General features: G+C 36.5%; 29 protein-coding genes (1 of these 29 running past the window's edge). 8 read left to right on the top strand and 21 right to left on the bottom strand.

Features of this window, described 5'->3' with window-relative positions:
• From PL77_RS05195 to PL77_RS05250, 12 genes are all read right to left on the bottom strand, one after another.
• Nucleotides 1-365, bottom strand: partial view of a histidinol-phosphate transaminase gene (locus PL77_RS05195; protein ID WP_044202400.1) — the beginning only. The gene continues 640 nt to the left of window position 1, outside the view; 365 of the gene's 1,005 nt are visible here — the first part of the coding sequence; the start codon lies at nt 363-365; its stop codon lies beyond the left edge, outside the window.
• Nucleotides 359-1,813, bottom strand: a complete 1,455-nt coding sequence (locus tag PL77_RS05200) for a cobyric acid synthase (protein WP_044202402.1) — start codon at nt 1,811-1,813, stop codon at nt 359-361. The genes PL77_RS05195 and PL77_RS05200 overlap by 7 nt, the downstream gene beginning before the upstream one ends.
• A gap of 371 nt (nt 1,814-2,184) precedes the next feature.
• Nucleotides 2,185-8,244 carry a glycoside hydrolase family 48 protein gene (locus tag PL77_RS05205; RefSeq protein ID WP_156152249.1) on the bottom strand — a complete coding sequence of 2,020 codons (6,060 nt, stop codon included), beginning with the start codon at nt 8,242-8,244 and terminating at the stop codon, nt 2,185-2,187.
• Nucleotides 8,245-9,112: 868 nt separating this feature from the next.
• Nucleotides 9,113-10,255, bottom strand: coding sequence for an N-acetyl-alpha-D-glucosaminyl L-malate synthase BshA (gene bshA, locus PL77_RS05210; RefSeq protein ID WP_044202408.1), 1,143 nt, complete (start codon nt 10,253-10,255; stop codon nt 9,113-9,115).
• A gap of 22 nt (nt 10,256-10,277) precedes the next feature.
• On the bottom strand, nt 10,278-10,601 hold the full coding sequence (ytxJ, locus tag PL77_RS05215) for a bacillithiol system redox-active protein YtxJ (protein WP_044202411.1): 324 nt from the start codon (nt 10,599-10,601) through the stop codon (nt 10,278-10,280).
• Between the two features lie 195 nt (nt 10,602-10,796).
• Nucleotides 10,797-11,906, bottom strand: coding sequence for a hypothetical protein (locus tag PL77_RS05220; protein WP_044202414.1), 1,110 nt, complete (start codon nt 11,904-11,906; stop codon nt 10,797-10,799).
• A gap of 264 nt (nt 11,907-12,170) precedes the next feature.
• On the bottom strand, nt 12,171-12,941 hold the full coding sequence (locus PL77_RS05225; protein ID WP_044202417.1) for a LytTR family DNA-binding domain-containing protein: 771 nt from the start codon (nt 12,939-12,941) through the stop codon (nt 12,171-12,173).
• Nucleotides 12,942-12,944: 3 nt separating this feature from the next.
• A complete protein-coding gene (locus PL77_RS30285) occupies nt 12,945-13,949 on the bottom strand; it encodes a sensor histidine kinase (protein WP_172665800.1) in 1,005 nt (334 codons plus the stop codon).
• A 313-nt stretch (nt 13,950-14,262) separates the two neighbouring features.
• Complete coding sequence (locus tag PL77_RS05235) at nt 14,263-15,603, bottom strand: TolC family protein (protein ID WP_044202420.1); 1,341 nt, start codon at nt 15,601-15,603, stop codon at nt 14,263-14,265.
• The gene (locus PL77_RS05240) at nt 15,590-18,745 is read right to left on the bottom strand and encodes an efflux RND transporter permease subunit (protein WP_044202423.1); all 3,156 of its coding nucleotides are present in this window, start codon (nt 18,743-18,745) and stop codon (nt 15,590-15,592) included. The genes PL77_RS05235 and PL77_RS05240 overlap by 14 nt, the downstream gene beginning before the upstream one ends.
• Before the next feature lie 9 nt (nt 18,746-18,754).
• A complete protein-coding gene (locus PL77_RS05245) occupies nt 18,755-19,861 on the bottom strand; it encodes an efflux RND transporter periplasmic adaptor subunit (protein WP_172665801.1) in 1,107 nt (368 codons plus the stop codon).
• Between the two features lie 498 nt (nt 19,862-20,359).
• Nucleotides 20,360-22,864 carry a TonB-dependent receptor domain-containing protein gene (locus tag PL77_RS05250; RefSeq protein ID WP_044202428.1) on the bottom strand — a complete coding sequence of 835 codons (2,505 nt, stop codon included), beginning with the start codon at nt 22,862-22,864 and terminating at the stop codon, nt 20,360-20,362.
• Between the two features lie 308 nt (nt 22,865-23,172).
• Here PL77_RS05250 and PL77_RS05255 point away from each other — a divergent pair, with 308 nt between their 5' ends.
• Nucleotides 23,173-24,048: an SDR family oxidoreductase gene (locus PL77_RS05255; RefSeq protein WP_044202430.1), complete on the top strand. Its 876-nt coding sequence runs from the start codon at nt 23,173-23,175 to the stop codon at nt 24,046-24,048.
• A gap of 99 nt (nt 24,049-24,147) precedes the next feature.
• Here PL77_RS05255 and PL77_RS05260 read toward each other — a convergent pair whose 3' ends face one another.
• The 6 genes from PL77_RS05260 to PL77_RS05285 all read right to left on the bottom strand — a co-directional run bounded on the left by PL77_RS05260 (nt 24,148) and on the right by PL77_RS05285 (nt 32,572).
• On the bottom strand, nt 24,148-24,726 hold the full coding sequence (locus PL77_RS05260) for an SPOR domain-containing protein (protein ID WP_172665802.1): 579 nt from the start codon (nt 24,724-24,726) through the stop codon (nt 24,148-24,150).
• Nucleotides 24,727-24,919: 193 nt separating this feature from the next.
• Nucleotides 24,920-28,297 carry a preprotein translocase subunit SecA gene (gene secA, locus PL77_RS05265; protein ID WP_044202436.1) on the bottom strand — a complete coding sequence of 1,126 codons (3,378 nt, stop codon included), beginning with the start codon at nt 28,295-28,297 and terminating at the stop codon, nt 24,920-24,922.
• Nucleotides 28,298-28,588: 291 nt separating this feature from the next.
• Nucleotides 28,589-29,134 (bottom strand): FKBP-type peptidyl-prolyl cis-trans isomerase, encoded by a 546-nt coding sequence (locus tag PL77_RS31480; RefSeq protein WP_052444189.1) that lies wholly within the window; start codon nt 29,132-29,134, stop codon nt 28,589-28,591.
• Nucleotides 29,135-29,161: 27 nt separating this feature from the next.
• Complete coding sequence (locus PL77_RS05275) at nt 29,162-30,271, bottom strand: FKBP-type peptidyl-prolyl cis-trans isomerase (RefSeq protein WP_044202439.1); 1,110 nt, start codon at nt 30,269-30,271, stop codon at nt 29,162-29,164.
• 338 nt (nt 30,272-30,609) lie between these two features.
• Nucleotides 30,610-31,536, bottom strand: coding sequence for an FKBP-type peptidyl-prolyl cis-trans isomerase (locus PL77_RS05280; protein WP_052444190.1), 927 nt, complete (start codon nt 31,534-31,536; stop codon nt 30,610-30,612).
• Between the two features lie 22 nt (nt 31,537-31,558).
• Nucleotides 31,559-32,572, bottom strand: a complete 1,014-nt coding sequence (locus tag PL77_RS05285; RefSeq protein ID WP_044202441.1) for a bifunctional oligoribonuclease/PAP phosphatase NrnA — start codon at nt 32,570-32,572, stop codon at nt 31,559-31,561.
• Nucleotides 32,573-33,308: 736 nt separating this feature from the next.
• Between PL77_RS05285 and mutS the strand changes: the two genes are divergently transcribed.
• The 3 genes from mutS to PL77_RS05300 are packed head-to-tail and all read left to right on the top strand — an operon-like array spanning nt 33,309 to nt 37,485.
• Nucleotides 33,309-35,954: a DNA mismatch repair protein MutS gene (gene mutS, locus PL77_RS05290; protein WP_253273965.1), complete on the top strand. Its 2,646-nt coding sequence runs from the start codon at nt 33,309-33,311 to the stop codon at nt 35,952-35,954.
• Nucleotides 35,955-35,961: 7 nt separating this feature from the next.
• Nucleotides 35,962-36,495 (top strand): DUF4199 domain-containing protein, encoded by a 534-nt coding sequence (locus tag PL77_RS05295; protein WP_044202443.1) that lies wholly within the window; start codon nt 35,962-35,964, stop codon nt 36,493-36,495.
• Between the two features lie 24 nt (nt 36,496-36,519).
• Nucleotides 36,520-37,485: a glycosyltransferase family 2 protein gene (locus tag PL77_RS05300; protein WP_044202446.1), complete on the top strand. Its 966-nt coding sequence runs from the start codon at nt 36,520-36,522 to the stop codon at nt 37,483-37,485.
• Between the two features lie 160 nt (nt 37,486-37,645).
• Here the strand turns inward: PL77_RS05300 and PL77_RS05305 are convergent, their stop codons facing one another.
• Together PL77_RS05305 and PL77_RS30295 are read right to left on the bottom strand one after the other, a co-directional pair.
• Entirely contained in the window at nt 37,646-38,617 is a 972-nt protein-coding gene (locus PL77_RS05305) for an AraC family transcriptional regulator (protein ID WP_044202449.1), read from the bottom strand.
• Between the two features lie 110 nt (nt 38,618-38,727).
• Nucleotides 38,728-41,439, bottom strand: coding sequence for a family 14 glycosylhydrolase (locus PL77_RS30295; RefSeq protein WP_052444191.1), 2,712 nt, complete (start codon nt 41,437-41,439; stop codon nt 38,728-38,730).
• 801 nt (nt 41,440-42,240) lie between these two features.
• Here PL77_RS30295 and PL77_RS05315 point away from each other — a divergent pair.
• Both PL77_RS05315 and alaS read left to right on the top strand, forming a co-directional pair.
• On the top strand, nt 42,241-42,444 hold the full coding sequence (locus PL77_RS05315; RefSeq protein WP_044202452.1) for a hypothetical protein: 204 nt from the start codon (nt 42,241-42,243) through the stop codon (nt 42,442-42,444).
• Between the two features lie 182 nt (nt 42,445-42,626).
• Nucleotides 42,627-45,236 (top strand): alanine--tRNA ligase, encoded by a 2,610-nt coding sequence (gene alaS / locus PL77_RS05320; RefSeq protein ID WP_044202454.1) that lies wholly within the window; start codon nt 42,627-42,629, stop codon nt 45,234-45,236.
• A 390-nt stretch (nt 45,237-45,626) separates the two neighbouring features.
• Here alaS and PL77_RS05325 read toward each other — a convergent pair whose 3' ends face one another.
• Nucleotides 45,627-46,454 (bottom strand): hypothetical protein, encoded by an 828-nt coding sequence (locus PL77_RS05325; protein ID WP_044202457.1) that lies wholly within the window; start codon nt 46,452-46,454, stop codon nt 45,627-45,629.
• Nucleotides 46,455-46,542: 88 nt separating this feature from the next.
• Here PL77_RS05325 and PL77_RS05330 point away from each other — a divergent pair, with 88 nt between their 5' ends.
• Both PL77_RS05330 and PL77_RS05335 read left to right on the top strand, forming a co-directional pair.
• Nucleotides 46,543-47,442 (top strand): Rpn family recombination-promoting nuclease/putative transposase, encoded by a 900-nt coding sequence (locus PL77_RS05330; protein WP_216595883.1) that lies wholly within the window; start codon nt 46,543-46,545, stop codon nt 47,440-47,442.
• Between the two features lie 317 nt (nt 47,443-47,759).
• Nucleotides 47,760-48,773 carry a hypothetical protein gene (locus PL77_RS05335; protein ID WP_044202459.1) on the top strand — a complete coding sequence of 338 codons (1,014 nt, stop codon included), beginning with the start codon at nt 47,760-47,762 and terminating at the stop codon, nt 48,771-48,773.
• The last annotated feature ends 68 nt before the right edge of the window (nt 48,774-48,841 follow it).

The following is a 48,841-nucleotide window of genomic DNA, read 5'->3' on the forward strand; positions in this document are numbered from 1 at the left end:
TGAATCACATTTCTATCGACCACTTGATAATCTACCTCATGGATTCTACAAGCATCTTCATATTCTGAAAAAGTGGGCCCAACAATAGTGGCTGATTTCCCTCTAAACAGCTGTGCAATCAGATAAAAAGCTTCAATGGCTCCGTTGGTAAAAAGAAAATTGTCTGCTGGTAAATCATAGCGTTTTGAGGCACAAACTGAAAGTTCCTCTGCTGCAGGAGAGGGATAGTTTTGAATGTTATGCAACTGATTTTTTAAGGTATCCAGTATGGCTGGAGGGCATCCTTTATAAAAAACGTTGGAGCTGAAGTTGTGTTTGATTTGACCTTTTACCAAATGAAGGTCATCACCATGTCCGTTTAGCATATATCTTCCATGATTTTATTGATCTCCAAATTCTCTTCTACCCAGTCTGCCAACTTATCAAATTGCTCTCCTTTGAACGTCTTGTAATCTAAAGCCTCTGCATCAGGAAACTTTCTTTTCAATAGCTCATTGACCACTACTTGATTATCAAAAACACCATGCAAATACGTACCCCAACTCAATTTCCCATCAAAAAATCCTTCCTTCACATCTCCCATTGTATTCAATGCAAAAGCTTCTGGCACCAACGTTTCACCCATATGAATCTCATATCCTTCACACACCTCATCGTAATTCTTAAAGGCAAATTGTTGTTGTACGGTTTGTTTACTTTTCGATAAAGTCGTTTCAATATCAAAAATTCCTAATCCCAATTCTTCTTCTTTTTCTCCTTCTACATGATGTGGATCGTAAACCACATTACCCAACATCTGATAGCCTCCGCAAACGCCTATGATTGGAATTTTATCATACAATTCACCAATCAATTTATCGATACCTTCTTCCTTCAGCTTCGCTAGATCATTCATGGTGTTTTTTGTACCCGGAAGTACAATCACATCGGCCTTTTTCAGTTCTGCATGATCTCTAGTATAATACAAGTTGATCAATGGCTCATTTTCCAAGGCTTGGAAGTCGGTGTAATTCGACATATAATAATGCTTCACTACTGCCACATTGAGCATTCCTTCTTCCGCTGTTATATTTCTAGTGCTTAAAGCAACAGAATCTTCTTCTTCAATAATTATATCTTGGGCATAAGGCAATACACCCAAAACAGGATAGCCCGTCAACTCTTCCAACTTCTTCTTTCCTTCTACAAAAAGGCTTGCGTCCCCTCTAAATTTATTGATGATAATGCCTTTCAATAATTCCTTTTCCCAATCTTCCAATAAAGCAATCGTGCCATAGACACTACCAAAAACGCCTCCTCTATCAATATCCGCTACCAAATAAACACACGCATTGGCCGCTTTTGCCATACGCATATTTACAATATCTCGATGCTTTAAATTCAGTTCACTAATACTCCCTGCCCCCTCCATGACGATGGGACCGTACTGATCAGAAAGTTTATGAAAGGCTTTTTGAGCTTCCGCAAAGAGGTGTTTCTTATTTTCTCCTAGGAAATAATCTTTCGCTGTTTGATCACCGATTGGTTTACCATGCAGTACTACTTGTGATTTATTTTTTGCAGAAGGTTTTAATAAAACAGGATTCATCTCTACCATTACGGGCAACTGACATGCTTCTGCCTGTACCGCTTGTGCCCTTCCAATTTCTAGTCCATCGTAAGTTGCAAAACTATTCAGCGACATGTTTTGGGCTTTGAAAGGTGCCGGTTGATAGCCTTTATTTTTCAACCAACGGCAGATACCTGTGGTAATCCAACTTTTCCCTACGTCAGAACCGGTACCTACCAGCATGATAGGACGCATGTTTTTCATTTTAGTTTGATGTTAATTTCGGCTAAGTACTCCGGTGGTCAATTAAACTATACTTTAATTATGATCAGCTACTTAAAGAGTAATTAGTCCTATTTATAAAACTTGGTTACTTCTTAATTCGATATTAAAGAGAGATGAATGAAATTTATAGCGAACTAAGAAATATGACACTAAGGTAAATAATATTTTTTGATCCATAGGTTAGCAATCTTTTTAATGGAGTCTAATTATTGTCATACTTTTTCTCAAAGAAGTGGTTATTGATGCATCGATAGACTTCATTTAATGGAAATAAAAAAGTGATACCGCCTAAAAATAGACGGCATCACCCATAATTGACAATTGAATCTAAATCACTACTACGCTAATGATTATCTTTTAATGACCTTCTTACGAAGCACTTCATTTTTCTCATGACTAATAATCTCGAAAACATATGTTCCTGAAGGAAGATCCGATAGGGACACTTCCATAGTACTGATGCTTTCTAAATTATCGATTGCTTTTACATGATGTCCTAATAAATTGTAAACATTAATAGAAGCATTTCCAACAGCTCTATTCAATGCAATTTTAATAGTGCCTGATGTTGGGTTAGGACTAAGCACAGCATCTAAGCTTTCTGCCTCAAACGCTGAGTCTAATGATTTTTGAGTACTTATTCTTGCTGAAGATGATACATCATTTCCACCGAAGAAGAATCCATACTCTGCATTGGCTAATGCCACTTCGATTTGTGCCCAACCTCTATGGTAACGTTGTGTATAAGGCTCCCCTGCCAAGTAGGCTTCTTCTAATCTTGCAAACTCAGGATCGTCTTTGTATTGAGGACGAATATCTAAGAATGACATTCCTGATTGAATTGTCGCACCACTTGGTAATGTACCTGTAAACGTTTCCGGAACATATACTTCTTGCTCGAAGATTCTTGCAAAGTCAGCTCTCTCTTCTAATGAAGCAACACCTTTGTCATCACGGTAAGTTACCCACATTCTATCCAAGATTTCTTTTGCTAAATATTGAGCAGCTGTATCAAGAGTAGCATACTTTTCGGTTGCTGCCGCATAGTAGATCAATGTTTTTGCTAAAGAAGCAGCCACACCTAAATCTTGATTGTAGCTTGTCACCGTTACGTGAAGATTTGCATTGTCACCTGGGTTTGCAGGATCCCAAGTATCCGGCTCACCTGTCCATTCTAATCCAGCAGGAATATCAAAATCGTTATCACCTACTAAAACCGTCTCGTTGACAGCCCACTGTGCCCACTTCGTAATCAAGTCTCTTGCTCTTGGATCGTTGTTGATGTAGTACAATTCAGCAATACGCTCCATTGACCATACTTGCCATCCGAACCATCCACCTGAACCTGGATCGTGATACACTGGGTTTTCATCATAAGCCATATCGTAGAAAGTAGATTTACCTGCAGGATAAACGCTGTAATCACCATTCCAGCTGTTTGTTGCTCCACCTGCTATACCACCTTCAGCAGATTGTAACCAAGTATAGAATTCTAATTGACGGTCTAAACTTGTCGACCAATCTCTTACACCATTTGCTGAAACCGGCTTCAATTCTTCAACTTGAGATAATGCATAAGCCGCTACTGGGTTTTGATACCCAAAGTGGCAGTGTGATGCTCCAATTCTAAATGCCCATGCTGCAGAAGCGTCTGTTGCTCCACCCCATGACATGTACCATGACATTAGGTAATGCACATTATCATAGCTTGTTTGAGATGTCGCATTTGGATCTTGTGCACCTAGTGGTTTGAAGTACTTATCAAACATCGCTAATCTCAAGTAATCACCCATTTTAGAGGCTTTATCCAAATCTAAGTTGCTTAAACTTACCCCTTGCTCTTTTGCGTATTCGTAAGCCCAATACATTACTTGAACTGCTCTTGCGTCTGCATCCGGAGCACTTGTGTATCTCCATTGCGTAGAGTAAGCTTTATCTTGTGTAAATAATGGTAAGAAACCATCTGCACTACCCCACTTAAATGCCTCCCATGATGGATGAGGAACCGTTTCAAATACTGACTCTTGCTCACCTCTTTGGAATGTATTGATATATGAAGGAGCACTTACGCCATCTCCACGATTACCATAGCCGTAGAAGTTATCATTGTCCAATAACCAGTGCATTTGGTAGATATGAGGATTACCATATGCTGCTTCTAATTCAGCTGAAACATAATCTCCTTTCACTGGATTTGTGAAATCTAATGGAGCAGGATATAATTCAGGAAGTGGGAATTCAGGAGCGTAAGCTGCTGGACTTGATGGGTCATAAGCACCATTTGTTGGTTGATCTTCTGCTGTTGGAATGATAAACTGTTCTGTTTTTCTCCATACTTCTTTTAATGGCTCCCAATCTCCTGTAATTCTACCATGCATTGCTTCTAACCACATCCAGTAAGAATATAATTCTGAAGTCGACTCATGACCATGATCTGGAGCTTCTACAATCAGTGATTCTACAGAGTGATGTGGAGATCCTTCTGGACTGAAATATCCATTAGCAGGATCTAAATACATATTTCTCATTTCTACGAAACGCTGAATGTACTCATTGTCTGTTGTTGGTGGAGGAGTAATAATCACATCATCTTCTTCTGCAGTGATTGTAATGATTGCTTCATCTGATCCACCTTTTGCATCCGTAACCGTCAATGTTACATCATAGCTTCCAGCTACTGTATAAGTATGAGTCGTTAAGGCGCCTTCTGCTGTTGTTCCATCACCAAAGTCCCATGCGTAAGATAAAGTATCGCCATCTGCATCAGTAGAACCTGATCCGTCAAAGCTTACTACAAATGGAATGTTACCAATTATTCCATCCACTGAAATACTTGCTACAGGAGGTGTATTTTCCACTGGAATAGTACCATCATCACAAGAAGGAGCTGTTGCTGAATTATTGAAATAGATAGTAAAACCACCTGTCTGTGATACTAATACAAGGTTATCTGTATCAATAGTTACCCAATATGCACCGTCTAAACCTGTGAAACCTGAACCTGTAATCGTCACTGAAGGCTGTGCACTAGCTAACGTCTGTGATATATTTGGCAATAAATCAACATACCAATTAGGAACACCATCATTTGTATTGAATGCAAACTGATATAATCCATTATTCTCTGCATCCCAGTTAATCGTGAATTCTCTCATATTTGAAAGATCTGGACCAGCATTTCCTAATACATGAATATTCGCGAAAGCACTTGAAATGCTTGCTAATGAAGTCGATTGAGGTGCTCCAAATGTACAATCACCTTCTTCTACTGGAGGAACACTATCAGTTGTCACTGTAATTGTTTCACTCGCAGTACTTGAAGCTCCTTCTGTATCCGTCACTGTTAATGTTACCACATAAGCACCTACTTCTGTAAAAGTATGAGTTATAGCAACACCTGTATCTGCCATTCCATTACCGAAGTCCCAAGCATATGTCAAACTATCACCGTCAGCATCTGTTGAACCAGAAGCATCAAAACTAACTGCCAATGGTAAATTGCCATTTGTAACATCTGCAGTCATAGCCGCTACTGGAGCTGTATTTTCTACTGGAGGATTAACCACTTCACCACACTCTGGAGCTGTAGCAGATGTACTGAAGTAAATAGTATATCCTTTTGTTTTTGATACTAACACGAAATTACCTGCATCAACAGTAGCCCAATAGTCGCCATCAAAACCGGCAATTCCTGAACCGCTAATTGTTGCTGAAGGATTCGGTTCATTGAAGTTATGTGTGACATTACTCTTTAAATCCACAAACCAGGATGGAGAACCATTGTCAGTATTCATTGAGAATTGGTAAAGGCCATTATTTGTGGCATTCCAATTAATCGTAAATGTTCTGATGTTTGACAAATCCGGTCCTCCATTACCTAACACATAAATATGATTGTAATCTACATTATCTAAAGAAGGTAAAGCACTACTCAAAGGTGTTCCAAAACCGCAATCCGATTCTATTACTTCCGCAACTGTAACTACTGATGAAATGACATCTGTTTCTCCATCAGTATTTGTCACTGTCAATGTTACAGTATACTCTCCCACTTCTGTGTAAGTATGATTTACAGTAACACCACTCGCTGTAGTACTATCCCCTAAATCCCATGAATAACTTAATAGCGTTTCCAAGTTGTTTGTTGAAGAAGAAGCATTAAAAGCTACATCCAATGGTGCTGTACCTGTAGTTGGAGATGCTGTAAATGCCGCTTTCAATTCTGGGATGATCACCTCATTCACAACAATTGTTTCAGTTGCAGGAGATGAAGTGTTTTCTCCATCACTTACCGTTAAAGTAATGGTGTAAGTACCCGGCAGTGTATAAATAACTGATGGTGCAACTTCTGTTGATGTTTCTCCGTTACCGAAGTCCCAAGAGTACGTCAAATTATCTCCATTAGGATCTGAAGAAGCTGATCCATCCAATGCAACTTCCAAAGGAGCAAAACCTTCTGTTAAGTTTGCAGTAAAAGAAGCTACAGGGCTGTTTGCTCCACCAGGCTCTTCACCAAATACTAACACTCCATTATCATAAACTGGTATTCTTGGAGACTCATCTTCTGAATCTAATCCAAATGCTGACCAGTCATTTGAAGTATCATAAGGAACACCATTTCCAACTCTGAAATTGATCTGTACATCACGACGGAAAGCAGGATCACCGATAGGAGCAATTTGTTCTCCAGCTAAAGATACTTCTGCATAGTAGATATTATTAGTTGCATCCCAAGCCGCTACTGTCATCGTACTATTACCTTGTACTGAGTTTAATTCGGGTTGGTAATCCGCAATTGTATAACCTTCTGCTACACCTTCAGAAATATCGAAGAAGTAACGGAAAGAAAGTTTGTCTGTCACTCTTGAAGGCCAAGCTGTTCTGTTTTGAACTAAAACTCTTACTGTACTTCCTGAAGCGTTGTTGCTGTTGAATTTTGAGAAAGTTCTGATCTCTGCACGTGTTGGTACTTCAGGAACTGGGAAGTTTGCTAATGGATCTCCACCAAACTCTTGGTACATTCTTGCCAATGCTCCTGTAAAACAAGCATTGTAATCACAAGCCACCTCATTGGCAACATAATCCGAACGGTCATCTTCAAATGCATCATTTGGCTCACCTGGGCCTCCTACCAATGCACCATATAATGTATGACTTGGATCGATTGGATTATTTAAAAGGTTATTTGCCCATGCTCCATGTGCTGATCTGTGATGCGGATTATAGGCAGGGTTATTTCCAAAGCCTACCATAAAACTTCTGTTGATCGGGTTATCACCCAAAGCATAATTGACTTGCTTCACGGCAAAATCATGATACTTTGCTTTTTTCTCAGGAGTAGTTGTCACGTTATCGCTGTAGATAAAAGCAATTAATGCCGTATTCGAACTATGACGTAATGATCCCCACTGCATCAAGTGAGCTTGTCCACCAGGACTGTAAGGAATTCTATCTCCTTCAAAGCCATCTGTCCAGTAATCCAAGTGTCTTTCAGCATCCGTTTTGTACTCCTCTTTTCCTGTTAACTCAGACATTAAAACATAAATACCATATGCTTTATCATCCCAAGCTAATCCCCACTTATAGGCTTTCAAAGTAGATTGTCCTTCATTCGATAAGTTTGTGTATTCTGATTCTGCTTTATCTAAATAAGTCGTTTTTCCAGTAGCTTTATATAACCAAGCTGCACCCCAAACTAACTCATCTTGATATCCACTAAATGAACGGTAGAACCCTGCCGCATCAGTGATTGATTCAGAATATACGCCTCTGTAGTTGTCTGCAAATGCATATAATTCCTCAGCGTGTTGTAGCAACAAAGCACTATACGCTGGATCAGAATCTTTAAAAACAATACTACAAGCCGCCATTGCTGCTGCAGTCTCTCCGGCTAAGTCAGAACCCGGGTTCGCTGCATCAATTTTATAAGCAGGTCGTGCCATTGTCATTACTTCCGGCGATCCCCAATACGCGTGATCAGGGCCACCTGCACCTACTTGACCATAAAACTCAGTAGGGCCAGTATGACATTTTATAAAATAGTCAGTAACGAAACGAAGATTCCTTTTCATTATTTCTAATTGCCCACTTTGTCTGTAAGCATCTTCGTATTCTACAACTCCCCATGCCAGTGTAGTAACACTAAAGGCCATCGGGAAACCAAATTTCACATGATCGCCGGCATCATACCAGCCACCCGTGAGGTCTAATCCTACATCAGAGCCATCGTCTAATGCTGAATCGTCTCTCCATGTCACCCTGTTCCATTCGGGTAATTTTCCAGATTGTTGTGCTTCATAGAAAAAGAGAGATTTTTGAAGGGCCTCTCCATAGTTAAATTGTTGTGCCCTGAGATTGTTAGTAGCAAGGCACAATAATAGTATTGTACCCAACATGAAATTGCGTATCATAATTAGTTTTAATTTAATGTACTCTTTAAGTACTAGGACGTTGATTGAGCCCTACTACTTAATGGACGTAACGGATAGTGCTCAACCTTTTGAGAAGGGAGCTTGTTGTTGTAATTATTTAATGAAGTACCAAGACAATTGTAAATAAAAGTTGGCTTTGTACTTAAGACAATGATTTAACCCTCCAGCTAAGAGGTTAAAGGGGTTGTTTTGTTAAAATTTAGGACATAAGAATCCTTTCTAGTTTTCGCTCATTAAAATTTCATGGCAAATAAAGTACTATGAAACTTAAAATGACTCGATAAAACTAAACAGTACGTTTTATGTTGTTTCATCTCAACTTTACAACTTCCCAAAAGTGTAGACATAATTAGGCCTGACCTTATTTCTTATTCTCAAAATAGAAATATGACTTTAATAATTCTCATGAAAAACAAGACATAACGGTAAAGTCTAAATGTCAATTAATTTTCATTTAAAAGAAAGGTTGAAGATTGTGTAATTCATTTCAGTTTTAATAGCATATATGATTACCCATTGATTTAACTGGTTTCAAAATAATAAAAAGACAATTGCGATTCGGGCTCGACTCAATGATGCTATTGGTGTTGTTTTTTAAATGGTTTAAAAAGAAAGATTTTGATATTTATTTTATACTAGAATATTTTTAATAGTTAGAAATTATTTAACTCATTTGTCAAAAATTTGACGGTAGCTGGATTTAGTCATTTCATTGTCAATTATTAACAATAATACAAATTTTGATAGTAAAATCATAATTTAAACACATATAATAAGCTATGATACAAAAAAGGGTTACCTCATTCCATCGAATGAAATAACCCTTATTTGGTAAAGTGTTACTCTGTTAGCTCACCTTTACTTTCGTTTTTTCTATTGCTTCCTTATACACCTCTTCATATTGAGGAATAATTTCTGCAATATTATAGCGTTGTGCCTGTTTGAGTGCATTAGCTTTAAACGTTGGTAGATTCTTATCGTCTAAAATATGTAATGCATTTTTTGCCATATCTTCCACATCTCCAATATCGCTCATCATTCCGGTTTCTCCATGAATATTTACCTCTGGAATACCGCCAGCATTAGTAGAAACTACAGGTACTTCACATGCCATTGCTTCCAATGCCGCCAAACCAAAACTTTCTTTTTCGGAAGGCATTAAGAATAAATCTGCTACTGAAAGAATCTCTTCTACTTCAGCTAATTTCCCTAAGAAACGAACATCGTTACAAGTACGTAACTCATAGCATTTCTCTTCCAAGTTGGCTCTTTCAGGGCCATCACCCACCATCAACAACTTACAAGGAATCTTTTCTCTTACTCTTTTAAACACTTCCAAAGCATCATCTGCTCTTTTCACACTTCTCATATTGGAAACATGAATCAGCAGTTTTTCTCCATCTGGACAGATTGCTTTCTTAAAGTGATCTTTTTTATGCTTCATAAATCGGTTAAGATCTACAAAGTTTGGAATTACTTTAATGTCAGTTGTCAGATCAAAATATTGATAGGTTTCTTCTTTTAAACTTTCAGAAACGGAAGTTACACAGTCTGATTCATCAATGGAAAAGGCCACAACAGGACCCAGACTATCATCCTTACCTACCAAAGTTACATCTGTACCATGAAGCGTGGTCACGATCGGCATATTAATTCCTTTTTTAGCTAAAATCTGCTTTGCGGTATACGCTGCAGAAGCATGAGGAATTGCATAATGAGCATGTAAAACATCCAACTGTTCAGACTCTGCCACTTCTACCATTTTACTGGTCAATGCCAACTCATAAGGAGGGTACTTGAATAATGGGTAGGTTTTGATATCTACTTTATGATAGTAAATATTTTCATCAAAAAAGTCTAATCTTGTAGGTTGATCATAGGTAATAAAATGAACTTCATGACCTAAGTCTGCAGCTAAACTCTTCCCTAACTCTGTAGCGACTACCCCACTACCTCCGTAGGTAGGATAACATATGATACCAATTTTCACGGTGTTGTCTGTTTAATGATAATTAAGCGACGATGTCTGAATAGGAAATTCCCATGTGCGATGCAGTGTAAACTACTTCACCTTTATCTAAAACAAGTACTTGAGGTGATTGATGCTCAACGTTAAACTTTTCTGCAATTGCGTTGGAGATATTTCTATATTGAATCAAATCCAAGTAATAAGCCGAGATGCCATTTCCATCGTCCCACGAACGTTCTAAACGACTTAATGCCATAGAACTAATCGAACAACGAGTAGAATGTTTTAAAATTAGGACTTTTTGTGATTGCGATAACGCCACTAACTCTTCTAATTGAGAGATTTCAGTTAACTGATGCCAGTTCATAACTTCTAAATTCGTTTAAACAACTTTTGCAAGTTAAGCAAATTATATTAGAAATCATTATGCACTTTTTCCCTAAGATTAGGTTATACTACAAATCGCAGTCATTAAAAGCTTCATCTAGTGGGACTTTAAATATCACTTTTTAAACCTTAATGCTAAAGCAAAAATTCAAGAAATATCAGTCGAAAGCAGGTATTATTCTTCGTTACTTTGATTATGTTGTATGATTTGTTCCCTTTGTTTACGCTTCTCCTCTAACTCTTTTTGTTGTTTATCCTCCCACATTTTTTCTCTCATCTGCCACTGTTTCACACCTACTCTACTAATCACTTCGTCAATCACTGAACTTGACAATTCTTGAATGAGCTTTTCATTGCCTTGCTTGGTTTTGGAGAACATGATTCCTTCAATCATTTCATAAACGACATCCTTCAAAATCAACTCATTTTTTTCAGAGGCAATATCTTCAAATAAGTCATTGGTTACCTTAAAGACTATATCAGAAATCGCATCTTCCAAACGAGATGAGGCATAACTTCCCAAAACCGGTACTTTTTTAATGTCTTTAATTTCTTCATTTTCATTCACCGCATCTTCAATCAATACAGAAACGTAGTTTTCTAAATCTCCCTTTTTATTGGCATACGCCTCTTGCATAGCATACATGATCTTCCTTGAAATCCAAAAAGACAGGTTTTCTTGGTAAGGTTTGACTACATCTATCATAAATTGTTGATTCGCATAACTGCCCGACTTAATCTCATCCTTCACACCTTCTAATACATTGATCACTACGGCATCAGAAACTTCCTCTACTACTATTTCTTTGATATGCAAGATCGTTCTATACACACTCAATTCTTCCAAATTGATCACCTCATGACTATGCCACCTAAACAACATGGCGAAAATCCTAAGTAGCCTGAAAAAGTTCATTCCTGGAAAACTACCAATCAAGTCATAGAAATGTAAAAAAGGGTAGAAATACCACTTTGCATAGGTTTTCTCCCTGTAAGCCTCCCACCATGAAGTGAAGAATTCGGTCAGATAAAAGACCATAAAACAGATTTCAATGATATAGAAATTATCAAAGATATAGTCCTTGTACCAACTTGCCGGTGTCTCTGCAACTGCAAACAAGAAGTGTTGAACTATTTCAGTGGCGAACAAAGAATTGAAAGTCATCCACAACAAATGAAAAATAATGATATTCAGAATAATGATATCCCGTACCAGACGCTTGTATTCTTCTTTGTCTAGTTTATCGTAATTGAAATGTTTTTTGACGTTAAGGAAAACTCTCATTGTTGGTATTTTCTATTTAGATAGCTAAAATACCAAATATTATGGATTGGTGTGGGGTTTGGGGAAAAGATTTAATGAAGAATAACCTAATCTTAAACTGGTTCAAGTCTTAAGCCGTAGGCGAGACTTGGACCTATAATTTGAATAAAGTCTGTAGACTTTTAAACCAAATATTGTGTATTTATAAGTCTTCAGACTTATTACATTTCGTAAGCACAAGTCACGCCTACGGCTTAAGACTTGCGCTAGTGGTTATTCAAAAAACTAAATATTCAACCACTCCTTAAACTTCCCCACCTTATCTGCAGGAACAAACAGCTCTGAAGGGGTTTCTGGATTGGTAAAAACCTTTAGTTTCGTTTTAGAATACCACGATACGCTGTCGATGGCATTAATCTGAACGATGTATTTTCGGTTGACTCTGAAGAAGTTTTTGGGGTTTAATTTCTTTTCGATTTGATCCATAGTGTAGTTGACGTCGTAGACTTTTCCATCAGTCACTTGGATAAATACGGCTTTGCTTTCTGCAAATACAAAAGCAATGTCTTCTACTTTTACGGTTCTTAATTCATCACGGAAACTGACCATAAAACGCTCCTTATAGTCGTGGTTCATTTGCTGAGTGACGACTTGTCCGAGTAGGTCATAATCGATTTTGTTCGGGGATTTGTCTGTGATAAATCGCTTTTTGAATTTGTCTACACTTGCTTCCAAATCGGCTATGCTGATGGGTTTAAGGAGGTAATCCACGCTGTTTTGCTTGAAAGCTTTGATGGCGTATTGATCAAAAGCGGTAGTGAAGATAATTGGGGTATCGACTTCTAATTGTTCAAAAATTTCAAAACTGTTGCCATCGGAGAGATGGATATCCATAAAGATCAGATCTACTTCTTCTCCAGATTCAAAAAACTCCACACACTCTTCTATAGATTCCAAAGAAGAGATTACTTCAAAGTCATCGCCTAATTTTCCTAACAGCATTTTGAGTTTTCTTGCACTTGGTGCTTCGTCTTCTACAATCAGTACTTTATACATCGCTTATTGATTTATCAATGGTAATTCTGCTAAATATTGATCCCCTTGGATGCCAAAACGTGGGATTTCTTTCGAAATTAATTTATACTTTTCTTCCAAATTCTTTTGTCCTGTATGAGTAGATACCGTTTCTGGAGTATCTCTTGGCTGGTAATTATTGGCGACTACAATGTTGTTTTCTTCTTTATAAATATGAATCTGAAGAGGTGATTTCTTAGAGATTCGGTTATGCTTTATGGCATTTTCAATTAATACCTGTAAGGACAATGGTGGAATCATTTGATCGGGTAAGTTCTCTTCCAAATCATTTTTCACTTGAAATCCTTCTTCAAATCGAATTTTTAAAAGGAATAAATAGGCATCTATAAAATCTAATTCCTGCTCAACGGGTACGAGCATTTCTTCGCTGATCGTCAATACATATCTGTAGACTTTGGCGAACTCCTGAATAAATTGATCTGACTTTTCGATGTCTTCATAAATCAAAGAGGAAAGTACGCTGAGATTATTGAAAAGAAAGTGATTGTCAAGCTGATTTTTTAAGGCAGAATATTTCGTCTGTAGTTGGGTTTTCTCTACTCTTGCAAGGTTCAATTCCAATTCATTTCTTTCACTCACCACCTCAATCGTTTCTATGGCTACAAGAAATAAAATGTTCTCCACCAAGGGCAATGCAAACATACCTTCAATGGGTAAGTTTTGTTCTTTAAAAGCCAATAAACGGTTAAATAAATTGCCAGAATCGTATAAACTATGCATAAAACTCATCAAGAGACTAGTCACGGCAAGCACCATTGCAAAGTCGACTAGACCTCTCAAAAACATGTGTTTCTTCCAAGGAAGTACCTTATTTAATTTCACTACAGCGAAATAATAGCCAAATACCGCTGTAGAGGAAGTTAGCAGAATCAATGGCAGCATTTCTGTAAGGAAATGAGTTGCTTTATTTTCTGAAATATATCCGCTCAACGTCAGTGTGGCCATCGGTATTAGGATGATACAAAACATAGTGAGCGGTATAAAAAACAACCACAATAAGTTCTTCTTCTTTTTCATATGTCTAATATAATCAGTTAAAGTTTAATGCACATTTGAATAATTATTGAATCATTCTTTCTTTATAGTGTATTGATTTCTTATGGTTCGTGAGACGCAAAGCATTGCGTCTCTACAGGGGAGGTACTTTCAAGTAAAGTGTATAACAAAATTGAAAAGGTATCGCTTTGTAGAGCCACAATGCCTTGTGGCTCACGTACCATCATAAATTAATAAAAGCACCCAAGCCCGAAGACCTGAGTGCCGGATAACGGGTCACACTTTTCTATTCATTAATTTGATCTAGTAGGTCTCCTGATAATTGCAGAATAGAATACTCGGCTACTTTTGCATTGTATAATGCATCGTTTAATCTATTTTTTGCCGTTTGAAGATTGGTCTGTGCGGTACGGAAATCAATGCTTGTTACTTGTCCCAACTCGTATTGTTCCTTCGTTTGTCTGAAGTTCAACTCGGCTTGTTCCATGCTTTTAGCTTCCATATTGGCGATACGTTGTTTGTAATCGTAATCCGACCAAGCATTCATCACGTCTCTTTGTAATTCTTTGGTCAACTGCATGGTATTTTGCTGTTGTGCCATTACGCTTAGCTTCGCATTCTGCTCCTTTTTCTTTTGCTGATGTCCATTGAATACATTAAATGACATCGTCACACCGGCTGACATTCCTAAGTTTTCATTGTAAAGGACCTGTCCAGCATCATTATTCATTCTGTTATAACCATATTGGGCATAAGTAGAAAGTGTTGGTGCCTTCCCTGCTTTCGCAATTTTCAAATCTAATTCTGTAATTTCTTCCTGCTTGTGTTGTGCCAATAAAGAAAGGTTTTCAGTCATTGCTTTTTCCAATACATTATCAGCAGTTAACCCATTTAGAAATTCAAAATCTGCATTCACTTCATACGTCGAACTTACCTCTCCACCTAAAACAACATTCAGTTTTCTGATGGCAGTATAATAAGCTTGTTCTGTCTGAAGGTAAGAAGTGCTATCGCTATTCAAATCTACTTCTGCATTCAATACCTCCAACTTTGTTGACTGTCCCAATAGGTAGCGGTTTTTCAATCTATCTAATCTCTTGTTGGAAGTCACAATTGTTTCTTTGGAGATATTCAGGTTTTCTTGCTCACGCGATATATCATAAAACGCTTCCACCACTTGGAGTACTGTATTCTCTACTTCCTGCTTGAAGCGGATTTCTTCTAATGTTGCACTTTCTCGAAGTTGATTTAATGTAAAGCGGTTTCCATTACCATTAAACAATACATAATCCATTCTGATGTTTGCATCAAAAGTGGTAGAGGCTGCATTGTCCAATTGTATTGTATTATCGCCTTCAGAAGGAGCTCCAGTATTCATAAACTCCATTTCCGTATCATTATTACTGTAATCCGCAGTACCGTTTGCCGTAATAGAAGGTAACATCCCTGCCATACCTGCCGTTGCATTATTGTTGGCTTGTTCCTTATTGACTGCTACTGCTTTTAGATTATGGTTGTTGGTCAATGCCAATTGGATTGCATCATTAATACTCATTTTTTCCTGAGCATTACTGTTTCCTACAAGAAGTAAGAAAAATAGGGTGTAGATGATATTAAGCTTCTTCATAATCGTAGGCTAATTCTTTGATTGCTGATTCAACAGCTTCTTGATTTACTTTTTCTCCTGTCTTGATCTCTTTGATTTTCACCTTGATCTGATTCGTCATTTTAATACAAACCGGTAAAACAATCAGTGTGATAAGCGTTGCTCCTGCAATACCATAAGAGATCGTAATCACCATTGGAATAAGGAACTGTGCTTGTAAACTTGTTTCGAATACCATTGGACCCATACCAGCAACAGTGGTTACAGTAGTCAATAAAATTGGGCGGAAACGAGATACACATGCCTCGATTAATGCCTCATCAAACTTCATATTGGCTTTCAGGTTGAGGTTGAATGCGTTGATCAGAACCAAGGCATCATTGACCATCACACCCAGCAAGGCGATGATTCCCATAAAAGACATCATACTAATGGCAAAACCGTGAAGGTAATGGGCCATGACAACCCAGATAAAACTCAATGGCACAAGGGCGAAAACGATAAAAGATTGGCTAAATGATCTTAGGGTAAATACTACGATCGTGAACATGAGGATAAATACAATCGGGATTACTTTCGCCGCCGAATTTCCTACTTTCTCCTGTTCCCTTTTCTGACCATCAAAATCAGCTTCTACTGTTTGATGCTCTTTTAATAGGTCAGGTAATAATTCTGTCTTGATTTTATTTAAAATATCTGGAAGAGCGTCATCAGGATTTTTCAATTGAGCCGTCAACTTCATTTCTCTATTGAAATCAATGTGATTGATCGATGAATAACCGTCTTCGATAGAGAAATTGGCTACTTCTGAGAAAGGATAAGCGACACCATTTCCCATTCTGATTTTCATTTTCTCTAAATCACCAAAACTGCTTCTGTTGTCCGTATCATAACGTACCCAAACTTTCACTTCGTCCTGTCCTCTTTGAATTCTTTGAATTTCGTAACCGAAGAAACCTTGACGGATTTGAGAGATTACTTGTTGTTCAGTAAGTCCAAGTTGATAAGCTTTATCTTTTAAAGAAATGTGGATTTCTCTGTTACCTGTAGGGTTATTGTCTTTGACATTTCTCAACTCCGGCATTTTTTCCATACGGAGCTTCAATTCCTTTTTCACAATTGCCAATTCCTCTAAATCATCACCTCTTAATGAAACCACTACTGGATCACCAAAAGGAGAGAAAGAAGCAAAACTGATCGATTCGGCACCTGGAATTTTACCAATCTCTTCTGATAGTAAATTACTGACATCAGCAGTTGATCCAGAACGTTCCTCTGCACCTAATAATGTAAGGTTGAATTGGACTTGATGGCCCGATCCCATATACACCATGTTCACTTTTTTGATGATATCCTGCTGGTCTTTTTGATCAGGTTGTAGTTCTTTATTGACAACTTCAATGGCTCTTTCAATCTGCTGTACCCCTCTTTCTGTTACTTCTTGTTGCGTACCGTTGGGCATCACTAATGTAATTGTCACATCATCTCCTTCAATACTCGGGAAGAATGTTGCTGGAACTACTTTCTTCGCCATCATACCTACTGAGAAAATAAACAGGGCTATTGTAATACTGAATGTGATGGCTTTGTTTCTTAGAGCAAATTCAAGAATTGGCTTGTAAATATTATCTCTGAATTTGAATAAATATTTGTCGACCGTCTTTGTCACTATATTCGATTCCTGTTTTCCATTTGCTTTAAATGCTTTTGAAAATGCAAGGTGGGCAGGAAGAATAATTAAACCTTCAATCAGAGAAACAAATAAGATCAAGCCTACAATCCATGACATATCTTTGAAGAAGTCGCCCATTTTTCCATCTAAGAAAAGGAAAGTGGAGAAAGCTACAATTGTAGTCAATACGGCTGAAATCACTGCTGGAAGTACCTCCATTGTTCCATCAATAGCGGACTGAATCGCTGGCTTTCCTTTTTCATAATGCTGATAGATATTTTCTGCCACCACAATTGCATCATCCACTAGAATTCCCAATACAACAATCAAGGCGAAAAGTGAAATCATATTGATTGTTACACCTGTGAAAGAAATGAAGATGAACATACCGAAGATGGAGAACGGAATACCAATCGCTACCCAAAAGGCAATTCTTGGATTAAGGAACAATGATAAAACAATCAATACTAAGATGATTCCTAAAATACCATTATCAATCAGTAGATCTAAACGTTGTCCTAGTAAGTCTGATTGATCACGAATCACGTCGATATGCAATACATCATTTTGAGCATTAAAATCTTCAATGTATTCATAAAGCACATCTGCTGTCGCTAAAATATCTTCACTGAAAGTATTGTTGATGGTCACCGTTACTACTCTTTTTCCATTTAAAGTGGCTCTTGCAGGAGCATCTTCCCACTGATCCACTACTTTGGCTACATCTTTCAATCGGATCACACCACCATTGTCTGTCTGACGGATGATGATATGGTCCATTTCTTCTGATGAATACCCTTTATTTTTTGCTCTGATAAAAAACTCTTCTTCACCGTCTTTGATACTACCGCCCGTCATATCTAGGTTGGCGCCTTGCACCGCCATGGCTACTTCATCAAAAGTCATATTATAACTCTCTAAAGCATCTTCCTGTAATAGAATCGCGATTTCCTCATTGGGGTAACCCGAGATTTCAATCTTAGAAATCCCCTTTTTGGCCAAAAGATCCTTCTCTACTTTTCGAGCTGTTTCTTTCAATGATTTTAAAGAAACGCCATCGCCAGTGATGCCAAACATAAAACTGAAGTTGGCATCTTCATGCTTGTAAGAAACTACAGATTCCACATCCAATGGGAAAGATGAAATCCCTTCTACTACGTTCTTCACGCGTGTCAGGGCTTCGTCCATATCTGTCCCTTTAAACATCTCCAATGTAATTTTACCTACATTTTCTTGAGCATAAGAAGTGATCTGATCCAAACCTTCCAAACCTTTTAGTTCTTCTTCAATTTTCAAGATCACCCCTTCTTCTACTTCTTCCGCTGAAGAACCAGGGTACACCACATCAACATAAATAAAACGTTGAGGGGCATTGGGCATAAATGTACTTGTGATTTTGGATGCAGTAATAAAACCGAGTACCAACGTCAGTGCCATCACTAGATTGACAGCTACTGGAAATTTTATAAAATAGGATATTAACTTCTTCATGATCTCAGCTTATTTCATTACCTGCACTTTCATTCCTTCATAAGGGTTTTTGATGTTGGTCATCAATACCGCCGAGTTTGAAGGAACTCCTTTTACGATTGCTTCAGATCTGAATGATTCCAACACTTCAATCTTTTGTGTCTTCAGCTTATTGTTTTCCACAATGAAGATCTGATTTTCATCGAAAATTAATTTTCTAGGAATTTGAATCGCATCTTCAAATGAAGTACTGCTCACTTTGGCCGTTAAGAACATGCCTTCTTTTAAGTCTTTTCCTGAAGTTTGGATATATACTTTCACGCTTTGAGAGTTGGCGTCTAATGTACTTCCTACTCTGATCACTGTACCGGTCCATTCCGTATCTAACTCTGAAGAGTACAACTTAACTTTACTTCCTTTTTTGAAATGTTCAATGTCTTTGAGTGGAGCTGTTACTTCCAATTCGTAAGAAGACAAATTCACCATTTCACCAAGTTCTTCACCTGCTCTTACTGCGGTACCTGCTTCTATATTACTCTTAGAAATCACACCACTAAATGGGGCATAAATGGTGTATTTATTTAATTTCTCTTCAGATGATTTAATCGTGTAATAAGAGCTATAAATTCCGTTTCCGGCGATAAAATATTTTTCTTTTTCTGTTGTGGGTGTTGGCAATTCCTTTAAAGGTTTATGAATATCAAACTCTTTTAAGTATTGATTCCAAGTGGGGTAACTCTCTGAAAAATCTTCTTTTAAGTCCGGTAAAATTGCCGTCAAGTCTGTCATGAAATTACTCTTATCCGCAAGTAACGTCATCAAACGTTCTTGTTGATCGATCTGTAGAACAACTTGACCTTTTTTATAGTAATTTCCTTCTCTAAATTTCTTCGCTGAAGACAACAAACGTCCTTCTACTTCAGCATAAATTTCATATCTATCTTTTGCCTTTAATTTTCCCGTTACCTCTATTGTATTATGTAAGGTTTCTAACTTGGCATATTCCACTTTTACAGCTAAATCACTTTTGCCTTCTAGCGGAGCCTCAGGTTCTTTTTCTGGTAATGCACTTACTGCAAAAACAGCGATAATGATAATCAGAGGACTTATTATTAGGTATAAGTATTTGCTTTTCATCTGGTTGAATAAGTTTATGTTTTGATTTGATGATAACACAAACTTCCTCATTCTAGTGCTGTATATAAATTAAAGGAAGACGAAGCCGGGAAAATGAGGGATGAATCGGGAAAATTGGGGATGAAGCAGAAAGTGGAAATCGGGAGATTTCTAAAAATCTGTAGGACACAAATGATGCTGTCGCTTAACATTCGTGCCAGTGGTTCTCTATAGCGCAAATGTTAAGCGATAGCACCATTTGTGCTTAAAAGATCAAAAGAAGTCTCTGACTTCTATTCAAAAAAATGATACAACTTGTGGTTCAGTGGACGTTGCAATGCAACATCCCTACAACGGTACCTAATAATTAAAGAACATTCTACAAAAAATTGAATGAGAACTGTAGGGGCGTTTTAGTAAAACGCCCTCGCGAACCACCAAAAAAAATCACCCGACTTTTAAATGATATATCCATTCAAAGCCGGGTGATTTAGGGTGCAAATTAAAGATAACTATCAATTAGAACTGCTTATCAAATTCTGTTTTCTTCGCTTTTTTCTTCGGTTTAGAGTTCATGGTGTAGTTCACGCTAAACTCTACAATAGGTCCATATCTGTAGTAAGTTGTTCTTTGATAGAACGTGTTTTCATTGGAGTTTCTATCCTTACCTGTCGTATCTAAACCTTTAATATTGGATTGGAAAATATCATTTGCTCTACCTGTAAAGGTCCATTCGGGCATAGTTGTCGGTTTGTAAACCAATGCGATATTTGACATATAGAATAAATCATTTTGACCTTGTGCCGTTACTGTAGCTGATTGTACGTCGATGTCAAATACAAAACTTAGTGTTTTTGAAAGTTCAGTATTTAGGGTTGATTTCCAGCTCCAGTTTAAACTACTTTGATCGATTGTCTGTCCATAGATAGAACCATTAATGGCATAGTGGTACAACGATCCACCCATAAATAGCTTCACTCTTTTCGCGATATTAAAGTTAGAGTTCAATTCCAATCCCAAAGACTGATCATCTCCTGCATTAGTATATGATCTCATCAAGACATTTTCACCTTCATTCACTACATTCACGCGGAATACTGCATTTTCAACTCCTCTATAAAAGGCCGTCAAACTGATGTTTTGGTTACCGATTTTCTTATCAAAAGTCACTTCCGCTAAGTTGACAAATTCAGGCTGAAGTGTTGGGTCACCTACTTCGTATACTTCAAAGTGTCTCCTGTAAAGGAAAGGTGCCATGTTTTTTGTCGGAGGACGGTTGATACGTCTACTTGCTCCAAAAATTAATCGGTTATTTTCATTGAACTCATAATCTAAGTTCAAAGAAGGGAAAGCATTCAATTGTTGCACTACAAACTCATCCTGTTCAGGTACATCAATGATTGGGAAAACGGCATAATTACCTACTGTCATGGCTTGATCAGTGTATTCCAAACGTAGACCGGCTTTTAAATTTAACTTTCCGAACCTTGCTCCATAATCCACGTAACCTGCATAAATATTACGCTTCAATTCGTAGGTATTTGAATAAGGATGTTGTTCCCAATTGCCATTATTCAAGTTCAATGTATCGTAGTTATAATTGCCTGACTGTGTCAAGAACTGAGATTGTAAACCAAAGGAAACAGTATGATTATCATTGATCGGTTTTTCATAATCAATAGAAAAACGAACGGCATGTAATGGCTGATCTGTTGTTTGTGTATAATGTGTCAGAATCGTTTCTTCTGGAGTTTCTGTACTATTATTATACACTTGGTTTTTGTTGTCCAAGTCATCTCCCAAAATTGAATGCTCATAAACTAAACCGAGGTTTAACTTTGATTTATTGTCAAATTGATGGAAGAAATCAAGGTTGGCAGTATGGAAATCACCATAACGGTTGTGAGTGTTGGGGTTGTAAATATATTCCTCAGACCCATCAATCACTTGACCATCTAAATCTTTGTAATAGTTATGGTAGACGTAATTTGCTGTACGCTTATTACTCTTGTGACCATAAAAATAAGAGGCTTTTAAAGAGGTGTTTTCATTAAAATCATAACCAACACCTGCATTTGCCGAATAATTGACATGCCACTCCGGACGATCACCTGCTGCATCCATGTGATATGTTCCTGTACGGTTGCCCTCACTATCTCTTTGCGTAATTTCAGAATCACCCTCACGGCGACCATCCACATTTCTACTCAAATAATTGGCTCCTGCATTAAAAGTCCATTTATCTTTTTGGTGGGTGATATTGAAGTTACCACCACCTCGAACAGGTTCAGCACCATCTCTCCAAGGTGATCCCCCCAACATACCACCGGCTGAAATAGAAGTACCTTCCAATTCTGATTTATTGACTGTAATGTTGATAATACCGGCTTTTCCTTGTGCATCATATTTGGCTGAAGGGACTGTAATCACTTCTATGTTTTCAATTGAACCTGCTGAGATTTGCGATAATAAAGTGGAAGGATCAATTTGAGTAGGTTTTCCATTGATATACACCATAAAACCTTGCGTACCACGGACAGAAACTTCACCTTCAGGAGATACAGAAATTTGAGGCAGTTTGTTCAACATATCTGTCGCTGTACCACTTCTTGCTGTTTCAAAATCAGACGCATCGTATACTTTTCTATCGATTTTAGTAGAAACGGTTTCTTTCAAATCCTTCACTACAATCTCGTCCAACTGTTGCACATTTGGATTTAGGTATACAGTTCCAAGCTTTAAATGGTCTGATAAAGTAATTGACTTTCTAAGAGAGTGATAGCCTACAAAGGAAATCTCAATATCATACTCCCCTTTTTTTACTTTATTCAGTTCGAAGTTTCCATCAAAATCTGAACTCGTAAAAGTGATAATTTCTTGATTAGCATCTAAAAGTCTAACAGATGCATAAGGTATACTTTCGCTGTTGTCTTTATCAATAAGTTGTCCTGAAATCTGATAAGATTGAGCAGAAAGGACGGACACATTGATAAGCATCAAAATGATTGATAAAATCTGTTTCATTAGGTTTAGTTTTTAATTCATTAGGTCTTAGATGATGTATAAAAATCACATCTCCATGTCACACAATGCAAAGATGGTAAAGATCAAACAACAAGAAGTAGTCTATTTGAAATTAAAAAGGTATAATCGATGTACATTTAGAATTTATGATAAAAACAGTTCTTTTTAGCCCATTTTAATGCATAAAAATCGAATACTCATTATATTAGTTCACCAATAAACAAAGAGCAGGCTATCTGCTTACAGGTACAACACTTTTTAGATTTAAGTACCAATATAAATTTGGTACTGATAAACCAAATACTCACATGTATAATAAACCAATGCTACGAGATGGGGCACTTGAAGGGAAAACTTATATCGTGACCGGAGGTGCAACAGGTCTGGGTAAATCCATGACTAAATATTTCCTTGAATTAGGAGCGGATGTTACAATCTGTAGTAGAAAAGAAGAAAAACTTCAAGCTGCCGCAGATGAATTGGAAGAGGCTACAGGAAAGCGTCCTTTCTATGTCGTTTGTGATGTAAGAAAATATGATCAGATTGAAAACGTCATCAAAGAAACAGTCAAAAAGTTCGGACAAATAGATGGACTTCTGAATAATGCAGCCGGTAATTTTATCAGCCCAACAGAACGTTTAAGCCACAAGGCTTTTGATACCATTGTTGATATCGTACTGAAAGGAACTTATTATTTTACTTTGGCAATGGGTAAATACTGGATTGCCAACGGACAAAAAGGCGTTATGCTCAATATCGTAACTACTTATGCTTCTACAGGATCTGGCTATGTCGTTCCTTCTGCTTCTTCAAAAGCTGGGGTTTTGGCATTGACAAGATCACTAGCCGTAGAATGGGCAAAATATGGAATTCGTTCGAATGCTATTGCTCCAGGACCTTTCCCAACAAAAGGGGCTTGGGATCGTTTATTCCCAGAAAACATTAGAAGTCAATTTGATGAAGCAGGCAAAGTACCTGTAGGACGTGTGGGAGAACATCAAGAGTTAGCCAATTTAGCAGCTTACTTGATGTCTGACTTTTCTGCGTATGTCAATGGAGAAGTAGTCACTATTGACGGTGGTGAATGGTTGAAAGGTGCTGGAGAATTTAATCATTTAGATGCTATTCCATCTCCTGTTTGGGATGATATCGCTTCAGCAATAAAAAGTAATACTAAAAAGTAACAGGAATTAAGGACAAAACACCTTTCTTCTGAAAAGAAAAAAAGGAGAACTGATTTATTAATGGTCAGTTCTCCTTTTCCTTTTGAAGAGATTTATCTTTTAATAATCGTCCTCTTCATTTATTTCCATAGCGGCTGCTTTTTCAGCATTTGCCTTTTTTATTCTTCTAGCAATTTCATCTACATTCATTTTTTCTTTTATAACAAATGCTGATCTGAATTTTTTCTTTAGACTAGTATGAACACCATGCGCTGTTAGACGGTCAAAATAATAACCTACTCTAACCTTGTAATTGGGCTGTTCATAAGTCATTTCAACTTCATAGTTTCCAAATTCATTTTTCAAGAAATCCACTATTTCATCAGCTTTATCTCTTGCTCTACCCGAATAAACTAAGATTCTATATACCTGTATTCCTCCAAGGTCTCTTTCTGATAAATGCGTTAAGATAGTGTCTACTTCTACATTGACATCACCTTCTGGAAAACCCAATTCTTCTTGTCCCTGAGGTGTTTGTTCAGCAACATCATCTGTTTTAGATTCTGCTTTTGGCAAATACGCTGTAAAATCTGTATCCACAAGGTCCGAAGATGGCACCGTTTGTTTTGGTTGAGAAGGTTTACAGGCCATTGCACTCATTAGCAAGGCTATAAATGTATAACGAATTAGTAGTTTCATATTTATATTTAGAAATAATGGAACGGCCAAAGTTAAGCATTTAATCATTTGTATTGAAACTGTAAGTACTAGAAAAAAAAGTAACTGAACATTTTATCTTATATTTTTATCCTTTTCTTCATTCCTAGTACTTATCAAAAAAAAGAGGCTGTCTCAAAAAATGAAACAGCCCCTTGAAGTGTGGCCTCAAAGATTAACCTTCAATAATCACACATTTTCCGTTTTGAACATCGTTCTCTACAGATTTATATTTTACCCCTTCTTTGACAGTACCATCACTGTATTTTACAGTAACTCTGTCATTTCTTTGGTATGTTTTATCACTCTGACGAGGTTTAACAACTTCTGCTGGAGCTTTTGGAGCTTCAGGAATATCGCCACCTTGAGGAGTTGAGTCAGGAGCTAATGCCGAACCTGCGTCTGCCTTGTTTGCCGTCACTTTTGGTTCTGGGCGTTTTGGCATTGGAGGAGGAGCTGGCATTGGAGGTGCTTCCTGTACTGGAATCTTCGCTTTGGCTAAGAAGCTGATGATCTCATCATTTACTTCCGCTAAGAACGTTTTGAACAACTCAAATGATTCAAATTTGTAGATCAATAATGGATCTTTTTGTTCGTGAACCGCATTTTGTACTTGTTGCTTCAACTCGTCCATTTCACGTAAGTGATCTTTCCATAAGTGGTCAATCACTGCTAGTGTAACGTTTTGCTCTAATGCTGAAACTACTGATTCTCCATCATTTTCTAACGCTTCTTCAAGGTTCACATGTACTTGGAACATCTTATGACCATCTGTAAATGGAATCACGATATTCTCTACTACACCACCTCTTTCTGCTTTTACTTTTTCGAAAACAGGTTTTGCTTTCTCCCAAAGTTGAGCATTTTTCTCTTTGTAATGCGTTAATGCTTCCTTGTATAACTCTTGCGTTAAATACTCTTCATTATGATGTTGGAAACCGTCTTCTTTGATACTAGTAGAAATACCTAAAATCTTAAGGGCATCCAATTTGAAACCTTCGTAGTTACCTACGTGAGTTTCAGAAATATTTGCGGCTACATCAAAGAAAGAGTTCATTACGTCTACTTGTAAACGCTCTCCGAACAACGCATTTCTACGTCTACGGTAGATTACCTCTCTTTGGTAGTTCATTACATCATCATATTCCAAAAGACGCTTACGGATCGCGAAGTTGTTTTCCTCTACTTTACGTTGTGCTCTTTCGATTGACTTTGTAATCATTGAGTGCTGGATTACTTCACCTTCTTGAAGACCCAATCTATCCATAATACCTGCTATACGGTCTGAACCGAATAGACGCATTAAGTTATCTTCCAATGACACGAAGAATTGAGATGATCCTGGATCACCTTGACGACCAGAACGACCTCTTAGCTGACGGTCTACACGACGAGACTCGTGACGTGATGTACCAATAATTGCTAAACCACCTGCATTTTTCACTTCATCAGGTAACTTAATATCGGTACCACGACCTGCCATGTTGGTTGCGATAGTTACTGTACCTGGCTGACCAGCTTTAGCAACTACATCTGCTTCACGACCGTGTTGTTTGGCGTTCAATACTTGGTGCTCGATACGTCTCATTTTCAACATACGAGACATTACTTCTGAGTTTTCTACTGAAGTAGTACCTACCAATACCGGACGACCTTGCTCTACAAGTCTTTGACACTCTTCCGCTACAGCATTAAACTTCTCACGGATTGTTTTATAAACATAATCCTCTCTATCGTCACGAACAATCGGACGGTGAGTAGGAACAGTTACTACGTCTAATTTGTAGATTTCATAGAATTCACCTGCTTCCGTTTCGGCTGTACCTGTCATACCTGTCAGTTTGTGGTACATACGGAAGTAGTTCTGTAAAGTCACTGTTGCATACGTTTGTGTAGCATCCTCGATCTTTACATTTTCTTTTGCTTCTAAAGCTTGGTGTAAACCATCTGAGTAACGACGACCTTCCATTACACGACCGGTCTGCTCATCTACGATTTTCACCTTGTTGTCCACCAAGATATAGTCTACGTCTTTTTCAAATAACGTATAGGCTTTCAACAATTGCTTCATCAAGTGAATACGTTGAGATTTTGTATCAAACTCAGCGATGATTGCATCTTTCGCTTCAATCTTCTCTTCGTCTGACATTGCCGGATCGTTCTCAATCTTACCAATACCTGTTGCCAAGTCAGGAAGAATAAAGAAGTCAGGGGCATTGGCTCCAGTAACAGAAGCAATACCTTTTTCCGTTAATTCAACGCTATTATTTTTTTCTTCGATAACGAATAATAAAGGCTCATCTGCTTCAGGCATTCTACGGTTGTTATCCGCCATGTACTCGCCTTCTACTTTTTGAAGCAATTGCTTCATACCTTCTTCACCTAAGAATTTAATCAAAGGCTTATATTTTGGAAGCGAACGGTGAGCTCTTAATAATTGAAGACCACCTTCCTGCTTATCGCCATCTTTGATTAATTTCTTTGCCTCATTCAACATTTTTTGAGTCTGCTTTCTTTGCTCATCTACTAAATGTTGAACCTTTGGTCTTAATTCACCAAATTCTTCTTGCTGATCACCTTTTGGTACTGGACCTGAAATGATCAATGGAGTTCTAGCGTCATCAATTAATACTGAATCGACCTCATCAATCATTGCAAAGTGATGCTCTCTCTGCACTAAATCATCTTTGTCTCTCGACATGTTATCACGTAGGTAATCGAAACCAAATTCGTTGTTTGTACCGTAAGTGATATCTGCTTGGTAAGCTTTTCTACGCGATTCAGAGTTTGGTTGGTGCTTATCAATACAATCTACTGAAAGACCGTGGAATTGGAATAATGGTGCATTCCACTCCGAGTCACGTTTTGCTAAGTAGTCGTTCACTGTTACTACGTGAACACCTCTTTTTGCTAATGCATTTAAGTAAGCTGGCAATGTACCTACGAGTGTTTTACCTTCACCCGTCATCATTTCACCTACTTTACCTTGGTGAAGGAAAATACCTCCTAACAACTGTACATCATAGTGGATCATGTTCCACTCCACTTCATTTCCGGCAGCCAACCACTTGTTTGACCAAGTTGCTTTGTCGCCTTCAATCGTGATGTTTTCATACTTCACGGCCATTTCACGGTCATAGTCCGTAGCCGTAACAGTAATTTGTTTGTTTTCAGTATATCTTCTACCTGTCTCTTTTACCACTGCAAATGCTTGAGGTAAAAGATCCATTAATATTTCTTCTAATTTTTCGTTACGCTCTTTTTTCAACTTATCAATTTCCTTGAAAGTTTTGTCTTTGAACGCAAGGTCAAGCTTCGTATCATTTTCAACTGCTTCTTGTTTCGATGTAATTTCATCATCAATAGAAGCTAATCCACTTTGGATGTAATCAATGAAGTAAGCTGTTTTAGCTCTTAGTTCGTCATCTGAAACAGATGATAATTTTTTATATTCTGCATCAATTTTGGCTAAATAAGGTCTGATCTCTTTAAGATCACGTTCTGATTTAGTACCAAAAATTTTAGAGAATGCTTTGGTTAATGAACCTAACATATATTATTTTTTGATTTGATCTTTTTACAAAAATTCTTGATCGTCTTACAATCAACTTTACATCAATTAGACTTGTGCTTTAAAAATGTGATTGTAAACTGAAACTACCGGTCAATTGTCCGACAAATATCACACAAATTTAATGTAATAAAACGATTTTCAATAGTTAAGCTTACGAATAATTAAAATAGGAAGTTCTAATTATTCACATTTCTTCTTTGACATAAAAAAAACCGAAAGATAAATACTTCTTTATCTTTCGGTTTTTCTCAATTTATAGCTCAAGACGTACTATTGCTCATCTACTTTCCATAAGCTGTCTACCTTAATATCAAATACTAAAGTAGCATTTGGAGGGATAGTACCCGTTCCTGAGGTTCCATAGCCTAGGGCTGAAGGAATAATTACTCTTGCCTCTTGCTTCTCGTGCATATTGACTAATGCAATATTCCATCCTTCAATGATTGAAGTTTTACCTAAAACTACTGGGAATGGATCTTCCGATAATCGATTACTATCAAAGATTTCACCATGAAGTACCCAACCTGTATAGGTAATGTGCATAGAGTCACCAAGACTGATATCTCTATCTGTCAAGATTTCATCTTCAGGTGTGATAGAAGACAAATATACTCCGAAGTTATAATACTTATCGACAGCTTCTTGATGAGTATCTGCACTAAAGTATGGAGGACCTGATATAATATACTCTTCGATCAAGTGCTTTTCAGCTTCATCAAAATCAATTTCTCCATCAAAAGAACTTGACGTTGTACACGAAAAGCCAATGAATAGGGTGCTTAAAAGCAGTAAATAGTGTCTAATGCGATATTGCATACTATAAATATGAACTAAAAAATATTATTATTGCTCGTCTTCTTTTATTTCAATAGTAAATACTAATGTTTTAAAAGGACGGATTGTTTTAAATAAATCTGATGTGTTAGGATTATCTCCTGTTTGCCAGTAAGCAGTATGTGAAGGCATCACAAAGACAGCTTTTTCACCAACTTGCATTGTACGTAATGCTTTGTACCAACCGTTGATTACTGTTGAAGATACGCTAGCATCTTGTGCTGATTTTGCATCTTCGAAAACTACTACTTGGAATTTAGAATCTCCTGAATCAGTATTTGAATCAAATACTTCTCCATTTTGATCAATAAATTTACCTTCGTAACGAACTTGAACTGTATCACCAATCGCCACTACGTCTCCTGTACCTGCTTGAACTGTATGTTTTACGATATAGTCAGGTAGCTCTAAAGGTTGATCATCACCAAAGTAGTTGTCATCAACAATTGATTTTGATGTACCGTTGTATAATGTATCGTTTTCAATTTCTGTAAAACCTTCAATTGAATCTTTAGCATATTGTAACGCAACAAGTGCTTCGTATTCTGCTTGAGAATAAGCTGTACGTTCTGCTTTAATTTCGTAGTTTTCTAAAGTAACGATATCGTTGAACTGTAAACCTAAATTTGATGAAGATGTACCACCAAATGCTAAGTAAGATGGAACATAAATTCTATCTAAAACCTCACTTGGCACGATAGAGTTCAAAGTTGCATCTGTAACACCAAGACAAATCGCACCTCTACGCATTGCAAAAGTGTACGTTGAATCTTTTAAAAGTGCATGTGTTACCAAATCATCAGGACCTTGATCAAATGCTGGGTCTCCGATGTACTCTTGAGCAAAACGTCTTAAATCTAAGTTGATTTCAAAAATTCTTAAATCGAAATCCTTAGGAAGTTCTCTTGTACCTTGGTTTGGAGGAGTAATGTAAACACTACCACCTGAAGGTAAAGTAGATGTTTTACGGTACTGAATGTCGTATGAAGCTAAGTATGCCTCCAGAGTCTCTGTATCTTTAGCGAAGTAATCCACAATGTCGTCATGAATACAACTTGTGAATCCAAGGAGGAAAAATACAGGAAGTGTGAACTTGAAAAATTTGTAAGTATTGTTCATATGATAAGTAGGTTTTAATATTAGATTTACATTTAAGAAGAATGAGAAGATCGTTCTTTCATTTCATTCCAATAAATACTCAGACCATTGTCTTTTGGTGGCAGACAAACATAAACCATTGTATTCTCAACAAATTTACTGTACTTATCAATAGTAAACTCATTGTGTTTGAATATATTATGTTAAGTACTCAAACAAAATTACCTTATATTTAATTATTGCAACTTTGTCTGAGTACTCATTGTAATTTCAGTAATTTCTCAAATCGAAAAAATACTAAACTACCTCAAAAACACTTCTCCTTAATTTTAAATTTTTAAAGAAAATGTCTTCTAAAATTATTTTGTTGGATTAACGAAGTCAATCAACTCAACATCAAATTTTAATACTGAGAATGGCTTGATCATTGAACCAGCTCCTGAAGCACCATAACCTAATCCTGAAGGGATAAATAAAGTTGCTTTAGTACCTTTTTTCAATAATGTAAAACCTTCGTCCCATCCTGCTATTACTCTTCCTTGACCCAATGGGAACTCAAATGGTTGGCCTCTATCTACTGAAGAATCAAATTTTTGACCATCTAATAAAGTACCAGTGTAGTGTACTTTTACGCTAGCACCTTTTTCAGGAGCTGCACCAGCACCCTCTTCAGTGATCACATAATATAAACCAGTTTCTGTTTTTTGAGCACCAGAGATATTGTTGTCAGTCAAGTAATCTTGGATCAATTGATCGTCGATTTTTACATACTCTTCTGCTTTTTCTTGCAATTTCTTCATCTCTTCCGCTTGCTTTTCTTCCATTGAAGTACGGTAAGCTTCCTCGTCAGCGTATACATTGACAGTACGAATACCCACTACTACTTCTTGTGAAGGATCTTTGATAAATGGAGGGGCCATTTTTCCAAAGAAATCAGAAGCGATAATTTTCATTTGAGCACTGTCTCCTTCGCTCATCATTGCAACCATTTCTCCTAGTGGATCTGCTGGCTGTCCTGCAGCTTGTTGTTGTTTCACAATTGAATCAGGGAAAACTTTTACCGCAGCAAACTCTCTTCCTGTTTCAGTAATATCAAATAATGTAGAATCTGAAGGTGTAGAGATATTTAATGTAAACTCAACGATATTATTTTCTTTGATCGCTGCACCACTTCCGCTCTCAACGATACTAAATTTCTTACCTGTTGGAGTTTCTTTTTCCTGTGGTCCACAAGCAACAGCACCTAACATTACGGCTGCAATTGCAATTTTCTTTTTGATTTGCATATTCAGTTTATAAGTAATTATTCTATTTTAATTTTTCCTGGAGTACTTTCTTGAATTTAGCGACTGCCTCATCAATTGTAATTCCATCAATTCTACCCCCTGCAGCATTTTTATGACCTCCACCATTAAAGTGCTCGGCCGAAAGATCTGCTACAGAAAAATCTCCAATTGAACGGAAAGATACTTTAATACCATCACGTTCGTCTTTTTCTTTGAAAAGTGCGGCGATTTTAATTCCATTGACAGACAAAGCATAATTCACTAAGCCCTCAGTATCTCCGGATTGTAACTTGAATCGTTCTCTATCATCTTGACTTACGGTGAAGTACCCTGTATTTAGCTCAGGCCAAAAAGTGAGGTTTTCCCCTAAAGCATAACCTAAGAATCTTAATCTCGTTTCAGTATTATTATCGTAAATAAGGTTGTAGATTCTAGCGGTATCAAGTCCTGTATCTTTTAAAGATGCTGCTATACGTAATGTTCTACTGCTCACACTCGGGAATTTAAAAGACCCCGTATCTGTAATTAAGCCTGCATATAAACAAGCCGCAATACGTTGGTCAATTTTCTGAATCCCTTCGTCTAAATCAATAAATTCATATATAAGTTGTGCGGCTGCGGCTGCATCAATATCCCAAAGTTCATAATCAGCAAACTCTTCTTTCCCTCTATGATGATCAATCATCACAATCGTTTTCTTGCTAATCGAGTTTTTGACTAATGGTCCTAGTTCTTCAATTCTACTAAGAGAAGAGAAATCCACACAAACAATCACATCCGCTTCTTCAATGATTGTTTCTGAAATTTCAGGTTTTTCTTTATCGTAAACCACTACTTCTTCGTGTCCTGGCATCCAATGCAAGAACGACGGGTAGTCATTTGGAGAAAGAACAGTTGTGATATGCTCATCTTTTCTTAAATACCAAGATAATCCCAATGCCGATCCTATAGCATCTGCGTCAGGCTTAGTATGCGGAATGATGACCACTTTTCTTGGTTCCTCTAAGAATTCTTTTAGTGTACTAAAATTGTGCATATAATATTTCACGTAACTGTGACATTACTCTAACATCACTTCTTATTTTTACTCCCCTCAGCGAGAGAAGTATGCACAAAAGTCTTAAAAAATGTATTCTTAATCAATTTATTATCAATTCTATAGTTATTTATTCTTTGTACCCAACACATAAAACAACACAAAACACTGATAAACAATTGATTACACCTTTATTTTTTAGTGATATATTTAAGTTAAAATACCTTTCATTTTAAACATAATATTAAAATAGTACAGTAATTCACATTATTTCTGAATTTTAGATGCATTATATCTAATCTCTATTCATCCTTCTTCCTGTTAAAAAAAATTAATACCGCAAACCTTTTTACTAATCATTCGTTCGATTAGTTATAGATAATAAAAATTGATTAGGTAGTAGATTAGTTAAGATCGTGCGTATTTGGAAAGGGATCTCTTGATAAGGGATCCCTTTTTTTGTTTTAAAAAACTGTGAGCAAATTGTAAACTAGATTATCGTCAATTTTTAATCGGCCTTTCTACAAGCATTTATAAGATCAACTTTCAAGCTTCTTCATTTTGGTCTTACCACAAAAACGAAGTAAAAAAGTCAGGACTTTGAAGGGAAATGCATCATGGATCAATACAATCCGTCAAAAAGCTTAAGAATTATTGTCTCTTCCATTCTATCACAATGCTATATTCTAAAACCTTTCCTTAAATTTGCAGATCAATTGGACATATCTTAATGAATATGTCTCGAAGGAAGTTAGAAAATAATAATTTTAGAGCCTTGGCGAAGACAAAGACAAAGAAGGAAACTCCGATGATGAAGCAGTTCAATGCGATCAAAGCAAAGCATCCTACTGCTATGTTATTATTCAGAGTTGGAGATTTTTATGAGACGTTTGGAGATGATGCAATTACTGCAAGTAAGATATTGGATATCGTTTTAACGAAACGTTCTAATGGTTCTGCTTCTGAAACGGCATTGGCAGGTTTCCCTCATCATTCTTTGGATACCTACTTACCTAAATTAGTCAAAGCCGGACAAAGAGTTGCTATTGTAGATCAACTTGAAGACCCTAAAACAGCCAAAGGTGTTGTAAAAAGGGGAATCACCGAGTTGGTTACACCTGGTGTGTCTATGAATGACAATGTACTGAGCGTAAAACAAAACAACTACTTGGCGGCAATTCACCTTTGTAAAAAAGAAATGGGAATCTCATTCTTGGATATTTCTACTGGTGAATTCTTTGTGGCACAAGGCGATCAAAATTACATCGATAAATTATTACAAGGCTTTTCTCCTTCCGAAGTATTGTATTGTAGAACGGAACAGGAGCAATACAATGATATTTTCGGAGATACTTACCCTACTTTCAGACAAGATGATTGGGTATATACTTCAGAATATGGTTATGATAAACTGACTTCTCATTTCGGCACGAAGAACTTAAAGGGCTTTGGTATTGAAAATCTTCCATTGGCGATTATTGCTGCGGGAGCTATTTTGAATTACCTAGAGTTAACAGAACATCATCATATTGATCATATTCATCAAATCAGCAGAATTCAAGAAGATAAATATGTTTGGTTGGATAAATTTACAGCTAGAAGTCTTGAATTAATTTTCCCTCAAAATGAAGGAGGTGTTCCTCTCATCGACATTATGGACAAATGCGTTACTCCAATGGGGGCTCGTTTGTTGAAAAAATGGACTGTTCTTCCTTTAAAGGATCAAAAAAGTATTGATGCCCGTTTGAATGTAGTGCATTACTTTACAGAGGAGGAAAATACAGCGGATGAGGTACTCTCTCATTTAAGGCAAATCACGGATATTGAACGCCTGATTTCCAAAGTGGCTGTAGGAAGAGTCAACCCTAGGGAAATTGTCTTTATCAAAAAAGCATTACAACATGCTGCTCCTATTAAGGCTATCCTTTCAAAAATTGATCATCAAGAGATCAAAGGAATAGCAGACCGGATCAATACATGTAAAGTCTTGGTTGATCGTATTGAGAAAGAAATGCAGGACAATCCTCCATTAAACCCTGCCCAAGGAAATATCATCCGTACAGGTGTTAATGCTGAATTAGATGAACTGAGAGCAATTTCTCACTCAGGAAAAGATTTCTTACAGAAAATACAGGAAAGAGAAAGTGAGCGTACAGGTATTCCTTCTTTAAAAATTGGATATAATAAAGTATTTGGTTACTACTTAGAGGTAAGAAATACACACAAAGATAAAGTTCCTGCGGAGTGGATTCGTAAGTCTACACTGGTCAATGCAGAACGCTATATCACAGAAGAGTTGAAACAATACGAAGAGAAAATTCTAACTGCAGAAACACAAATTTCTGTTATTGAGAATAAACTTTTCATGGATTTGGTACATGCCTCAACAGAGTACATCAGTCCAATTCAACAAACGGCTTCAACACTAGCAAAACTTGATTGTCTACTTTCTTTTGCTACCAATGCCATTGAATATGATTATGTAAAGCCTGAGATTACAGCTGATAAAGCATTATCAATCAAAGAAGGTAGGCACCCAGTGATTGAGAGACAACTATCGGTAGATGATCCGTATGTTCCGAATGACGTGTATTTAGATACAGAAGAACAGCAAATCATGGTGATTACTGGTCCTAACATGTCAGGTAAGTCTGCCTTATTAAGACAAACTGCTCTGATTGTTTTGATGGCTCAAATGGGTTCGTTTGTTCCGGCACAATCAGCCACGATTGGTATTATCGATAAAGTATTTACTCGTGTGGGTGCATCCGACAACCTTTCAAAAGGAGAGTCTACTTTTATGGTGGAAATGACAGAAACGGCTAGTATTCTGAATAACATTTCTGATAGAAGTTTAATTCTGATGGACGAAATTGGAAGAGGAACGAGTACTTATGATGGTGTCTCAATTGCCTGGGCCATTGTAGAGTACCTTCACAATCATAATAAAGCGAGAGCAAAAACGCTCTTTGCTACGCATTATCATGAACTAAATGAACTTGCAGAGGATTTTCCACGCATTAAAAACTTCAATGTTTCCGTAAAAGAACATCAGAAGAAAATCATTTTCTTGAGAAAACTGAAGGAAGGCGGAAGTGAGCACAGTTTTGGTATTCATGTAGCACAATTGGCAGGTATGCCTCAAAAAGTAGTAAGGCGTTCGGAAGAAATCTTAGAGCATTTAGAACAAGATAAACGCAAAGAGAAAAATACAGAACGCATTAAAGAAGTGCCTAAAGATAATTATCAACTTTCCATTTTTGACTCGGTAGATCCCGTTGCTAAGAAATTGAAAGATGAATTTGAAAAAATTGATGTCAATACCATGACTCCAATTGAGGCAATGCTTAAATTGAATGAACTAAAGAAACTTTTATCATAGATAGAAAATGAACAATCAATTATCGATAAAACCAATAGCACTAAAGTATGGTGCCATCATCGGCGTTTTCTCTTTTGGATACAGTACACTCCTACATTATTTAGGAAATGCTCAAGATCCTTTTTTACAATACTTGAGCATAATGGTCTATGCCACTGCAACTGTTTTTGCTTACAGAGAATATAGAACAAATAATAATGAAGTCCTCACTTTTAAAATAGGGACAAGACTTGGCACACTGCTCTCGTTTATTGCAGCCGCTATCTCTTCTGTATTCAATTACCTTTATATTAAATTTGTGGATGACAGTGCTATCAGAGAGGCTCTTGAAATTACAACCAAAGCTTTAGAGGGAAACCCTGATCTTACGGATGAGCAATTTGAGATGACCGTTTCTTGGATGGAAACCATCAGTTATTCGGTACTTCCTCACCTTCTCAGTATTGTATTTTTGACATTCTTAGGTTTTCTATTCTCAATGGCTGTTGCTCAAATGATGAAAAGAGAGCCCGTAGATCCTGACCAAGATTACGATTTTTAATTTACAAGCTTCACTACTTTTAAAATGGAAGAAAAGAAAATAGATGTATCCGTAGTTGTTCCTTTACTCAATGAAGAGGAATCCCTCCCTGAGTTGGTAGAATGGATCAATAAAGTATTTGTTGCTGAAAACATCAATGGTGATTTGTATCTTATTGATGATGGTAGTACTGATAATTCATGGGACATTATTGTGGAGTTGAAAAAGAAATTTGAATGGATTCACGGCATTCAATTTCAAAGAAACTATGGTAAATCAGCAGCACTGCAAGTTGGTTTTCAAGCTGCTGAAGGTGAAGTAGTGATTACAATGGATGCTGACTTACAGGATAGTCCAGATGAAATCCCAGAATTAAGACGTATGATTTTGGAGGAAAAGTATGATATTGTTTCTGGATGGAAAGAAAAAAGGTATGATCCACTTTCAAAGACTATTCCTACAAAAATATATAACGCTGCAACTACAGCTCTATCAGGCATTAAATTACATGATATGAACTGCGGATTGAAGGCTTACAGAAAAAATGTTGTCAAGGCGATTGAGGTATACGGTGAGATGCACCGCTATATTCCTGTAATTGCGAAATGGAATGGATTTTCGAAAATTGGAGAAAAACCAGTACAACATAGAGCTAGAAAGTATGGTACTACAAAATTTGGTTTGGAACGCTTTATCAATGGCTTCCTCGATTTGATGTCCATCACTTTTGTGTCTCGCTTCAAAAAAGCCCCGATGCATTTCTTTGGTTTATTGGGAACACTTTCTTTCATGTCAGGAACTTTAGCGGCTGTTTGGCTATTAGGTGAGAAGGTTTATTTATCGATCAATCGCCTTCCTGTTAAAAGAGAAGTAGTGGAACAACCGTTATTCTACCTCGCTCTGACTGCTGTTATTATAGGTTGTCAGATGTTTATGACTGGTTTTATCGCTGAAATGGTTTCTTTAAATCAGCCTAATCGAAATGATTATGGTATTAAAGGAAGAATATAAATATGTAAAAAAAGGGAAGAAGGAAGAAGGGTAAGGTAAGGCGATTTTTTATCCTTAATACAAACCATTTTTCTTAATTCTTACCTAAAAAGGCCTTATGTCTTAGGGCTTGGTATTTAATTAACTTGATAACACCTAAATCTGAAAAAGAATTTAGGTGTTATTTTCTTAAGTCATCCTTAAATTCTCTTGGTGTCACACCGTATTTCTTCTTGAAGTTAGCCGAAAAATGACTTGCACTAGAAAAACCCAAATCCATCGCTATCATTGACATCGTTTTTTCTCCCTCCTGCAAATAGGTTTTGGCTAGATCTAGGCGTACATCTTGATGAAATTGATGAATTGTCACTCCAAATACCTGCTTAAATAATGCTCTAAGTCTACTGGCACTTAAACCACACTCTCTAGCCAAATCATCAATTTGAACCGGTTGGCTTACTTGATTTTTCAAGTAGTTTCTCGCTTTAAAAACTGCTTTTGTATTGAAAGGGTATTTATTTGATTCCAGAATATTTTCACGTTCATTTACTTTAGAGAAAAAAGTAGCAACCAAATGCAAAGCACTAGCGTGTACTAATTCTTGTTCATAGATATTCTTCACCTCCTCCGAATACATTCGCCAAAACATACCATGCATTACAGGATCAAATTCTTCAAAAATATAATAGGGAGCATCCTCTAAAAAGAGCTGTTGATAATATTCCGATTTGCTTGCCAAAAATTTATAATACTCTTTCTTCAACCGAATGCTCACAAACCTGGTTTTCCGATGTGGAAATAATTCCCAGCCTACAGTGTCTTTTGTATTGGTGGTAAATGCTCCTTCCGTGAAAAAGGCAAACTCTTCCTTTTCATTATTCTCATTCTCAATATCAATTGTTTTCTTTTCTGAAGGTTCACCAAAGAAAATAGGAATATACTCATCCATGGTATTTAACTGCTTTCCTGTAGAGGCAACTTTCTGTTTCAAATGGAAATCAAAACGTAGTATTTCCATTTGTTCATTGAAACGAAAACCATCAACAACTCCCTGTCCTAACTCATTATTAAAAACGATGGAGTCTCCTACTCTTTTACCATTGAATATTCTACCCCAAGCTTCTAAGGCTTTATCAAAATCTCTTTGTTCCATAACATAAAAGATATAAAAAAACCATTAGTAATTCCATATCTTCTCAGATTAAATTACTAATGGTTTAGAATGTATCGAACACCTTATTGAAGGTATTTCTTTGAAGAAAATTAGCGGAGTTTATTGATTAACTCTGCATATTTTTCAATCGGGAAGTTATTATCTGAGAACAAGTTTTGCATTCTTAGAATTGTAATTCCAGAATAACTTGTATTGGCTCTTGTCAAGGCCTTTTCTATTTGATCCCATCCTGACTGACTGTAAAGTTCATGATAAAGGGCGTTTTCACCCATTACTTGAATTCCTAGTTTTTTGGCAGAATTAGAGAACCACATCACTAGGTCTTCCGCTCTTGAGTAACCTTCCCAGTCTTTGTTCATTTTTTCTAAACAAGTAAAGTGAAGTACTACTCTTTCTTTGAAATCCTTATCGATGATTTTCTTGAGCATATCCTCATATTCACCTCTATCAGTTGCCCCTATTCCTGGATAAGGAGCAATCAAACCTGCTGTAATCTCCGCTACCCTTGGTTTATTTGGATCTGAAATTAACCAGTGAATACCTGGCATTTTGAAACCAATCGGTACTTTTTCAAATTCCTCATTAAAGATCGCTGTTGCTCTTCTGATAATTTTATTACCATGTTTTGCAAGGCTATCATTGTACCAATTGAAGAAGTCCTGACCTATACGTGAAGTTGCATAGTTATTATTATTGAATAAGTCATCAGCATCTGGCATTGGAATTTCTTCTGCTGATTCATATCCGGTATGCCATACCTCGTTAATATAGTCTAAGCTACCGTACATGTTAATCACATGACGTTGGAAGTCTTCTTTTGCCAATCGGCTATAACACTGTAATGTACCACGGTTAGGATAATCACCCCAGTCATGTGAGTTGTAAGAAGGGTATCTTAACTCCCCCGCAGGTCCTAGTGAAACGTTGATTTCATCCGTCATCCAAGCATACTTTTTGTAGCGTTGCTTGAAAGCTTCCATAAAACGTTCATAATAGGGCATCACATACGTATCTGCCCAAAGTGATACATACTCCACACTTACATCTCCTGTTTCAGAAACGTATTGTAAATCTTCGATTGACTTCAATTGAGGGTTTTCTTCCACAATTTTACCCCAGATCCAAAGCGGAATCATCTGCGTAAAGTCGTCGTTTACATTACCTCCTGCTTGGTGGAACGATAAAATTGGCACCCAATTCAATCCTTTTGATTCAATCAGTTTTACCATATTATCATAGTAAGACCAATCAAAAACATTCGATTGTGTACCTTCAACCAATCCCCACCATATATCAATAGAAACAGCAGAAACACCAATATCCCTCATACGATCTAATTGACGTGACACCGTCAACCAGTCATGATCTTGCAATAAGCGTTTTGGGTTGTGTGTTTTAACATGCAAAGGTCCCATTACTCTGAAAGACTTTTGCTTTGTTTCTATGTGATCATCTTTAAATTGAACCTTTCTGATCAACTCCTGCAAACGAGCACTACCGGTGTTTAATTGATCAAATAATACTTTCATATTATTGATGATTAAACCACTCAATGTATCATTTTTCAGAAGCCAAAGTGCTGCATTATCCCAAATCACATGAGAGTTAATACCTTCTACAGAACTATTTTCTAGATAGAACGAAATCGGGTTCCCCTCTCCAAATGAAAGTAATTCTTTTACCTTCAATGCATATTCAGAGTCTTTTTTGTACTCTGTTCTGCTCTTCGTTGGAATAATTATTCCTAATCTTTCTTGCTGAATACCATCAGCAATCATTGACAATGATGTCTGATAAGCTTCACCAATTGAAATATCTTTATGAATAGCAATACTGCCCGAACCAACTTCTAATTGGTGTGGTGTATTTTTTAGATTTTTTTCTGCGTAAGCGATAGATCCTCTAATACATAATTTCGAATGCTCAAATCCATGATCATTGAATGTATTTTGAAGAATATGCAATAGCTTATTTCCGTGATTACAAAGCGACTTACTGTACCAAGAAGTCACATCAAACCCATAAGTAGTATCAATGTATTTTCTTCCTTGAAGTGCATCATTTGTTTTAAAATAAGACAATAATGCTTCCTTGTCTGTAATCCCTTCTATACCCCAAGCTTCACCTGCTTCTCTATATCCTTTGTATTTCTCTCTCACATAATTATCCCAATCGTCCATAGCTAATGGAGAATAGCACTGCATATTTCTTCTTGGAAATGAGCATTCGTTAAGCGGATAACTTAGCTCTCCTTGTGGCGTAGCAGAGATAATAAATTTCGTGAAGGATCCAGATTTATCTTGGAAATGGTTTTTGAAAGATTGTATTAATTCCTCATAATAAGGCATCACATAATGGTCTGCCCATAAGGAAACTGCATCTTGAACGTTTCCTCCTGCCTTATTGACGTATTTTAATTGACTTAAGTATTTGATTTCATCATGAGCACACATCAACTGCCCCCATAGCCAATCCGGTAATGTACAAAGGAAATTTTCTTCGTAATTGTTGATCATCTGAAAGTTGAACTCGACCACCACTTTTAGGTCGTTTTCTGTAATCTTATCGATCAAACTTCTGTAGTATTGCCAATTGTAATGAATGTAGTGTTCTTTGTGATCTGATGCCTTTCCTTCTCCTTCTACTAACTTCCACAATACGGGCACCAAAACCACTTCCATACCAATTTTCTTTCCTCTGACAATCCATTTTTCAAGGTCTGTCCAATCTGGATCATGTTGCGAAAAACAAGTATCAGGAGAGAGAATTGAATACGGTAATCTGACTTCAAAAGTCTTCATTTTCTTTTATTAATTTAGTTAGAAACAATCCAAAAATGAATTGCCAATCATAGCATAAGACGAAAGTCGTTATACAATTTAGTTTAGTAAATATAATCAAGTTTTTAATAGAGAAAGAAATCAAGTAATTAAAAATTAAACAAATCATTTTCAGCAACCGGTAACATAATTCGCTAATTATCAAGGATCACTATTTAAAACACTGTTACCTCTTTTAATAAAAACGTAATTGTGATACAAATTTCAGCAACTTCATTAAGGTGTTATTAGAAGGTCTCTAAATCTACTACTCCATAAATCGTTTTTTGCATTATTATAAGATAAGCATTGCAGAAAATCAAAATATTACATTTTCAATAATGTTATTTCGTGAGACTATTATAGGTGAAAAATCGAGTTTATAATTCCTCTGCTTTAGAAATAATGAAGGGAAAAGAAATAGAATTATTTCACTGCGAAAAAGAGACAATTTCACTGTAATGATACTTATTAAGTAAATAGTTGATAAACATAAGGCCGTACCTGTATAACAATGTAAAAACAAGGGTTTTAACCAATGTTATTAGTGGCTGATTACTTGGGAATTAATATAAACAGTAGTCATTGACCTTTCACTCTTAAAACACAAGAACGAGATATGCTTAATTTAGATGATCCAATCAATAAGTACTTCCCTTTTAAAATTTTCAACCCAGTACTTCTGGATGAAGTCATTACTCTGAAACATTTAGTGTTACTTTAAAAAAGAACTGATCAAAGGAAAACCCTGTTTTTTCTGTAAAGTATGAGTCTAACCTATTTATGGGAAGTACTTCATCAGGATTCTATGGACATACTGGTGGTGATCCGGGAATTGTTTCCCTTTTCTTCTTTGACGCAGATCGTAAAGTAGGACGACTAATTATTGTCAATACACACATAGATGGCAGCGAAGAAGCTGTTCTCAATGAACTTTGGGCCATTTGGGAAAAGCTGGATGAATACAAAGTGAAGCTCATAAATTAAAGGAGATACACGGGCTGAATTCCCATTTTTAGAATTGAAACTCCGCCAATTCTCTTATTTTTTTCAAAAGATCCTTATTTACAGCACTTCAATTGCTTATATCGTTATTTAGATTGAGAAAATATCTTATTTTTGCACGATCAAAAATTTGAAAATTTATAAAACTCACTAGAGAAACATACATGGACGCAAAAAGTATTCGCCGCACGTTCTTGGAATTCTTCCAAAGCAAGCAGCACGCCATCGTTCCTTCGGCACCACTTGTGATTAAAAACGACCCTACGTTGATGTTTACCAACGCAGGTATGAATCAATTCAAAGATTATTTCTTAGGAAACAAAGCCGCCGAGGATGCACGTGTCGCCGATACTCAAAAATGTTTACGTGTATCTGGTAAGCACAATGACTTGGAGGAAGTAGGTATTGATACTTACCACCATACAATGTTCGAAATGCTGGGTAACTGGTCTTTCGGAGATTATTTCAAAAAAGAAGCAATTGAGTGGGGTTGGGAACTTCTTACTGAGGTTTACAAGCTACCAAAAGATAGATTATATGTTACAGTATTCGAAGGCGATGAAGGCGACGGTACTGAACTAGATCAAGAAGCTATTGATATCTGGAAAGGGTTAATCGATGAAGACAGAATTATCCCTGCCAATAAAAAAGATAACTTCTGGGAAATGGGTGAGACAGGTCCTTGTGGTCCTTGTTCTGAAATCCATATTGACCTTCGTAATGACGAGGAAAGAGCGAAAGTTGACGGTCTTGGTTTAGTCAACGAAGATCACCCTCTAGTGGTAGAGATCTGGAACCTTGTATTTATGCAATTCAACCGTAAGGCAGATGGTTCATTGGTTTCTCTTCCTAACAAACATATCGATACAGGTATGGGATTCGAACGTTTATGTATGGCGATTCAACAAAAAGAATCGAACTACGATACAGACGTATTCCAACCAATGATTCAATTCTTAGCAGCGAAGTCTGGTAAAGAATATGGTAAAGATGAGAAAATAGATATCGCTATCCGTGTGATCTCTGACCATATCCGTGCGATTTCATTTGCTATTGCTGACGGTCAATTACCTTCAAACAACAAAGCAGGTTATGTTATCCGTCGTATCCTTCGTAGAGCGGTACGTTACGGTTATACTTTCTTGGATTTCAACAAGCCATTTATGTATGAGTTGGTGGATATTCTTTCTGATCAGTTTGAAGAAACTTTCCCTGAGGTAATTTCACAAAAAGACTTCATCAAGAAAGTGGTAATGCAAGAAGAGGCGGCTTTCTTAAGAACACTAGACAAAGGTTTAGGGATTCTTCAAAAAGCAATGGACGCCGCTTCTGACAAAAAGATCGCAGGTAAAGAGGCATTCACTTTATACGATACATTCGGTTTCCCTCTTGACTTAACACAATTGATCGCTTCTGAAAACGGATTCTCAGTAGACACTGCTGGTTTCGATGTGGCGATGCAAGAGCAAAAAGACAGAGCTCGTGCAGCTTCAGCTTCAGAAAAAGGCGATTGGATTGATGTAAACGATGGTGACTCAGTTGAATTCTTGGGTTACGATGCATTAGAATCAGACGCTTCTATCTTACGTTACCGTGAAGTAACAGAGAAGAAGAAGACAATTATACAGTTAGTACTTGATCAAACGCCTTTCTATGCTGAAAGCGGTGGACAAGTAGGTGACAAAGGTATTTTAGTTTCTGGTGAAGAGACAATCGCGATCTTCGATACAAAGAAAGAAAACGATTTGATCATTCACTTCGCTAACAAATTACCTTCTAATCCTTCAGCACCAGTAGTAGCTAAAGTGGATGCTTCACGCAGATCTTTAACAGAGAATAACCACTCTGCTACTCACTTATTACACGCTGCATTGCAAGAGGTATTGGGTGATCACGTGGCTCAAAAAGGTTCATTGGTCAACGAGAAACACTTACGTTTTGACTTCTCTCACTTCCAAAAAGTAGAAGCAGAGGAAATCGAAAAGATTGAGAAAATCGTGAACCAAAGAATCCGTCAAAACATCCAATTGAACGAGCAAAGAAACGTTCCAATCGAAGATGCAAAAGCAATGGGTGCTACTGCATTATTCGGTGAGAAGTACGGTGACTTCGTTCGTGTAATTACTTTTGATAGCGATTACTCTGTTGAACTTTGTGGTGGTACACACGTTCCTGCTACTGGTAAAATTGGTTTATTCAAAATTACTGCTGAATCATCAGTTGCTGCAGGTGTACGTCGTATTGAAGCGATCACTGCCGATGCTGCTGAAGAGTATGTGGACGAGCAAATCACTTTATTGCAAGAGATCAAAGAGCTATTAAAAGCGAAAGATCCTAAGAAAGCAGTAGCTGACTTAGTGGAAGCAAAAGCAGCTTTATCGAAAGAAGTAGAAACACTTCGTAACAAAGAATTACAAGCGGTGAAAAACGAATTAGCTTCTAAAGCAGTAGCTAAAGACGGTTTCAACTTTATCGCTGAAAAAGTTTCAGTTCCAAATGCTCAAGGATTAAAGCAATTGGCTTACGACTTGAAAGCGGTTGTTGAAAATATGTTCTTGATCTTAGCAGCTGACGTTGATGGTAAGCCTCAGGTAGCTGTAATGATCGACGAAGAGTTAGTGAAAGCGAAAGATCTTCACGCTGGTAAAATCGTTAAGGAATTAGCGAAAGAAATCAAAGGTGGCGGAGGTGGACAACCTTTCTTCGCTACTGCCGGTGGTAAAGATATCAATGGCTTGGATGCTGTTGTTGAAAAAGCACAAGAGTTAGCTTAATCAGCTAGTTTTTATAGATATTGAAACGACCTTCCCTTAATTGGGGAGGTCGTTTTTTTGTTAAGCATTTAAGGTTATTACCTAATTATATTTAAACACATACATCTTATTAAAGAAAAAATGTGTTCCTTTGTCATTAAGTATTAATCCTTGTTAGATTAATATGGGCATTGCTATGGCTTCAATTTCTTAGCAATGCCCTTTTTTTATGCTCCCCTGTTTCAAGTGTTAAGCGCGAGCGTCACTTGGAACTGAAAATTGGCGAAGTCTCCCGACTTCGAACATAAAAGTCATATTTTTCATTCATTTCGAAGTCAGGAGACTTCGCCAAAGTGTAATCACAAGTGCCGCCTATCGGCTTAACACTTGCGATATGGTGAAAGAAAAAAATTATGAAGGGTCTACATTTTTCATATAGAAATGATACCACTCAGAATCAGATCCAAATTGATAGTCTTCAAATATTGTTTGCCATTCATTAATATTACTCCTATTGATTAGTCCATTCGAAAACATATTATAATCTGTAGTATGTAACCTTAATAAATTAGATCTAGGGGTAGCTTCACTTATATTTTTTTGGACAAAATACTCAATACTCAGAGATTTAACTGTAAACCAACCTGTAAATTCTATTTCATTATTAATTATATTTTCATGATGGTATAGTCGTCCTATTGAGAGTGGTGGAAAGTCTAATGATAATTGATTAGCATATGGCTTTAGTCTTAGCACAACTTTCACATCTTTTAATTTCTCATTTCCATTTAGAAAATTAAGCATATTTTGAGTAGGGCTATATCCTTTTTCAACTAGTCTGCATGAAATATGTTTTACAATATATTTTTTAAACAAGATCCATTTTTCTCTCCATTGATTTTGATAGATCTTCTCTAAATCAATTCTTTTTTCTTTTAAAATTTCATCCTCATTTTCAAAAAAGTAAGAAAAAAAATCATCATAAGATTCATCAAAAGGTTTACTTCTGGAACCATTACAAACTTTGCATAAAAACTTAGGAAACTTAATAAAATCAGATTTAGGTCCTTGAATAATAAAGGATCTATCTTCCTCATTTTTAAATAATTTCAAGTCTATATCTTTATATTCATCCTTTTTGTAGAAGTAATCAAAGTGTGTTTTTTTTATTTTATGCTCTCTTGTTAGATCTTCTGTTGAATTACACCACCAACATTTTTTAAATGATTTACTTTTCATTTAAACAAAAATAAAAAACTATTTAAATTTAAAAACTTATCATTTAACTTACTCATAACTAATTATTCAAAGCTTAACGATTAACTTTATGGCAGACAACAAAGAAAAGAGTATGCATACGCGATACATCAATCCTTTTACTGATTTTGGTTTTAAACGTTTATTTGGTGAAGAACCAAGTAAAGCTATCCTGATGGACTTTCTCAATGAACTTTTGAAAGAACAAGAAGGAGAAATCAAAAGTATTACCTATATGAAAAATGAACATTTAGGTAATAGTGAGATTGATCGCAAAGCTATTTTTGACATCTACTGCGAAAATGAAAAGGGAGAAAAATTTATTGTAGAGTTGCAAAAGTCAAGGCAAACTTTCTTTAAAGATCGATCTCTATACTACTCTACTTTTCCTATTCAAGAACAAGCTAAAAAAGGAGAATGGAACTTTGAATTGAAGGCAGTCTATACTGTAGGTATTCTGGATTTTGTTTTCGAAGAGGACAAACATGAAGTAGAAAAGTATCGCTATGATGTAAAATTGATAGATGAAGATACATGTAAAGTCTTTTACGACAAACTTACATTCATCTATCTAGAAATGCCTAAATTCAAAAAGCAGATTCATGAATTAGAGTCCAAGTTTGAAAAATGGCTTTACGTAATTAAGAACCTTGAAATATTAGACCAATACCCTACTGAACTAAAGGAAAATATCTTCGAACAATTCTTTAAAACCGCAGAAATAGCTAAAATGACTGTGGAAGAATATCATACTTATGAAAAAAGTTTAATGCATTATAGAGACCTAAAAAATTCCTTAGATACAGCAAAGGATGAAGGTAGAGAAGAGGGTATAATAGAGGGGAAAGTAAAGGGCAAACAAGAAGCTAAAATTGAAATGGCTCTTAAACTTCTAAAAATGAATCTCTCTCTTGATGATATTTCAAAGGTAACAGACTTAGGTATCGATGAAATCAAAAAGTTGAAATAATCCCTCAAACTGGCGCAAGTGTTAAGTGAAACGTCACTTGTGCCTAGTATTTTTTATAAGTCTGTTGACTTACAGAACTATTTTTTAGTCTAAAAGTCAACAGACTTTTTACATTTTTCAAACACAAGTCTCGCTGTCGCTTAAGACTTGAGCTAGTGAGGGCTCATTATATAAGAGGTACTATTCAATAAAATAACCTCCCTCGTTAAACTATAATAAAATCACCCAATAAATCTTAAACTAAATTTGTACTACAAATATTCTCTATAAATTAATAAACGATAATTTTATTCCTCTTCATTTTAAAGCACACTATCATGAATATAAAAAACCTATTCTGCTTACTTCTTATTTCACTATTAATAAGTTGTGATCAATCCCAAGAAGATGAAATGAACAAAGCCAAAATCCGTTCTTTAATAGAGAGTGCCTCTCCTATTGAAAAAGAAACATTTTCATTTGATAAATCAGAAAACATTGAAATTGTGACTAAAGACAGTGTTTTCATCAACATCAGCTGGGAAGATTTAGAAATTGATGAAGCCAATTTTTCTGGTAAAATCAATGTCAATTTCACTAATTACCCTACAAATATCGATATGTTTTTCGGTGGTTTACAGACCGTTGCCGACACTGCACTTTTAGAGTCTAGCGGTAGTTTCAATTTAGAAGTCTTTGATGGAACAACTCCTATAAATCTTAAGGAAGGTAAAACTGCAAGTATACAATACCCTGTTAATGGAACACCAAAAAAAATGGACTTGTACCTCTATGATGAAAAAAGAAATTGGGTAAAAACGAATATTTCTGTAGAACAGAGAACTATTGAGCGAAAAGATACAACTACCAAGACTATCGTTATAGCTAGGACAAAAAATGATCCTTTGTATTATACAAGAACGGATAGAGTTTACACCGATGTTAGTATTCAAGTGACAGATCTTGAGTACTACTTCGCAAACCTGCCAACACTCAATTATATTAACTTCGACTACCTTCTAAAATCACAAAGAGCAAATATTGCTCTAGCTCCTAATTTCGATCTAGTAAGTAATTATGATGTTCATATTTTATTAAAAGAATTTAATGCGAATCGAAATTATTGGATAACGAAAGCGTCTATTGCTCAAGAAACTCACGTGACAACATTTTCTCTCCCTTTAGGAGCAAAAGCTACTGTTTTAGTTTTTTCTGTAAAAGGTGAAGACTTCTTATTCGAAAAGAAAGACATCAAAATAGAAGAAGGTCTCGTTTTAGAGTTAAATCCTAAAAAAATGTCTAAAGAAAAAATTCAGCATCAATTACGATCCTTAAAAAGGCACTTTAAATAGTCACTTTAGATTTGTGCTAGTGAGTGTTAATATCAAAAGTGGATTTGCAACATTTTTTCGGATAAAAA

This window comes from Flammeovirga sp. OC4, assembly GCF_000812565.1.
Lineage (GTDB): Bacteria > Bacteroidota > Bacteroidia > Cytophagales > Flammeovirgaceae > Flammeovirga.

Bases quoted from the DNA above. Each gene is read 5' to 3' on its own strand.
- PL77_RS05200 (WP_044202402.1), bottom strand. From the start codon at position 1,813: ATGAAAAACATGCGTCCTATCATGCTGGTAGGTACCGGTTCTGACGTA.
- PL77_RS05205 (WP_156152249.1), bottom strand. From the start codon at position 8,244: ATGATACGCAATTTCATGTTGGGTACAATACTATTATTGTGCCTTGCT.
- ytxJ (WP_044202411.1), bottom strand. From the start codon at position 10,601: ATGAACTGGCATCAGTTAACTGAAATCTCTCAATTAGAAGAGTTAGTG.
- PL77_RS05220 (WP_044202414.1), bottom strand. From the start codon at position 11,906: ATGAGAGTTTTCCTTAACGTCAAAAAACATTTCAATTACGATAAACTA.
- PL77_RS05225 (WP_044202417.1), bottom strand. From the start codon at position 12,941: ATGTATAAAGTACTGATTGTAGAAGACGAAGCACCAAGTGCAAGAAAA.
- PL77_RS30285 (WP_172665800.1), bottom strand. From the start codon at position 13,949: ATGTTTTGTATCATCCTAATACCGATGGCCACACTGACGTTGAGCGGA.
- PL77_RS05235 (WP_044202420.1), bottom strand. From the start codon at position 15,603: ATGAAGAAGCTTAATATCATCTACACCCTATTTTTCTTACTTCTTGTA.
- PL77_RS05240 (WP_044202423.1), bottom strand. From the start codon at position 18,745: ATGAAGAAGTTAATATCCTATTTTATAAAATTTCCAGTAGCTGTCAAT.
- PL77_RS05245 (WP_172665801.1), bottom strand. From the start codon at position 19,861: ATGAAAAGCAAATACTTATACCTAATAATAAGTCCTCTGATTATCATT.
- PL77_RS05250 (WP_044202428.1), bottom strand. From the start codon at position 22,864: ATGAAACAGATTTTATCAATCATTTTGATGCTTATCAATGTGTCCGTC.
- PL77_RS05255 (WP_044202430.1), top strand. From the start codon at position 23,173: ATGTATAATAAACCAATGCTACGAGATGGGGCACTTGAAGGGAAAACT.
- PL77_RS05260 (WP_172665802.1), bottom strand. From the start codon at position 24,726: ATGAAACTACTAATTCGTTATACATTTATAGCCTTGCTAATGAGTGCA.
- secA (WP_044202436.1), bottom strand. From the start codon at position 28,297: ATGTTAGGTTCATTAACCAAAGCATTCTCTAAAATTTTTGGTACTAAA.
- PL77_RS31480 (WP_052444189.1), bottom strand. From the start codon at position 29,134: ATGCAATATCGCATTAGACACTATTTACTGCTTTTAAGCACCCTATTC.
- PL77_RS05275 (WP_044202439.1), bottom strand. From the start codon at position 30,271: ATGAACAATACTTACAAATTTTTCAAGTTCACACTTCCTGTATTTTTC.
- PL77_RS05280 (WP_052444190.1), bottom strand. From the start codon at position 31,536: ATGCAAATCAAAAAGAAAATTGCAATTGCAGCCGTAATGTTAGGTGCT.
- PL77_RS05285 (WP_044202441.1), bottom strand. From the start codon at position 32,572: ATGCACAATTTTAGTACACTAAAAGAATTCTTAGAGGAACCAAGAAAA.
- mutS (WP_253273965.1), top strand. From the start codon at position 33,309: ATGTCTCGAAGGAAGTTAGAAAATAATAATTTTAGAGCCTTGGCGAAG.
- PL77_RS05295 (WP_044202443.1), top strand. From the start codon at position 35,962: ATGAACAATCAATTATCGATAAAACCAATAGCACTAAAGTATGGTGCC.
- PL77_RS05300 (WP_044202446.1), top strand. From the start codon at position 36,520: ATGGAAGAAAAGAAAATAGATGTATCCGTAGTTGTTCCTTTACTCAAT.
- PL77_RS05305 (WP_044202449.1), bottom strand. From the start codon at position 38,617: ATGGAACAAAGAGATTTTGATAAAGCCTTAGAAGCTTGGGGTAGAATA.
- PL77_RS30295 (WP_052444191.1), bottom strand. From the start codon at position 41,439: ATGAAGACTTTTGAAGTCAGATTACCGTATTCAATTCTCTCTCCTGAT.
- PL77_RS05315 (WP_044202452.1), top strand. From the start codon at position 42,241: ATGGGAAGTACTTCATCAGGATTCTATGGACATACTGGTGGTGATCCG.
- alaS (WP_044202454.1), top strand. From the start codon at position 42,627: ATGGACGCAAAAAGTATTCGCCGCACGTTCTTGGAATTCTTCCAAAGC.
- PL77_RS05325 (WP_044202457.1), bottom strand. From the start codon at position 46,454: ATGAAAAGTAAATCATTTAAAAAATGTTGGTGGTGTAATTCAACAGAA.
- PL77_RS05330 (WP_216595883.1), top strand. From the start codon at position 46,543: ATGGCAGACAACAAAGAAAAGAGTATGCATACGCGATACATCAATCCT.
- PL77_RS05335 (WP_044202459.1), top strand. From the start codon at position 47,760: ATGAATATAAAAAACCTATTCTGCTTACTTCTTATTTCACTATTAATA.